Raw genomic sequence first — 56,295 nt, forward strand, 5'->3', positions numbered from 1 at the left:
TCAGGATCGGCGCGTCCTTGAGCATCGCCCGCGCGATCGCCAGGCGTTGGCGCTGGCCGCCGGACAGGCGACCGCCCTTGGCGCCGACCTGGGCCTGCACGCCTTCCGGCAGCTGCTCGACGAACTCCATCGCGTTGGCGCCGCGGATCGCGTGCTGCAGCTGCTCGTCGCCGGCCTTGCGCATCTCGCCGTAGGCGACGTTCTCGGCGATGCTGCCGTCGAACAGCATCACCTGCTGCCCGACCAGGGCGATCTGCCTGCGCAGGTCGGCCAGCCGGTACTCCTGCAAGGAATGGCCGTCGAGCAGGATCTGCCCCGATTGCGGGTCGTAGAAGCGCGGGATCAGCTTGACCAGGCTCGACTTGCCGCTGCCGGAGCGGCCGACGATGGCGGTCACCGTGCCGGGCGCGGCGACGAAGCTGACGTCGGCCAACGCCGGGCGCGCCTGGCCGGGATAGGCCGCGGTGACGTGGCGGAACTCGATGAGGCCCTGCGCGCGCTCGATGCGGCGGGTGCCCTCGTCCTGTTCCTCCGGCGCATCGAGCACCACGAACAGGCGCTGCGCCGACGCCACGCCCCGCTGCAGCATGTTCTGCACGTTGGTGAGGTTCTTCAGCGCCGGGATGATCGCCATCATCGAGGTCATCAGCGCGACGAAATCGCCCGCGCTCAGGCGGCCGGCGAGCGCCTCGCGCCCGGCGATCAACAGCAGCGCCGCCAGGCCGATGGCACCGAGCAGCTGCACCGCGGCCGAGGAGATGCCGCGGGTCGATTCGACCTTCATCGCCAGGCGCAGGTTGGTGTCCGCCAGCTGCCTGTAGCGCACCATCTCGCTCTCGCGCGCACCGTAGACCTTGACCTCCTGGTTGCCGGACAGCGCCTGGTCGGCGGCCTGCATCAGCTGCGCGCTGCTCTCCTGGATGCGATGGCTGACCCGGCGGTAGCGCTTGGCCACCTTGTCCATCACCCAGGCCAGCGGTGGCGCCACCAGCAGGATCGTCACCGTCACCGTCCAGCTGTACCAGATCATCACCGCCAGCGCGCCGACCACCTGCAGGGTCTGCTGCACCATCACCTTCAGCGCATCGACCGCCGCCTGGGCCACCTGGTCGCTGTCCGAGCCGAGCCGGACCAGCATCGATTGCACCGGCTCGGCGTCGAAGCGGCTGCCTGGCAGGCGCAGGTACTTGTCGAGCACGCTGACGCGGAAATCGCGGGCGATGCTGCGCGCGGCCCGGCCCATCGACATGTCGGTGATGTACCCGGCCACGCCGCGCAGCACGAACAGGCCGACGATCGCCAGCGGCAGCCACATCGCCACTTCGCGGTTGCGCGCGATGAAGGTCTCGTCGGTGATCGGCTTCATCATCGCCAGGAAACCGGACCCGGCCACCGCCTCCAGGATCGCGCCCACCGCGGCGAGCAGCAGCAGGCCGCGGTAGGCGCCGGCGTAGGACAGCAGGCGTCGGTACGTCCGCCAGGGCGAGTCCTGGACGGGCACATCGGTCGAAACGTTCACTTGTGGCTTCCGTCCCTGTTGACGTCGGGTGCGGTGGCGATGGCGATGCGGCGGAAGCCGAGCTGGCCCAGCACGTCCTGGACCGTCACCACGGCCTGGTACGGCGTGCGGGCGTCGGCACGCAGCAGCACGTCCTGCTGGCGATCCTCGCCGGCCACCTGCGCGATGGTCCGCTTCAACGATTCGGAATCCTGCCGCAGCACTTCCTGGTCGTTGACGAAATAGCGCCCGTCGGCGTTCACCAGCACGCTCAGCGAACGCGGCGGTTCGGGATTCTTCTGGTCGCTGGCGGTCGGCAGCTGCAGTTGCAGTGTGGAACGCGCGTCGAAGGTGGTGGTGACCACGAAGAAGATGATCAGGACCAGGATCACGTCGATCAGGGGCACCAGATCGATGTGCGGCTCGTCCTGGGCGCGGTCGTCGCGGAACCGCATCCGCTCAGCCCTTCGCCAGCGCGGGCGAACGCGGCACCGCCGGCTTGGTCGCGGCCACCGGCACCGGGCGGCCGTCGAGCGCGTCCAGCAACAGCGTCGCGTCCTGCTCCATCTCGATCACGTAGCCGGCGATGCGGCCCTTGAAATAGCGATGGAAGACCAGCGACGGCACCGCGATGATCATGCCGGTGGCGGTGCAGACCAGCGCCTTGCCGATGCCGCCGGCGAGCTGGTTCACGTCGCCCACGCCATGGTCCAGGATGCCGAGGAACATCTGGATCATGCCGACCACCGTGCCGAGCAGGCCCAGCAGCGGGCCGGCCGAGGCGATCGTGCCCAGGGCGTTCAGGAACTTCTCCATGCGATGCACGACATGGCGGCCGGTGTCCTCGATGCGCTCGCGGATCAGCTCGCGCGGGCGGCCCCGCACGTCCAGCGCCGCCGCCAGCAGCGTGCCCAGCGGCGAGTTGCGGCGCAGCGATTCGATGTGGGCCGGGTCAAGCTTGCCGTGCGCCGCCCAGTTGCGGACCTCCTCGCCCAGGCCCGGCGGCAGCACCTCGTTGCGGCGCAGGCTCCAGAGCCGCTCCAGGACGATCGCCAGCGCGACCACGCCCAGCAGCAGCAGCGGCAGCATCGGCCACCCGCCGGCCTTGACCAGTTCCAACACGTTTCAACCCTCCGGCGCACCGGCCGCATGTACGTTCGCCGATAGGATAGCAGCCGCCCGCCGGCGTTCCGCAGCGTCCCAGAGCCGGGCCCGCCAGATGCGGCGCTCCCTGACCTGAACGCCGGCCTGCCCGAACCATATCCGGATCGCGCCGCTGTGCGCCGTGTTCAGCAGCTCCGCGCCGGATTCGCGCCAGCGCCGCACCACGTCGGCACGCGGGTGCCCGAAGCGGTTGCCGTGACCGGCCGAGACCACCACCAGCCTGGCCCCGCTCGCGCGGATGAACCCGGGTTGCGAGGAACCGTTGCTGCCGTGGTGCGGCGCCAGCACCACGTCGGCGCGCAGGTCGGCGCCATGGTCGCGCAGCAGCCGTCGTTCGATGATCTCGCCGATGTCGCCGGTCAGCAGCGCCGCGCCGTGGACGGTCTCGATCCGCAGCACGCAGCTGGATTCGTTGCGCAGGTACGGGAAGAACGGCGACGGATGCAGGAAGCGGAAGCGCACGCCGTCCCAGGTCCACTCGTCGCCGGCCACGCAAGCGGCCCGTATGTCCGGCAGCGGCGCGCCGGGCGGCGCGCGCGAATCCTGGACGGGGAAGACCGCGCGGACCGCGCCCAGGCCGCCGGCATGGTCGGCATCGGCATGGCTCAGCACCATCCGGTCGATGCGCTGCACGCCGCTCGCCCGCAGCGCCGGCACCACCACCCGCTCGCCGGCATCGAAGCCGTCGGGCACGGCCGGACCGGCGTCGTACAGCAGGGCATGCGCGCGGGTACGCACCAGCACCGCCAGGCCCTGCCCCACGTCCATCACCAGCAATTCGGCTTCGCCGTGGCGCGGCAGTTCGCGATCGGGCAGGCAGATCGGCAGCCACAGCAGCAAGGCCATCGCGCGTCCCGGCGTGCCGCGCGGCATCAGCATCCAGAACGCGCCGGCCAGCGCGAGCAGCAAGGCCCACGCCCCCGATTCCGGTGCCCACCACGCGGCGGCAGGGCTTCGCGCCAGCCACTGGAACAGCCTCCAGCTGATATCGAAGCACCCTGCCGCCAAATGCCAGGCCCAAGCGCCGCAACCGGGCACCACCGCCTCCAGGCCCGTGCCGATCAAGGCCAAGGGCACCACGACCAGGGTCCACCAGGGGATCGCCACCAGGTTCGCCAGCGGGCCGACCAGCGAGACCTGGTCGAACAACGCCAGGGTCAGCGGCACCAGGCCGATCGTCGCCACCCATTGCGCGGCCAGGAAGCCGCGCAGCAGCGGCATCGACCGGTCCGGCAGGCACCATACCAGCCAGGCCACGCCGGCGAAGCTCAACCAGAATCCGGCGAACAGCACCGAGAGCGGGTCGAACAGCAAGACCGCGAGCAGCGCGATCGCCAAGGTCTGCGGCGTGTTGCCGCGCCGCCTCGCCAGCGTGACCAGCACCGCCACGGCGATCATCAACACGGTGCGCACGGTCGGCAGCGAGAGTCCCGCCAGCACCGCGTAGCCGGCCCCGCCGAACAAGGCGCCGAGCGCGGCCGCGTGCCGCCGTGGGCAATGGCGCCCGAGCGCCGGCAGCAGCCACCACAGGCCCTGGATCGCCAGGGCGAAGAAGGCGGCCACCATGCCGACGTGGAAACCGGAGATGGCGATGAGATGCGTCAGCCCGACCGAACGCAGCACCGCCCAGTCCGGATCCTGCAGTCCGCGCGTATCGCCCAGCGCCAGCGCACGCACGTAGGGCGCGCCTTGCGCGGGCACCGCGGCATCGATGCGCGCCGACATGGCCTCGCGCCAGGCGTCCACGCCGTGCGGTGGCGCGAGCTGGGCCGCCGCGTCCGGCCGCCGCACCAGCGCCGTCGCCACGAGCCGGTTGCCCAGGGCATGCCGCTCCGCATCGAATCCGCCGGGATTGCTCAGCCCGCGCGGCGCCCGCACCCGCAGCGACATGCGCCACTGCGCCCCGGCACGCACGGCGCTGCGCGGCCCGGGCGCGGTCGCTCCGAAATCGTCGTACCACGACACCTGCACCCGCTTGCCGCGCAGGAACGCCGGTTGCGCCGCGTCGTCGTCGATCCGCAGCAGGAAACGCGTGCGCCGCGGCTCCGATTGCGGCAGGCCCTCGACCTGGCCGCTCACGACGACCTCGCGCCCCTCCCAGGCCAAGGGCAATTGGCCGGCAAGCGCATGGGCCGCGTGCAGCCCGGCAAGCCCGAAGCCCACCAATGCCGCGGCCAGCGTGAAACCCCAGCGCCGGAGGCGGACCAGCGGCAGCGCCGGCACGAACGCGGCCAGGTACATCCAGCGCGGCAGCAGGCCCGGCCACCACAGCGCGACCACCACCCCGGCCAGCAGGCCGATCGAGGTCGTCACCAGCGGGAATGCGCCCGCCTTGTCAGATCCGGCGTCCTGCCGGGCCGCTTCCTGCACGGATCGCTCCTTCGATCGATGGGCATCGACGACCCGCGGTCGTCGCAGGCAACGCTATGCCGCTTCGCCCGCTCGGAACAGCGGCGTGTCACGCACCGTCGCGTCGGGAGTTTCCGAATCGGGACACGTCATCCTCGATGACCGCCGTGGATGGGATCGGTCGCGCGACGGACGAGCATGCCGTTTCCGTTCGTGCGGGACGGCGCGGACGGAAATCCGCCCGCACAGCGAAGGGGCCCTCTCTGGCAAGAAGAGAAGATCGGGCGATGCCGGCGGTTCCGTCGGGACCGAAGTCCTTCCCACAAGGAGGTGCCTCGCACGAAGGCACCTGTTGCACCGCCCCATGCCGGAGCGGAGCGTCGGCCCGCCCTAGACCTCGGCCTTCGCCAATTGGTGCAAGCGCCCTTCGCGCAGTTCCAGCACCCGGTCGAGCCGCCGCGCCAGGCCGCGGTCGTGCGTGACCAGTACCAGGCTCGTGCCCTGCGCGCGATTGAGGTCGAGCATCAACTCGAACACCGTCTCCGCGGTCCGGTCGTCGAGGTTGCCGGTGGGTTCGTCGCCGAGCACGCAGGCCGGGCGGTTGACCAGCGCGCGCGCCACCGCGGCGCGCTGACGCTCGCCGCCGGACAGTTCGCCCGGCTTGTGCGCCACGCGGTGCGACAGGCCCACCGCATCGAGCAACCGCAGCGCGCGTTCGCGCGCAGGCGCGATGTCCTCGCCCGACAGCAGCACCGGCATCATCACGTTCTCCAGCGCGGTGAACTCCGGCAGCAGGTGGTGGAACTGGTAGACGAAGCCGAGCGAACGGTTGCGCAACCTGCCGCGCTCGGCGTCGGACAACGCCGACATCTTCTGCCCGTCCACGTAGACCTCGCCGGACGTCGGTATGTCCAACCCGCCCAGCAGGTGCAGCAACGTGCTCTTGCCGGCGCCTGACGCGCCGACGATCGCAACGGTCTCGCCCGGCGCGATCGACAGCTCCAGCCCGTCGAACACCGGGGTGCGCATCTTGCCTTCCGCATAGGTCTTGGCGAGCGCCTCGGCGCGGACCACCGGCTGCAGGGAATCATTCATAGCGCAGGGCCTCCGCCGGCTGGGTGCGCGCGGCGCGCCAGGCCGGATACAGGGTCGCCAGGAAGCTCATCGCCAGCGCGACGATGGTGATGACGACGACGTCGTGCGTTTGCATGTCGGTGGGCAGGCCGGTGATGTAGTAGACGTCCTCCGGCAGCAGCTTGACGTTGAACAGCGCCTCGATCGCGCCGAGGATGCGCTCCAGGTTCAAGGTCAGCACGATGCCGCCGACCACCCCGAGCACGGTGCCGATGATGCCGATCAGCGAACCCTGCACCATGAACACCTTCATCACCCCGCCGGGCGAGAGGCCGAGCGTGCGCAGGATCGCGATGTCGGCCTGCTTGTCGGTGACCAGCATCACCTGCGAGGAGACCAGGTTGAAGGCGCCCATCGCGATGATCAGCGACAGCAGGATGCCCATCACCGTCTTTTCCATCTTGAGCGAGTGGTAGAGGTTGGCGTTCTCCTGGGTCCAGTCGCTGACGCGGTACGGGCCGCGCAGGTTGAGCGCCAGGTCGCGGGCGACCTCGAAGGCCTGGTCCATGTCGTGCAGCTTCAGGCGCACGCCGGTGACGCCATCCATGCGCAGCACGCGCGCCATGTCGTCCATGTTGACCACCGCCAGGCCGCGGTCGATCTCGTTGTAGCCGGCCTCGAAGATGCCGCTGACCGTGAAGCGCTTAATCTTGGGCAGCGCGCCGACCGGCGTGCCCTGGAAGTCCGACAGCGTGACGACGACGGTGTCGCCGACGTTCACGCCCAGCCACAGCGCCAGCTCCTGCCCGAGCAGGATATTGAACGAACCCGGGGTGAGGCTGTCGGCCGAGCCCTGCTTCATCTTCTGCGCCAGCACCGAGACCTTGGCCTCCTCGGCCGGGATCACCCCGCGCACCATCGCCGGCTGGTTGCGCGGGCCGGACAGCAGGGCCTCCTTCTCGATGTAAGGCGCGGCGCCCGCCACGCGCGGGTCGCGCATCGCCACCGCGACGGCGTGCTGCCAATCGTGCATCGGCGCGCCCTCGGCGCTGACCGTGGCGTGGGCCGCCATCTGCAGCAGGCGGTCGCGGATCTCCTTCTGGAATCCGCTCATCACCGCCAGCGTGGTGATCAGCACGGTGACCCCGAGCGCGATGCCCAGGATCGAGGCCATCGAGATGAAGGAGATGAAGCCGTTGCGGCGCTTGGCACGCAGGTAGCGCAGTCCGATTGCGACAGGGATGGGCTTGAACATGCCGTTGGGCGGGTCCGTTCCGAAGAACAAAGGAAAGCTATGGTGCCATCTGTGGCCGGGCCGGCGGAACGGCCCGGGCCGCCGCGGCCAGACGCAGTTCACGTCGCGCGGGCGGCGGCAGCAGGTCGGGCCACCACAACCGCCCATCGCGCCGCCGCCCGGGCCAGCTCCAGCGCAGCATCGCCAGCGGCCCGCGCCACTCGACATCGAAGGTATCGGCCGGCCGACCCGCGACGATCACCGGCCGGCCGGGGTCCCAGGGAATCACCAGCTCGAACGGCTTCGCATCCCGTTCGCGCCAGATGCGCCGCACGCCCCATCCCGCCGCCAGACCGGAGCCGGCCAGGGCGAGCCATCCCGGCAGCTCGCTGATCCATAGCGACGCCACCGCCAGCCCCGACAACACCCCGCATGCCGCCATCGACCAGCGCGACGGCCGCCACTCAAGCCGGCAGGCTGCGGATGACACCGATGAGTTCGAGCAGGCGCGCATCCGGGCACTCCTCGTAGCCCATGAACCAGCGCCACAACTTATCGTCCTCGCAATCCAGCAACTGTAGGAAAACCGCCCGCTCGGCGTCGGAAGCCGCCTTCCAGCGCCTTTCCAGGTAACGGTCGAACAGTTGGTCCAGCTCGCGCATGCCGCGCCGGCAGCGCCAGCGCAGTTTCTTCAGTTCGGTGGATTCGTCCATCGTCGGTTCCATTCCAAGGGGCACGCCCCTCCAAAAACGACAACGGCACCAACCCCCCGGGCCGGTGCCGTTCGCCGATGGCCGCACCCGCGGCCACCGTCCCGCATCGCAGCGGTCAGGCGCGGCGCGCCATCATCAGCTTCTTGATCTCGGCGATCGCCAGCGCCGGGTTCAGCCCCTTCGGACAGGTCCGCGCGCAGTTCATGATGGTGTGGCAGCGATACAGCTTGAACGGGTCTTCCAGATCGTCCAGCCGGGCGCCAGTGTCCTCGTCGCGCGAGTCGATGATCCAGCGGTAGGCCTGCAGCAGGATCGCCGGGCCGAGGTAGCGCTCGCCGTTCCACCAGTAGCTCGGGCAGCTGGTCGAGCAGCAAGCGCACAGGATGCATTCGTACAGGCCGTCGAGCTTCTTGCGGTCCTCCGGCGACTGCAGCCGCTCGCGATCCGGCGGCGGCGGGGTCTGGGTGCGGATCCACGGCTTGATCGAGGCGTACTGCGCGTAGAAGTGGGTCAGGTCCGGCACCAGGTCCTTGACCACGTTCATGTGCGGCAGCGGGTAGATCGGCACTTCCGACTTGCCGCACGCGCTGATCGCCTTGGTGCAGGCCAGCGTGTTGGTGCCGTCGATGTTCATCGCGCACGAACCGCAGATGCCCTCGCGGCACGAGCGGCGGAAGGTCAGGGTCGGATCGATCTCGTTCTTGATCTTGATCAGCGCGTCCAGGACCATCGGGCCGCACTTGTCCAGGTCCACCTCGTAGGTGTCGGTGCGCGGGTTCTCGCCTGCGTCCGGGCTCCAGCGGTAGATCTTGAAGGTGCGCACGTTCTTGGCGCCCTTGGCCGGGAAGTGCTTGCCCTTGCCGATCTTGGAATTCTTGGGGAGGGTGAACTCTGCCATGGCTGTTCTCGTTGGCTCAGGCGCTGCGCGGCGCGAAGGAGGCCTGCACGGCGCGCACGATTGGAAAGAGGATGGATCCGGCGATCGGGGCGGCTGCGGCAGCCGGCGCCATGGAACGGTCGATCGGCACTCCCGCCGCGACTGCCGGCCGGGCCGGGCCGGCCATCGTGCGGGGAGCGGTACTCGACGGTTCCATGCGCCGGGCCTGCATCAGTACACGCGCGGCTTGGGCGGGACGACGTCCACGTCCTGCGTGAGCGTGTACATGTGCACCGGGCGGTAGTCGAAGCTGCAGTTGCCCTTCTCGTCGACGCTCACCAGCGTGTGCTTCTGCCAGTTGGCGTCGTCGCGCTCCGGATAGTCCTCGTGCGCGTGGGCGCCGCGGCTTTCCTTGCGCTGCTCGGCCGAGTTGATCGTCGCCACCGCGTTGAGCAGCAGGTTGTTCAGCTCGTAGGTCTCGATCAGATCCGAGTTCCAGACCAGCGAACGGTCCGTCACCTTGACGTCCTCGAACGAGGCGAAGATGTCGGCCATCTTCTCGCAGCCTTCCTTCAGCGTCTTGCTGGTGCGGAACACCGCGGCGTCGGCCTGCATCGTGCGCTGCATCCTGTCGCGGATCACCGCCGTCGGCGTGTCGCCGTTGGCATGGCGCAGCTTGTCCAGCAGGCCCAGCGCCTTGTCGCAGGCGTCCGACGGCAGCGGCTTGTGCGGCTGGTTGGTGCGGATCGTCTCGGCGCAGCGGTTGGCCACCGCGCGGCCGAACACCACCAGGTCGAGCAGCGAGTTGGAACCCAGGCGGTTGGCGCCGTGCACCGACACGCAGGCGGCCTCGCCGATCGCATACAGGCCGGGCACGACCGCATCGGGGTCGTCGCCGATCTTGCGCACCACTTCGCCGTGGTAGTTGGTCGGGATGCCGCCCATGTTGTAGTGGACGGTCGGGATCACCGGGATCGGCTGCTTGTGCACGTCGACGCCGGCGAAGATGCGGGCGCTCTCGGCGATGCCCGGCAGCTTCTCGTCGATCACGCCCGGGCCGAGGTGGGTCAGGTCGAGCAGGATGTGGTCCTTGTGCTCGCCGACGCCGCGGCCCTCGCGGATCTCGATGGTCATCGAGCGCGCGACCACGTCGCGCGAGGCCAGGTCCTTGTAGTGCGGCGCGTAGCGCTCCATGAAGCGCTCGCCGCTGCTGTTGCGCAGGATGCCGCCCTCGCCGCGCACGCCCTCGGTGATCAGGCAGCCCGCGCCGTAGATGCCGGTCGGGTGGAACTGCACGAACTCCATGTCCTGCATCGGCAGGCCGGCGCGCATCACCATGCCGCCGCCGTCGCCGGTGCAGGTATGCGCCGAGGTCGCGCTGAAGTAGGCGCGGCCGTAGCCGCCGGTGGCCAGCACCACGCCGTGGGCGCGGAACAGGTGCAGCGTGCCCTCGGCCATGTCCAGCGCGAGCACGCCGCGGCAGACGCCTTCCTCGTCGAAGATCAGGTCGAGCGCGAAGTACTCGATCATGAAGCGCGCGTTGTGCGCCAGCGACTGCTGGTACAGCGTGTGCAGCATGGCGTGGCCGGTACGGTCGGCGGCGGCGCAGGTGCGCTGCGCGGCCGGGCCTTCGCCGTACTTGGTGGTCATGCCGCCGAACGGGCGCTGGTAGATCTTGCCGTCCTCGGTGCGCGAGAACGGCACGCCGTAGTGCTCGAGCTCGATGATCGCGGGGATCGCCTCGCGCACCATGTACTCGATGGCGTCCTGGTCGCCCAGCCAGTCCGAGCCCTTGATGGTGTCGTAGAAGTGGTAGCGCCAGTCGTCGTCGCCCATGTTGCCGAGCGCGGCGGAGATGCCGCCCTGCGCCGCGACGGTGTGCGAACGGGTCGGGAAGACCTTGGTCAGGCACACCGTCTGCAGGCCCTTCTGGGCCAGGCCGAAGGTGGCGCGCAGGCCGGCGCCGCCGGCGCCGACCACGACCATGTCGTACTTGTGTTCGGTGATCTTGTAAGCGGACATCTAATCTGGATTCCTGTTCTGGGCGCCCGAGGACTCAGGCGCCGCCCAGCGCGATGCGGACCACCGCGAAGACACTGGCGATTCCGCCGACCACGGCGATGAACTTCACCGTCGTCTGCAGCGCAAGGGCCAGGAGCGAATTGTGGATGTAGTCCTCGAGGATGACCTGCAGGCCGAGCTGGGCATGCCAGAACGAGGCCACGAGGAAACCGACCAGCAGGACCGCGTTCCACGGCTTGGCGACCGCCGCGGTGGCGGTGGCGTAGTCCGAGCCGACCAGGCCGAGCACGAACACCAGGAACCAGATGCCGAGCAGCACCAGGGCGGTCGCGGTCAGGCGCTGGTGGACGAAGTGATCGGTGCCGGTCTTGGCCGCGCCGAGGCCGCGCACGTTCTTGAGGGGGGTACGAAAGCGACTCATGCGCCGGCTCCCAGCAGGACGTAGGCCCAGATCAGCGCGGTGATCACCAGGCTGCCGATCACCGACAGCCAGCTGCTGCGCTTGAAGGCGGGAATGCTGTAGCCGTACGCGAAGTCCTGCACGATGTGGCGGATGCCGTTGCACAGGTGGTAGGCGAAGGCCCAGGACCAGATGAAGAGGAAGAGCTGGCCATACCAGGCGCCAGCCAGCTGGGTGAAGCAGCTCCAGTGTTCCGGGCCCAGCATCAGCACCAGCAGGCCGGTGGCGATGATCAGGGCACCGAGCGACAGAACGATGCCCGTGGCTCGATGCAGGATCGAGGTGGCCATCTGGATCTGCCAGCGATACACCTGGAGGTGCGGAGACAATGGTCGTTCTTGGGTCGCCATTCGCTGGACTCGTTTTTCTCGGCTGGGCGGCTTGCGCCGCGTTGGCTGGTGCTGATCAGAAATCGATGCAGCGCCCGTTCTTCTCCCAATCCCCGTATCGCACCGGATCCAGTCCGCCGCGGCCACCGATCTCCTTCGGCTCCGTTCCACCCTTGGAATCATGCGTTCCAGCGGGCGGCGGCGCTTCGGGCTCGGTCTCGGGAGTGGGGGTTGTTTGGCCTATCATGAGGGTCTCGCAACGCAGCAAATTTTAGTCCTGCCCCCCGTGCCTGACAACCTTCACATTACGGAACCGTCGTTCATCCTGCTCCCGGAGGCGGAAATCATCGCGCTCCAGGGTCCGGACGCGGTGGCTTTTTCCCAGGCCCAGTTCGCCAACGACGTGGCCTCGCTGGCCGCTGGACATTGGCAATGGAACGCATGGCTCACGCCCAAGGGCCGGGTCATCGCGATCTTCCTGCTCGCCCGGCCAAGCGAGCAGGACATCCGCCTGGTGCTTCCGGACGGCGGTGCCCACGCCATGGCCGAGCAACTGCGCCGCTTCGTGTTCCGCCGCAAGACGAGCATCGAGCCGCGCGAGGACCTGGCCGTGTCCGGCCGGCTGTCGCCCGCCCCGGCCGACGGCGACCGCCTCGGCATCGAGCAGGACCGCCTGTCGTTCGACCTCGGCACCCCCGGGGCGGCGCGCACGCTGTGCGTGCAACCGCGCTCGGCGCTCGTGCAGGCCGACGACGACTTCGCCAAGGAATGGCGCAGGCTCGACCTGCGCATGGGCCTGCCTCGACTGGACGCGTCGCAGCGCGAGCAATGGACGCCGCAGCAGATCGGGCTGGACCGGCTCAACGCCTACAGCGTCAAGAAGGGCTGCTACCCCGGCCAGGAGATCGTGGCGCGCACGCACTTCCTCGGCAAGGCCAAGCGCAGCACGCGCCTGCTCGAAACCGCCGTGGATGCCCAGCCGGGCGATGAAGTGCGGCGCGACGACCAGGCCATCGGCAGCGTCGCCAGCGTCGCCGACGGCCTGGCGCTGGCGGTGCTGCCGCTGGAAGGCGCGGAGGATGGCCTGACGGTACGCGGCGAGGCCACGCGTGTCGCTCCGTTCCTGGATGGACTGGCACGCTGATCCCGTTGCGGGACCTGCTTTTGTGGGAACGGCTCCCGCTATGGGAAGCGCGTCAAGCAGACGCGGACAAGCGCACGCCACTATCCGCATCGAAGAAATGCAGGTGCGCCGCCTGGATCGCCACCGGCAGCGCCTCGCCCGCCGCGGGCAGCGCCTGCGGCGGCACGCGCAACACCAATGGCACCCCGTCCAGCGACACGTTGACGAAGATCTCGTTGCCGACCGGCTCCAGTCCGTCGACCACGGCGTCGAACGCCGGCCCGGCCGCCGTCGCCGGCTGCAGGTGCTCCGGGCGCACGCCCACCGCGATCTCACGCCCCAGCCAGTCCGGCGACACGGCCGCGCCCTCGATCGGCAATGTCCGCCCGCCCGCGAGCTGCAGCCCCAGGCCGGGCCCCGCGACCAGCCTTCCGCGCAGCACGTTCATCGCCGGGCTCCCGAGGAACCCGGCCACGAACAGGTTGGCCGGCCGCTCGTACAGCGCCATCGGCGTGTCGATCTGCTGGATCACGCCATCCTTGAGCACGACGATGCGCTGGCCCAGCGTCATCGCCTCGACCTGGTCGTGGGTGACGTAGATCATCGTGGTGCCGAGCTTGCGATGCAGTTGCGCGATCTCGGTGCGCACGCTGTGGCGCAGCTTGGCGTCGAGGTTGGAAAGCGGCTCGTCGAGCAGGAACACCGCCGACTCGCGCACCATCGCCCGGCCCAGCGCCACGCGCTGGCGCTGGCCGCCGGACATCGCCTTGGGCAGCTTGTCCAGCATCGAGGCCAGGCCGAGCATGTCGGCCGCCTCCTTCACCCGCCGCGCGATCTCGTCCTTGGGCGTGCCGCGCAGCTTCAGGCCGAAGGCCAGGTTCTCGGCCACGGTCATGTGTGGGTACAGCGCGTAGCTCTGGAACACCATCGCGATGTCGCGGTCCTTGGGGGCGACGTCGTTGACCACCCGATCGCCGATCCGCAGCGTTCCATCGCTGATCTCCTCCAGCCCGGCGATCATCCGCAGCAGGGTGGACTTGCCGCAGCCGGAAGGGCCCACCAGCACCATCAACTCGCCATCGGCGACCTCGAAACTGGCCCCCTGCACGGCCACCTGGCCGTTGTCGTAGACCTTGCGGACCTTGTCCAACTGCACTTTCGCCATCTTCTCGCCTCGACCGGGGATACGACTGCGCCGGCCCTCCCGACGTCAGTGACGGGCAATCGTCGCAGGATCCACCGCAAACGAATGCATTGGTTTATTCTGACATGTAATCGTTTTCAACTGGCAACATCGGCGGCGTGCCGCCCGCGAGGGCCGGACACGTCGCGCCAGCCCCTTCGACACGATGGTCGTAGGGAACGGCATGGGGAATCGAACGGGAGGGAACATGACGCCATCGCACCGGACTTGCGCGCACTCCGCGCCGTACCGGGCCAGACATTCCATAACGATCGTCCAGGTATGCCCGGTGCGCCCTAAACATGCCGGCCCTTTGCTGCAACAATCGGGGGCTCACCTCCCTGGGCAGGGATCCCGATGTGTGCGCATACGCCTTGAACCGATGCGGCCAACCCGATCACCAGAACGCCTGGAACCCCTTGGGCCACTTCATTGACAACGATGTCACAGGAATCTGAAACTCGATCCATGCACACCACACTCCTCCTGTTCGGTGCCACTGGCGACCTGGCACAGCGCTACCTCTTCCCCTCCCTGCTGCGCCTGTCGATCGATGGCTTGCTGCCGGAGGATTTCCGGGTCCGTGCACTGGCGCTTTCGCCCCACGACACGCCCAAGTTCCACGACATCCTGCGGCCGCGCCTGGAACAGGCCCTGCCCCACGCCAGCGCGGCCCAGATCGAGGCGTTGCTGCAGCGGATCGACTACCGCTCGGTGGACCTGCGCGATGCGAGCTCGGTCGCCAATGCCGTGCGCGAACTGACCGACCGCCCCTGCGTGAGCTACCTGGCGATCCCGCCGGGCCTGTACATCAGCACCTGCCAGGGCCTGGCCGAGGGCGGCGCGCTGGCGCCGCCGCACCGCCTGATGCTGGAAAAGCCGATCGGCCACGATTCGGCCAGCGCCCAGGAGATCCTGCAGTCGATCGGCGCGCTGATCGACGAGGACCGCGTGTTCCGGCTCGACCATTACCTGGGCAAGGCCGCGGTGCAGAACCTGATCGCGCTGCGCTTCGGCAACACGCTGCTCGAGGCGGTGTGGAACCGCAACTACATCGAGTCGGTGCAGATCCTGGTCGCCGAGAGCGAGGGCGTGGACGGGCGCGACGCCTACTACGCCCGCTCCGGCGCGCTGCGCGACATGGTCCAGAGCCACATCCTGCAGCTGCTGTGCCTGGTGGCGATGGAACCGCCGGCCTCGCTGGAGGCCGACCGCATCCGCGACGAGAAGGTCAAGGTGTTGCGCGCGTTGCGGCCGCTGACCGCCGAGCACGCCGCGCGCGACAGCGTGCGCGGCCGCTACACCGCCGGCACCATCAACGGCCAGCCCGCGCAGGCCTACCAGCCGCCGGAAGGCAGCGACGTGGAGACCTTCGTCGGCGTCACCGCGCGCATCGACAACTGGCGCTGGGAAGGCGTGCCGTTCCACCTATGCACCGGCAAGCGCATGCCCGAGCGCACCACCCGCGTGGTGGTCACGCTCAAGCCGGTCACGCACTGGCTGTTCGAGCGTCCGCATCGCAAGCAGGCCGTGCCCAACCGGCTCACCTTCCAGTTGCAGCCGCAGGAGAACATCGAGCTGGGCCTGATGAGCAGCCTGGCCGGCCCGGAATGGGGCGCGCTGGAACTGCAGCCGCTGGAGCTGGAGCTGTCGGTGCCGACCGGCCTGCATCGCCGGATCGCCTACGAACGCCTGTTCCTGGATGCGTTCAACGGCAACCACGCGCTGTTCGTGCGCGACGACGAGGTCAGGGCCGCCTGGGCCTGGATCGACAGCGTCAGCGAGGCCTGGAAGAAGGCCGGGCTGCCGCTGGAGTCCTACCCGGCCGGCACCTGGGGCCCGGAACGCGCGCGCGCGTTCCTGCCGCCCGGCATCGACGACCACGGAGCGGACGCATGAACCTGGCGCTGTCCAAGCCCGTGCTGGTCGCCGACATCGGCGGCACCAATGCGCGCTTCGCGCTGGCCGATATCGACGCCTCGGTCCCGCTGCTCGCCGACACCGTGCGCGAGTACCCGGTGGTCGAGTTCCCCTCGCTCGGCGACGCCGCCAGCCACTACCTCGAACAGACCGGCGTGCCCACCGCGCGCGGCGTGTTCGCGGTGGCCGGCCGCGTCGACGGCGACGAGGCCCGCATCACCAACCACCCCTGGGTGATCTCGCGCAGCCGCACCGCCGGCATGCTCGGCTTCGACAGCCTGCACCTGATCAACGACTTCGCCGCGCAGGCGATGGCGATCAGCCTGCTCAGGCCCGAGGACGTGGTGCAGGTCGGCGGCGCCGGCTGGGAACCGGCGCCGGTGACGCAACCGCGCAACTACGCGGTGATCGGTCCCGGCACCGGGCTCGGCGTGGGCGGCCTGGTCATCCGCGGCGGCCGCTGCTATCCGCTGGAAACCGAAGGCGGCCATGCCAGCTTCCCGCCGGGCACGCCGGAGGAAATCCGGATCCTGGAGATCCTGTCGCAGCAATTCGGCCGCGTTTCCAACGAGCGCCTGATCTGCGGCGCGGGGCTGGTGAACATCTACCGTTCGCTGAGCGAGATCGCCGGCGTCGACCCGGGGCCGCTGCAACCGAAGGACATCACCGCGCGCGCGGCCGCCGGCGATCCGCGCGCGACGCGCACGGTCGACCTGTTCTGCGCGATCTTCGGCGCCATCGCCGGCGACCTGGTGCTGGTCCAGGGCGCCTGGGACGGTGTGTTCCTCACCGGCGGGCTGGTGCCGCGGCTGCTGGACTCGATCCTGCATTCCGGCTTCCGGCAGCGCTTCGAGAACAAGGGCCGTTTCTCGTCGATCATGTCGCGCGTCCCGTCGCTGGCGGTGATGCACCCGCAGGCCGGCCTGCTGGGCGCGGCCGCGTACGCCGTGGATGCCGAACGCGAGGTGATCCGATGAAGCTGCAGAACCACGAGCGCATCGCGCTGGTGCGCCACGAGGAGCCCCAGGACTGGATCGAGGGCGTCGCCAGCGAACTGGCCGGCATCCTCGCCCACGAGATCGAGAAGAACGGCCACGCCCGCATGCTGCTTTCCGGCGGCACCACGCCGGCGCCGGTGTACGAATCGCTGGCGACGCGCGCGCTGGACTGGAGCAAGGTCGAGGCCGGGCTGGTCGACGAGCGCTGGCTGTCGCCGCAGGATCCGGACAGCAATGCCTGGCTGGTCGGGCACAGCCTGCTCGACCATGCCGAGGGCATGGGCTTCGTGCCGCTGGTCCGTCCCGGCAAGCCGATCGAGGAATGCGTGCATTCGGCCAACCTGCACGCCCGGCACGCGCCCGCGCCGTGCGTGGCGGTGCTGGGCATGGGCGGCGACGGCCATACCGCCTCGCTGTTTCCCGGCGCGTCCGACCTGCCGAAGGCGCTCGCCAATCCGGCGCCCTACGCTTCGCTGGACGCCACCGGCTGCCCCGGCTCCAACAGCTGGCCGCTGCGGATCACGTTGACGCCGGCCGGGCTGGCCATGGCCGGCACGCGCCTGCTGCTGTTGCGCGGCAAGCAGAAGCTGGAGGTGCTGGAAGCGGCACTGGCCGGCGACGATCCGCTGGAATACCCGATCCGCGCCGCCATCGACCTGCCCGGGCCGCGGCTGCGCGTGCACTGGTGCCCTTAAGGAGCCCGCACATCCATGTGCGGGGACTTGAAGATGCGAGTCCCTCGCAAGAGCCCGCACATCCATGTGCGGGGACCTAACGAAAAGCGGGTCCTTCCCGCTCCACTCATAGCCGGTAGCCAATGAGCCTGCATCCCAACATCCAAGCCGTCACCGAACGCATCCGCGAGCGCAGCGCGCCGTCGCGCGCGGCCTACCTCGCCGGCATCGATGCCGCCCTGCGCGACGGCCCGTTCCGCGCCCGCCTGAGCTGCGGCAACCTGGCCCACGGTTTCGCCGCGTGCGGCCCGACCGACAAGGGCCGGCTGCGCGCCGACGCGACGCCGAACCTCGGCATCGTCACCGCCTACAACGACATGCTCTCGGCGCATCAGCCGTTCGAGCAGTATCCCGAGCTGATCCGCGAGACCGCGCGCGCGCTCGGCGCCACCGCCCAGGTCGCCGGCGGCGTGCCGGCGATGTGCGACGGCGTCACCCAGGGCCGCGCCGGCATGGAGATGTCGCTGTTCTCGCGCGACGTGATCGCCCAGGCCGCCGCGATCGGCCTGAGCCACGACATGTTCGACAGCACCGTCTACCTGGGCGTGTGCGACAAGATCGTGCCGGGCCTGCTGATCGGCGCCCTCGCCTTCGGCCACCTGCCGGCGGTGTTCCTGCCGGCCGGGCCGATGACCCCGGGCATCCCCAACAAGAAGAAGGCCGAAGTGCGCGAGCGCTACGCGGCCGGCGAGGCCACGCGCGAGGAGCTGCTCGAAGCCGAGGCCGCCTCGTACCACGCGCCGGGCACCTGCACCTTCTACGGCACCGCCAACTCCAACCAGGTCCTGCTGGAAGCGATGGGCGTGCAATTGCCGGGCGCTTCGTTCGTCAATCCCGGCACGCCGTTGCGCGACGCGCTGACCCGCGCGGCGACCGAGCGCGCCCTGGCGATCACCGCGCTGGGCCAGGATTTCCGCCCGTTCGGCCGGCTCATCGACGAGCGCGCCATCGTCAACGCGATCGTCGCGCTGATGGCCACCGGCGGCTCCACCAACCACACCATCCACTGGATCGCGGTGGCGCGCGCGGCCGGCATCGTCCTGACCTGGGACGACATGGACCTGATCTCGCGGACCGTGCCGCTGCTGGCGCGCGTCTACCCCAACGGCGAGGCCGACGTGAACCGCTTCCACGCCGCCGGCGGCACCGCCTTCGTGTTCCGCGAGCTGATGGACGCCGGGCTGATGCATGACGACCTGCCGACCGTGGTCGAGGGCGGCATGCGCGCCTACGCGCAGGAACCGCGGCTGCACGAGGGCGGCAAGGTCGGCTACGTGCCGGGCGCGCAGGCCAGCGCCGACGAGGCGGTGGTGCGCCCGGTCGCCCATGCGTTCGAGGCGCAGGGCGGCCTGCGCCTGCTGCGCGGCAACCTGGGCCGTTCGTTGATCAAGCTGTCGGCCGTGAAGCCCGAGTACCGCCGCATCGAGGCGCCCGCGGTGGTGGTCGATGCGCCGCAGATGCTCAACAAGCTGCATGCCGCCGGCCTGCTGCCGCAGGATTTCGTCGCGGTGGTGCGCTACCAGGGGCCGCGCGCCAACGGCATGCCGGAACTGCATTCGCTGGCGCCGCTGCTGGGCATGCTGCAGAACCAGGGCCGGCGCGTGGCGCTGGTCACCGACGGCCGCCTGTCCGGTGCTTCCGGCAAGTTCCCGGCGGCGATCCACGTCACGCCGGAAGCCTCGCGCGGCGGTCCGATCGGCCGGATCCGCGAGGGCGACATCGTCGTGCTCGACGGCGAGGCCGGTACCCTGGAAGTGAAGGTATCGCCGGAGGAATGGGCCGCGCGCGAGATCGCGCCGAACACCGCGCCGGCCGGCAACGACCTGGGCCGCAACCTGTTCGCGATCAACCGGCGCGTGGTCGGCCCGGCCGACCAGGGCGCGATCTCGATCTCCTGCGGGCCGATGAACGCCGACGGCAGCCTGTGGGAATACGACGCCGAATACGACCTGGGCCATACGCCGGTCGCGGCGGAAGCCCCGCACGAAGCCAAGGACGCTTGAAATGCCGGGATCGGGGATTCGGGATCGGGGATTGGCAGAGCCAGGACACCGCCCCGAATCCCCGATCCCGAATCCCCAATTCCCGCTTTACGACACCGAGAACGCCATGAGCATCGCCCAGCACCAACAGAAAGCCGAACAACTGCTCCGCGCCGCCGGGATCCTGCCGGTGGTGACCGTCCACACGCTGGACCAGGCCCGCCGCGTGTCGGCCGCGCTGCTGGAAGGCGGCTTGCCGGCGATCGAGCTGACCCTGCGCACGCCGGTCGCGATGGAAGCGCTGGCGGTGCTGAAGAAGGAACTGCCGGACGTGGTGGTCGGCGCCGGTACCGTGCTGTCGGCCGAACAGATGCAGCAGTCGATCGATGCAGGCGCCGACTTCCTGGTGACCCCGGGCACGCCGCCGGCGCTGGCCGATGCGCTGGCGCAGGCGCCGCTGCCGGTGGTCCCGGGCGCGGCCACGCCGACCGAGTTCCTGGCCCTGATGGCGCGCGGTTTCCGCGTGTGCAAGCTGTTCCCGGCCAGCGCCGTCGGGGGCCTGGCCATGCTCAAGGGCCTGGCCGGACCGCTCGCCGATCTCAAGCTGTGCCCGACCGGCGGCATCAGCGAGGCCAACGCGGCCGAGTTCCTGTCGCAGCCGAACGTGCTGTGCATCGGCGGCTCGTGGATGGTGCCCAACGACTGGGTCGCCGGCGGCGAGTGGGACAAGATCCGCGAGACCTCGGCCAAGGCCGCGGCGATCGTGCGGCAGGTGCGTGCCGCGGGGTGAGCTATTCCCCTTCTCCCCCGAGGGGAGAAGGTGCGCCGAAGGGGCGGATGAGGGCACGGGGCCGGGGGCTTCGCCTTCGTACCCTCACCCCAATCCCCGCTTCGCGCCCCGGCCCACGCCAGCGGCGTGGGCGCTCAAAGGCACGCGCACCCGTGGTGCGCAAGCCGTGCCTCCTCGCCCCGCCGGGAGAGGGGCTTCAGGTCAAGGCTTCGTCGACGATGCATCCACCATCGACCGCGCCGGCAATGGCGCGAACTGCAGCCGTGTCCATACGCCGTAATGATCCGACGCCCAGCGCCCGTGGGCGTCCGGCAGATCGAACAGGATCTTCGCCTCGCGCGCCAGCAGGCGCTGCTGCTGGAAGAACACGTGGTCGATCCGCGCCGGCCTGTCGTAGACCTCCATGTTCAGCGTGCTCACCCGGGCATCGCGGTGCACGCTGCCATAGCTGTCGCCGTAGCCCTTGCGCAGCGCTTCCAGGTCGATCGCATCGGCGGCGCTGTTGAAGTCGCCCGCGATCACCACCGGCGCCCCGCCGGCGGTGTCGGCGACGAACCGCAGCAGGTCGGCGACCTGCAGGGTACGGGTCGCGCGTCCGCGCCCGTCGGCGCGCTCGTTGAGATGGGTGACGTAGACGCTGACCGGTTGCCCGTCCACGTCGATGCGCACCTGCGCGGCGACGCGATAGTCGTCCAGCGGCTGCAGCAGGCGCTGGTGCCGGGCCAGGACCGGCCGGCGGGTGAGCAGCGCGTTGCCGTAGCGCTTGGGCGCGCCGGCCGGGTCCACCGAGGCGAACTCGTAGTCGTAGCCCAGCCGCTGCGCCAGCCAGGCCGCCTGGTTGGCGACGCTGCCCTCGCGCTCGATCACTTCCTGCAAGGCGATCACGTCCGGACGCAGCGCGGCGAGTTCGCCGGCGATGTACTCGCGCCGCGCCGGCCAGTCGCCACGGTCGTGGTGCAGGTTAAGCGTCACCAGCGACATGCCCGCCACCTCGTCCCGGGCGGCGGCGGCCAGCGGTGCCAACGCCAGCAGCACCGCCGCCATCGCGCGCGTCGCGCGCCGCGCCGGACCCGTCATTGGGCCTTGCGCTCGGCCCGGCGCACCGACGCCGGCACCTCGACCTCCACCTGCGCCGGCAATTGCCGGATGCGCAGCTCGTTGCCCTGCCATTGCGCCTGCTCGCCATTGATCGTGGCCTCGCCCGGCTCGCCCGCGTACGGCCACGGGAACGCCACGCCGCCGGCCGGCAGCACCAGCCCGGTCTGCACCTGCAGCAGCAGCCGCTTGTCGCTGCGCTTGATCGAGTAGCCCAGCCGCCCCTGCGGCGTGCGCAGGTCGGAGATCGCCACGCCCTGCCCCTCGAACCAGCGCGGCGGCAGGCCGGCGGCGATGACCAGGCTGTCGTCGCTCTCGCGTTCGTAGGCGAACATGTCCAGCACCGAGCGCACGAAGTCCGAAGCCACCCAGGCGTGCGGCAGGTCGCCGAGGAAGAACGGCGCGCGCGGCGTGCGCGAGACCACTTCCGCCCACTGGTTCCACGCCTGCGGGGTGCGGTCCTTGAAGAAGAACGACAGCGCGTCCCAGGCGCGGTCGCGCCATCCCAGCCGCACGAACGCCGACACGTTGCGCCATTCGTACGGGGTGTAGTCCTTCCATTCGCGCTTGCCGTCGCGGCGCGCGACGAACTCGTTCCAGTAGCGCTCGAAGGTGCCGTCCAGCAGCTCCGGCGGCAACCGCCCCTGCTCGCCGCCCGGCGCCAGCGCGATGGTGGTCGAGGTGGGATCGAAATCGCCCAGTTCGGCCGAGCCCGGCAGGTAGTCGATCTGGTGCTGGCGCACCGCCGCCTTGAGCGAGGCGTCCAGGTCCTGCTGGAACTGGTCGCGCGAGGCCGCGAACCGGGCCGCGTCCTCGGGACGCTCCAGGGCCTCGGCGATCGCCACCGCGTCCTTGTAGCCGCGCAGCGCCCAGAAATTGTCCCAGTACGAGTGCACCGGCTTGGCCGAATAGCCCTCGTGGCTGATCGACACCGGCATCATCCCGTAGAAGGCCGGGTCGACCATGAAGTTGGATTCCGTGCGCTCGCTCAGGCGCAGCTGCTCCATGTAGCCGTACGCCCCGGTGACGTGCGGCCACATGCGTTCCAGGAACGGCTTGTCGCCCGTGTAGCGGTAGTACTCGGCGATGTTGAAGATCAGCTCGCCGTGGCTGTCGTTCTCCGGCACCGGGTCGCTGCCGCGGTCGTCCACGCAGCAGGGCACCATGCCGTTCTCGAACTGGTACGGCGCGAACCAGTCCACGTACTCGCGCACCACGTCCTCGCGGCCGAGCCGCAGCAGCCCCTCGGAGATCATCGCGCCGTCGCGGATCCAACTGCGCGAGTACGAACGCGTGCCCGGCTGCAGGCGCGGGCCGATCCGCGAGATCAGCATGTGCGCCAGTGCGGTGCGCAGGGTGTCCACCACCGGCTGGCCTTCCGCCGGCACCTCGATGCGCACGCGGTCGAGCTTGTCGCGCCAGGATTGCGCCACCTGCTGCTGCGCCTTCTCGGCGTCGAAACCGGCCGGCATCTGCGCCGGGCCGGTCTGCGGAATGACCAGCGCGATCTCGCGCGCCTGGCCCGGTTGCAGCGTCCAGCGGTACAGCATCGCGCCGGAGGCCAGGCCGGTGGCGTCCTTGACCTGCGCCGTCGCCGGCACCTGCTTGTCGAGCAGGTGCGCCACGTCCATGCCGCTGTCGAAGGCGGTCGCGAAAGCGGCATCCGGCGCCTGCGCGGCGAACACGCGCGGCTTGCCGTTGATGCTGGCGATCGGTCCGTTGAACGCCAGCTGCTGGATCGGGCTGACGCCGCCCTGGGTATTGAGGAACTGCGACGGCGGATTGACCTGGAACGGCCGGATCGCCAGCGCCAGGGTGACGTCGTGCGGCACCTTGTCCGGGTTGCTCAGGCGGTAGCGCGCCACCAGCTGCGCGTTGTCCGGCGTGCCCTGCACGAACGAGGTGACCCGCAGGTCGGCCTGCTCGTGGTGCCAATCCACGCTCGGGATCGGCAGGTAGCCGCCCTGCAGGCTCTGCCGGCTGCCGACGTCGGACCATGCCAGGCGCTTGCCTCCGACCAGCAGGAAAGGCTCGATGCTGAAGCCGGCCTTGGCCACCTCGACCGCGCCGTCCTCGCCGATCAAGCCCTGCTCGGTGCCGCCGTCCAGGCCGAGGATGGTCCAGTACGGCTGCTCGCCGGAGAAGCCCCGCGGGAAACTGCCGCGCGGCAGTTGCGCCGCCAGCGACTTGACGAAGTCGTTCGGCGTGGCCGCGAACGCCAGCGGCTGCACCTTGATCTCCTTGATGCCGTAGCGGAAGTTCGGGCCGTCCTTCAGGTCGAAGCGCAGGTAGCGCGCCTGGCTCTCGGGCAGCGCCAGCCAGCTGGTGTCGCCGCCGCCGGCGACCACGTCGCGCAACAGCTTCCACTCGCGCCCGTCCACCGAGGAGCGCACCTCGTAGACCGAGGCCTGCAGGCCCGGCACCCAGTTGACGATGGCGCCGCCGAACTCGCGCACCTTGCCGAGGTCCAGCGTCACGGTCTGTTGCTTGACGTTGCCGCTGAGCCAGAACGTGTCCGGCTTGCCGTCGGCCATGCGCTGCTCCAGCGCCGGTGCGGTGTCGGCGATGACATGGGCGGCATACGGCGATTCGTCGGGCGGCGGCAGCTCGGCCATCGCCAGGCGGTCGAAGCATACGGTGCCCTTGCCGCCGACCTTGTTGTAGATCGTGAACTCGACCGCCGCGCTGCTGCGCAGCTCCTTGTCCGGGCTTGGGCCCCAGGCCTTCTCGACGTGCCGCTTGAGATAGGCCACCTTGGTCCAGTTCCTGGGGAACGCGAATCCCGGCCGGTTGACCCACCACACGTTGTCGCCGCTGGCGCCGATCAGCTTGAACTGCAGGTCGTTGGCGGGCGAGTCGCCGCGGATGTTGAACGAGAGCTCGTAGTTCCGCGGGTACTGGACCGGCAGCTCGCGGCGGATGCCAACGTAGCCGGACACGCCGTTGAAGTTGTAGTCCAGGCACAGCGCCTTGCCGCCGCCGGGGGAAGCCACCGGGCGCAGCGAGCCGCTGACCTGGTTGGAGACCACCAGCTTCCAGGCGGACATGTCGTCGAATCCATCCAGCACGCGGGCCTCCGTCGCGGACGCTTGCGAAACCGTGCAGGCCATCACCAGGCCGGCGACCGGCCATTTCCAGGATCGCAATCTCATCGCCACCGTCTCATCGCGTTTCGCTCCAGGTCCATGCCATCCCTGCCCCCAACCGCGCCATTCTCACCCCTTCACGCTCCCCAGCAGCAGGCCCTGGATGTAATAGCGCTGCAGCGCCAGGAACAGCAACAGTACCGGAATCACCGTCACCACCGCCCCGGCCATCATCAGTTCCACGTCCATGATGTGCTCGCGCGACAGCGCCGCCAGCGCCACCGGCAAGGTGTAGTGCTCCTGGTCGGTCAGCACGATCAGCGGCCACATGAAGTCGTTCCAGGCGGCCATGAAGGTGAAGATGGTCAAGGTCACCAGGACCGGCTTGAGCATCGGCAGCACGATCTGGAAGAAGATCCGCAGCTCGCTCGCGCCGTCGATGCGCGCCGCCTCCAGCAGTTCGTCAGGGATGCCGCGCGCGTACTGGCGGACCAGGAAGATGCCGAACACCGTCGCCAGCGCCGGCACGACCACCCCGCCGAAGCTGTTGACCAGGTGCAACTGCTTCATCAGCAGGAACAGCGGCAGCATCGCCACCTGCGCGGGGATCACCAGCGCCGCCAGCAGGACCTGGAAGATCCGCTCGCGCCCGGCGAAGCGCAGCTTGGCGAAGGCGTAGCCGGCCATGGTGTTGACCAGCAGCGAGCCGAGCGTGATCGACAGCGACACCAGCAGGCTGTTAGCGAAGTTGCGCGCCATGCCGGTGCGCGCCAGCAGCTCGCGGTAGCTGTCCAGCGTGGCGTGCGAAGGCAGCAGCGGCGGCGGGAAATGGCTGGCCTCGCCGCGCGGCATGAACGACACCGACACCATCCAGAGCAACGGCGCCAGGCTGACCAGCGCGATCAGCGCCAGCCCCCCGTTCACGAGCACGCCGTTCCAGCGCGATTGGCCCACTTCCCGGCTCATGAAAAAGGACCCGCGCACATGGACGTGCGCCGCTTTTGCGAGGGACTCACAGGAACTCCTTCTTGCGGCCGAGCCGCAGCATCACCGTCGTCACCGCCAGGATGATGAGGAACAGCAGGAACGCGACCGCCGACGCGCGACCGAGGTTCCACCACTTGAAGCCTTCCTCGAACATGAAGTACAGCACGCTGACCGTGCTCTGCAGCGGGTCGCCGCGGGTCATCACGTACGGTTCGGCGAACAGCTGGAAATAGCCGGAGACGGTGATCACGCTGACCACCAGCAGCACCGGGCCCAGCTGCGGCAGGGTGATGTGCAGGAATTGCTGCCGCTTGTTGGCGCCGTCGATGCGCGCGGCCTCGTACAGGTCGTGCGGGATCGCCTGCAGGCCGGCCAGGAAGATCACCATGTTGTAGCCGAAGTTCTTCCACACCGCGAACAGCATGATGGTCGGCATCGCCCAGGCCGGGTCGCCGAGCCAATCGACCGGCGGGATGCCCAGGTGGCCGAGCGCCCAGTTCACCAGGCCGTAGCTGGTGTGGAACAGGTAGCGCCAGATCACCGCCACCGCCACCAGCGTGGTCACTACCGGCGCGAACAGCGCGGTGCGGAATAGCGCCCTGAAGCGGGCCGCCGGCGCGTTGAGCAGCAGTGCCGCGCCCAGCGACACCGCGATCGACAGCGGCACGCCGACGACCACGAAGTACGTGGTGTTCCACAACGACTTCCAGAACATCGGCGTCTGCAGCAGGTCGATGTAGTTGCCCAGCCCGATGAAGCGCAGGTGGCTGGCGTCGGCGAGCGCGTAGAGGTCGAAGTCGGTGACGCTCAGCGCCAGCGCCGACAGCACCGGCAGGCCGAAGAACACGCCGATCACGATCAGGGCCGGGCCGGCGAAGACCCAGCCGGCCAGCGAGCTGCGCCTCATGGCCGTGCCTCCCCGGTGGCCGGCGACGGATGTTCCTGCGCATAGATCCAGCGCCGCTTGGCCAGGATCTCGTCCACGCGCCTGTCCAGTTCTTCCACGGCCTTGTCCTGCGGCTCGCCGCCGCGCACCACCCGCTCGGTCACCAGCCGCATCTCCTGCACGATCCGCTCCCATTCCAGCACCTTGGGCGTCGGCTTGGCCCGTTCCAGCTGCTCGCGGAACGCCTTGGCCAGTTCGTCGTTGGCCAGCGAGGGAGCGTCCCAGGTGCTGCGGCGCGGCGGCAGGTCGCCGATCAGCGCGTGGAAGCGCGCCTGCACCTGCGGCCGCGACAGGAACTCGACCAGCTTCCAGGCCGCCTGCTTGTGCTCGGAGGAACGGAAGATCACGAGGCTGGCGCCGCCGGCGATGCCCGCGCCCGGCCCGCTGGGGCCCGGCAGCGGCATCGTGCCCCACTGCCCCTTCAACGCCGGCGGCTCGCGCAGGCCGAACTCGCGGATGTTCCACGGGCCCGACAGATAGAAGGCGTAGAAGCCGTCGAAGAATTCGTCCCAGACGTTGGAGATCTGGGTCTCCGACATCTTCGGCGCCCAGCCCTGCTCGAAGATGTTGGCGTAGAACGCCAGCGCCTTGCGGAAGCCGGGGCCGCGGAAGTTGCCGTAGTTGTCGTGGTCGCGCAGCAGCGGATCGTCGAACTGCAGGCCGAGCGAGAGCTGCTGCTCGAACTCGTTGAGCGGCAGCAGGATCGCGTAGCGGTCGGGACCGACGTGCTTCTTCACCGCGGCCATCGCGTCGTTCCACTCGGCCCAGGTCACCGGCAGCCTGGTCACCCCGGCCTCGCGCAGCATGTCCTTGCGATAGAACAGCAGGCGCGTGTCCACGTACCAGGGCACGCCGACCACCTGCCCGTCGATGAGGTTGGTATCCCAGATGCCCGGGAAGTAGTCCTTCGGGTCGACCACCGTGGACCGGTCGATGTACGGCTGCAGGGGTTCGAGCGTGTCCAGCAGCGCGAACTCGGGGATCCAGGTATTGCCGAGCTGGCACACGTCCGGCAGGCCGTCCGCGGCGAAGGCGGTGAGCAGCTTCTCGTGCGCGGCCGTCATCGGGATCGCCTGCACATCCACGTGGATGCCCGGATTCTCCTTCTCGAAGTCGTCGATCAGGCCGCTGACGACCTCGGCCTCGCGGCCCATCGCCCAGAAGCGGATGGTCTCGCCCTGCGGCGGCCCGCTGCAGGCGGTGGCGGCGAGCAGCAGCGCGGCAGCGATCAGGTTACGGATGCTGGCCACGCGTCACTCGGGCTTCTGCTGGCGCTGGGCCGGGTTCTCCTGTGCCTCGGCCGCGGCCGCGCGCGACTCGGCGATGCCCAGCGCGCGTGCCTTGGCCGCCTCCTCGTCCTTCTGCGGCGCCGGCTGCGACTCGCCTTCCGGCGTCAGCCAGCCGCCGGTGAAGCCGGCGCGTTCCAGGCCGCGGCGGATGTACTTGTTCTTCTTCATCACCGTCCAGACGAACTCGTCGCGGTAATTGGCGATGCCGGCCAGGATCGGCCCCTGGTCGATCGCGATGTAGTCGCTGGCCACCCAGCCGCGGTCCGGGATCAGCCGCCCGGTCTTGAGCGGGATGTCGTAGTTGAAGCTGGGGTTGAAGGCGTCCAGGAAGCCGTAGCTGGAATACAGGAAGTCGCCGTAGCGCTTGTGCATCTCCACCGTGGCCGGGATCACCACCTCCGGCGCGAACGGCAGCGAGGAGATCGCCGCGGTCGGCGCTATCGTGCCGTCGTCGAAGTTCTCGCGCAGGCCGGCACCGCGCGAGGAGTAGTGGCGGAACTGGCGCTGCTCGCCGCGGTATTCCTGGCTGGTGTTCTGCGGACCGTCGCTGGCGGTCAGGCCCCAGACGTTCTCGCCGTAGCCCTTCCACTTCATCGGGTTCTCGATGGCGTAGTCGCGCTGCGCCAGCGTGGCGCGGCGGCTGTTGAGGTAGTAGTCGATGCCGCGCTCGCGCATGTACTGGTCCTGGATGTCGCGGAAGTCGATCCAGACATGGCTGTACTGGTGGCCGAACAGCGGGCCGAACGACAGGTACTCCTGTCCCTGGTAGACGCCCCAGTCGTTGTTGTACGTGCGGGTCCACACTTCCCACGCTTCCGGGGCGACCGCGTGGGTGGGCGAGCCCAGCGCCAGCACGTACAGCATCATCGCCTCGTTGTAGCCCATCCAGTCGTGGTTGATGAAGCCGCTTTCCGGGAACCAGCCCATCGACACCAGCGGCGCGCGCTTCTGCATCCAGGCCCAGTCCACGCGCTTGTACAGCACGTCGGCGATCTCGCGGATCTCCTTCTCGCGCGGATCGTCGCCGTCGTAGTACGACTGCGCGAACAGCACGCCCATCATCAGCAGCGCGGTGTCCACGCTGCTCAGTTCGACCCAGCTGTTGTAGCGCTGGCCCTGCTGCATGTCGAGGAAGTGGTAGTAGAACCCCTTGTAGCCGGCCCGTCCCGCCCGCTGCGGCCCCATCGGCGCGTCGCGGAAGAACTTCAGCGTGGTCAGCGTGCGGTCGATCGCCTGGTTGCGGCTGATCCAGCCGTTCTCGATGCCGATCGGATAGGCGGTCAGGGCGAAGCCCACCGAGGCGATGCTGGCGAACGGGCGCGACGGGTAGCGGTCCGGCGTCAGGCCGTTCTCCTGGTTGGTGGTGTCCCAGAAGAACTGGAAGGTACGCCGTTCTATGTCGCTGAACAGCGGCGGCAACTCGGGCTTGAGCGGGCGCGGCGGCACGTTGGCCTCGATCAGGATGACGGGGGGCCTGGCAGGTTGCGGCTTGGCCGGCTGCGATTCTTCGCGTTGGCATGCCGCCAATCCCAGGCACGCCACCAAAGGTACCGCCAGCCACTTCGAGAATAGTCCCCTGTTCATCAAACCCCGCTCATGTAATCGATTTCAAAAACCTTCGAGAAGATACATCCTCGGCCGCGGTTGCGTCCTCCCGGGAGCGCAACCGCGGCCGCGGCACTACCAATCCAGTCCGAACGAAAGCTTGGCGGTCCGGGTCACGTACTGGTCGAAGCCGGTGGCCGTGCCGTTGTCCCAATCGACGCTGTAGGAGTCGAAGTTCTTCCAGTTGAAGACGTTCAGCACGTCCAGCCGCGCCCGCAGCTTGATGTTCGAGCCGGTGTCCCACACCTTCTGCGCCGCCAGGTCGAGCTGCTTGAAGCCCAGCGTCGTGTCCGGATGGAACTGGCGGATGCGGCACTGGCCGTCCACGCCGACCGGGCAATAGTCGGTGTAGTAGTACTCCGGCGTGGACAGGGTCAGCTTGCCGGAGAACGTGGTGCCCCACGGCCCGTCGGCGACGCCGCTCACCACCAGGCGGTGGCGCGCCACGCCGCTCGAGGTGAACCAGCCGTAGTCCGAGAGCGTCGGGTAGTCCAGCGCGTAGTGCTCGCCGAACTGGCGGTTCTCCTTGGCGTTGCTGTAGGTGTAGGCGATGTTGAGGCTCCAGGGCGACTCGTTCGTGTACGGCTTCTCCAGGCTGAGCAGCAGCGAGTTGTTGCGCGTCTCCAGCCCGTTGGTGCCCAGGATCAGCGAGCCGTATCCCGGCACGCCGTTGTTCCACGGCGGCCCGGAGATGGTGCCCGGCTCGAAGAAGCTGCCGTCCGGCAGGCGGTTGCCCAGCAGGAACACGAAGCCGTCCTTGGACACGATGCGCTGCAGCGTCACCGAACTGTTCCAGTCGTAGCCGAACATCCGGAACGTGTCGCGGATGCCGATGCTGAACTGGTCCGAATACGGCACCTTGAGGTTGTTGGACAGCAGGTCGACCTCGCGCCCGACGGCCGAGTTGCCCGCCACCAGCGCATCGAGCGTGGACTGCTGCAGCAGCGACTCGTCCCAGGCCAGGCAGGTGCCGCTGCCCACGGTGCACGGGTGCCCGGCCGTGTCGATGCTGAAGCCGTAGCTGCCGTAGGTGGCCTTGGTCTGCTCCAGCGCCAGGTAGTCGAACAGGTCGCGGTCGTAGGCGCGTCCCGCGCCGCCGAACAGCACGTGCTTCTCGTCGCCCGACAGGTCGTAGGAGAAGCCGAGGCGCGGCTGCCAGGCATCCTTGAACGCATGCCGGCTGCTGCCGTCGCTGATGTAGTTGGAAATATCGATCCCGCCCAGCGCCAGCGTCTGCGCGTAGGTCTGTCCGGCCGGGGCGTTCGGGTCCTGGCCGTAGATCGCCGCGACCACGTCCGGATCGGTCACGTGGTCGAGATAGCTCGGCGTCTTCTCGTAGTCCCAGCGCACGCCCAGGTTGAGCGTCAGCCGGTCGGTCACTTCCCAGTCGTCCTGGAAGTAGATGCCGAACTGCTTGTTCTTGGAACTCAGCTGGCCCTGGCTGGTACCGGTGATGCCGGAGGAAAAGCTGACGTAGTACGGGACCGACGTGCTGTCGCCGATGTCGTAGTAGAACTGCGGGTTGTAGGGCTGCTGCTCGAGCGTCTTCAGGTCCACCTGCTTGTACTTCACGCCCATCTTCAGCGTGTGCCCTTCCCAGCCGGTGAAGGTCAGGTCGTCCTGGAACGAATGGCCCTGCTGGCCCTTGCGCTGGTAGCCGCCCGAGCCGGCGCCGGTCGCCAGGATCACGTTGCCGGTGTTGCCCTCGCCGTCGGTCAGCACGTAGCCGGCGCCGAAGTTCTTCGGCTCCATCGACCAGAAGGCCTTCTCGTAGGTCAGGTGGGCGTCGTTGAGCCAGTCGCCGGCGGTCAACTGCCAGCGCAGGTCGATGCGCGTCTCGTCCACCTTGTTGTCGGTCGCGTACGACTCGGTGTTCTGGTCGCCGACATTGCTGAGGTCGGTCTCCTCGCGGCGCTTGGCGGTGAGCTCCAGCAGGTTGTTCTCGCCGATCGACCAGTCGATCTTGCCGAAGTACAGGTCCTCGTGGAACGGCACCGAGCTGTTGCGGACCGAGGACTGCAGGAACGACGGCAGGTCGGACACGCTGTAGCCCTGGCCGGGAACGACGTCCTTGGGCGCGGTGTAGTCCTTGCCCTCGTAGGTCACGAAGAAGTGCGCCACGTCCTTGACGATCGGGCCGCCGAACGCGAAGCCGTACTGCTCGTCCTTGGAGCGGTCCTTGCCGCCCTGCTCCTTCTCGGTCTCCCGGGTCGCCCGCATGTCGGTGTTGGCGTAGTCCCAGAAGAAACTGCCCTTGAATTCGTTGGTGCCCGACTTGGTCACCGCCGACACCGCCGCGCTGCTCAGCTGGTCGTACTCGGCCTTGTAGTTGGAGGTGATGACCTTGTACTCGCCGATCGCCAGCTGCGGGAACGGGTTGCCGCGGCTGGAATCCTGCCCGGTGATGCCGCCGGCCAGCACGTAGTTCTTCTGGCCCACGCCGTCGATGAACACGTTGATGTTGTTCGCGCTCTGCGCGCCGGACTGCAGCCGGGTGGATCCGTCGCTCGGGCTGGTCTCGAAGCGCATGCCCGGCACGGTGTCGGCGAACGCCAGGAAGTTGCGCGAGGTCTGCGGCAGCGCCTCGATCTGGCGCGTGGTGACGTAGGTGGCCACCTCGGAGGTCTTGGTCTCCACCGCCAACGGCGCGGTGACCTGCACCGTATCGAGCGTGGTGGCCGCTCCGCCGCCGGCATTGGCGGCCACGCCGCCCACGCCCAGGTTCAACGTCGCGGTCTGGCCGACCTGCACGGTGATGGTCTGGCTGTTGCTGCCGCCCGCGGACTGCACTTCGACGCGGTAGGTGCCCGGCGGCAGGCCCGCCACCGCATAGCCGCCGCCGGCGCCGACCTGGACGGTGCGGCTGAGGCCGGTGGCCACGTTGGTGGCGGTCACCCTGGCGTCCATGGCGGCGGCCGAATCGGCCGTGACCTGGCCGCGGATGGTCGCCGCGGTGCTCTGCGCGAAAGCCGGCGCGGCCGCCAGCGCCAGGCAACTGGCCAATGCGCAGGCAAGCAGCCTGCGTGATGGTCGTCCTGCTTCGGTATTTCGTTGATCTGCCATTTCTGACCCTCCCGGGGTTCGATTCCTGGTTACGGCGTGGATACGGTTCCCCAACTACCGGCAAAGGCGGCAAGGCCGCCTGAAAAAAGCGCCTGCGACGCGGAAACCCGGCGCCGGCGCGGCAAACGTCACCTCGATGCGCAGGATTCCCTCACGATCAGCGCGGGAACGAGGGTTTGGCGCTGTCTGTCGACCGCGCCTGGGTGGTCGATCAGGGCGAGCAGGCGGGTCATCGCCTGCCCCCCCAGTTCCGCGATGCTGACCTGCATCGTGGTCAAGGGCGGATGAACGAAGCGGGCCAGCGGGATGTCGTCGAAACCGGCCAGGGCGACGTCGGCCGGCACGCGCACGCCGGCATGGGTCAGCGCGTACAGGCACCCCAGCGCCATCATGTCGTTGGCGGCGAACACCGCGTCGGGCAGCGGACCGCTCGCGAGCAAGGCCTGCCCGGCGCGGTAGCCGGACGCCTCGTCGAAATCGCCCGGCAGCTCGATGCCCGATGCTTCGCCATCGTGCGCGGCGATCGCGTCGCGGAAGCCGCGCAGGCGCTCGCGCGCGTCGAAGTTGGATTCCGGGCCGGCGATGAAGGCGATGCGCCGGTGGCCGGCCGCGAGCAGGTGCTCGGTCATCGCCACGGCGCCGGCATGGTCGTCGATGCTCAGCACCGGGTACTGCTCGTCCGGCAGGCGGGTATTGATCAGCACGGTCGGCAGCGCCGGCGGCAGGTTGGCGGTCAGGAAGCCCGGGTTCTCCGCGTAGGGCGAGAGCACCAGCAAGCCGTCCACGCGCCCGCGCATGGCGCGCAGCGCCTGGCCTTGCTCGTCCTGGTTGCCGTGGTAGCTGGAGACCAGCAGGTGCTGGCGGCGCGCCCGCGCCACCCCGTCGATGCCGCGGACCAGCTCGGAGAAGAACTCGCCGTACAGGTCGGGCAGCACCACGCCGATGGTCTGGGTGTGCCGGCTGCTGAGGCTGCGTGCGGCCGCGTGCGGGCTGTAGCGCAGTCGCTCGGCCACCGCCTGGACGTGCTGGCGCACCGGCTCGGCCACGTTGGTATGCCCGTTCAAGGCCCGCGACACGGTGGCGACCGAGACCTTGGCCTCGCGTGCCACGTCTTTGATGGTGATCGTAGCTCTGGTCAACGTACCGCCCTCCGCGGCCGAGACTGCATGAAACCGGGCGGACTGTAATCGTTTTCAAGCCGTTTAGGAAACCCGGGGCCGCCGGTTTTCCGACGCAGCCCGCGGAAATCTTAAATTTCAGTTACTTGGAAGTTCGTCACCCGGCCTTCACATTCGCTGCATCGCAACAAAAATCCAGGCATTCCTGGCCCCTCGATGTCCCGGGACATCGCCCTCCTCACGCCGGCGGTGCCGCGTCGATCGCCAGGGCATGGATGTCGGTCTGCATCATCTCGCCGAGGGCGGCATACACCGCCCGGTGCCGCGCCAGCGGCGTCATGCCGGCAAAGGCGGCACTGCGGATGCGCACGTTGAAATGCCCGCGGCCGTCGCGCGCGCCGGCATGGCCGGCGTGACGGTGGCTGTCGTCCTCCACTTCGAGCTCGACCGGCGCGAACGCCGCCTCCAGCGCGGCGCGGATGCGCGCTTCGCGCGGGCTCATGGCAGCGCCTTGCGGAACGGGCGCACGTAGACGCGCACGTAGACGCCGGCGGCCACGTACGGGTCCTGGTCCGCCCAGGCGCGCGCCGCCTCCAGCGAAGGGAACTCGGCGATCACCACGCTGCCGCTGAAACCGGCGTCGCCCGGATCCTCGGCATCGATCGCCGGACAGGGCCCGGCCACCAGCAACCGGCCTTCCGCCTGCAACTGCTTCAGGCGCTCCAGATGCGCCGGCCGCGCCGTCCTGCGGCCCTCGAGCGCCCGCTCGCCGTCATACCCTTCGATCACGTACCACATCAGCTTGCCCGTACTCCGCACATGGAACGGCGGACATTCTAAGCCCGGCATCGCCCGGACCTGGCCGGACAAGGCCAGGTCCGGGTCTCCAGGCCCAACGCCACCTGTTCGAGGTCCAGGGCGCCCCTAGACACCGGCCATCGCCACGCATTACCCTTGGCTTCACTGCACGCGGCTGGATACAGGCGGCCCGTCGGCTCCCGGCCCCGCCCGCCCCGACGACCGATTCGCCCGACACCGGATCGCCGCGCTAGACGACCTCTTCAGAGCTGTCATGCCGTCGTGCCGATGGGCGCGTCGTGCTGGTTTGTTGTGTGGAATCACGCCTGTCCGGCGTGACAGGGATTGCAACGAGATACGAAAGGCCGCGCCGGACCGGGTCCGCAGCGGCTGCGCAACGCAACACCGATCCGAGCTGATGACCTCCGAACTCGCGTCCGACGCGACTGCCCCGACATCGCCGAGCCCGCCGCAGCAGCAGGAAATGCCGCTGGCGCTGGTGCATGGGCAGCCGTTGCTGCAGATCCCGCAGGACCTGTACATCCCGCCGGACGCGCTCGAGGTCATCCTCGATGCCTTCGAAGGCCCGCTCGACCTGCTGCTGTACCTGATCCGCCGCCAGAACCTCGACATCCTCGACATCCCCGTCGCCGAGATCACCCGGCAGTACGTGGACTACATCAACGTGATGCAGGAGCTGCGCTTCGAACTGGCGGCCGAGTACCTGGTGATGGCCGCGATCCTGGCCGAGATCAAGTCGCGGATGCTGCTGCCGCGGCCGCCCAGCGCCGAGGGCGAGGAAGAGGACCCGCGTGCCGAGCTGGTGCGCCGGTTGCAGGAGTACGAACGCTTCAAGCAGGCCGCCGAGGACATCGACGCCCTGCCCCGCCAGGACCGCGACACCACCCCGGCGCATGCCCACGTGCCGGACCGTGCCGCGATCAAGCTGCCGCCGCCGGTCGAGCTCAAGGAGATGCTGCTGGCGCTGTACGACGTGCTCAAGCGCGCCGAGCTGTTCTCGGGCCATGCCATCAAGCGCGAGGCGCTGAGCGTGCGCCAGCGCATGGGCGACGTGCTGAGCCGGCTGGGCGACGGCAAGTTTTACCGGTTCGAGACGCTGTTCACCGCCGAGGAAGGCAAGCTCGGCGTGCTGGTCACTTTCCTGGCGCTGCTGGAGCTGGCCAAGGAGCAGTTGCTGGACATCGTCCAGGAAGCGCCGCTGGCCCCGATCTACGTCAAGTCGCTGGCGTTGAACAACACCAACGAGCCCTTGCAGTTCTCGAGCGAGTTCGACGACAGCGACGAACCCGCCGTGTCGACCTGAGCAACCATGGACCAACAGCTGATCACCCGTATCGTCGAGGCCGCGCTGCTGGCCAGCCACCAGCCGCTGACCCTGGCCCAGTTGAACGAGCTGTTCCCCGAGGACGAGCCCGCGCCCCCCGGCAGCGTGGCGCGCGCGCTGGAGCTGCTGCGCGAAGGCTGCGCCGAGCGCGGCGTGGAACTGGTCGAGGTCGCCTCCGGCTTCCGCTTCCAGGTCAAGTCCGACGTGCACGCCTGGGTCTCGCGGCTGTGGACCGAGCGCAAGACCCGCTACACCCGCGCTACGCTGGAAACGCTGGCGCTGATCGCCTACCGCCAGCCGATCACCCGCGGCGAGATCGAGCAGGTGCGCGGCGTGACGGTGAGCAGCAACATCATCCAGGCGCTGGAGGAACGCGAGTGGATCCGCGTGGTCGGCCACCGCGACGTGCCCGGCAAGCCGGCGCTGTTCGGCACCACCAAGGCGTTCCTGGACTACTTCGGGCTCAAGAGCCTGGACCAGCTGCCGCCATTGTCGGAACTGAAGGACATCGGCGAGCTGGACCCGGAACTGCCGCTCGACGCCGAAGGCCAGCCGGCCGCGCCGCTCGCCGCGAGCGCCTCGCCGCCCGGGGATGCGAGCGCCAACGACGACGTCGGCGGCGACGACGCCCCGGGCCCGCAGGACGCATCGCAACAAGACGCATCGCAAGACCAAGAACACGACGCCCGCCAGGGCGAACCCGAAGCCGCGCCGGGCGAGCGCGCGGCAGACGTGAACGAAGACGAAGACAACGCCGTCGCGACGACGACCGTGGCTGTTGACGAAGCCGATCCAGAACCAGAGGCCGACGAGGAAAACGCCGGCCGGAGCCAGAACAATGAGTGACACCACCCGCAAGCTGTCGTTGAACAAACTCTCGCTCAAGCGCGACAGCGCCCCCGAACATTCCAAGCTCGAAGAGCGCCTGCACAAGGTGCTCGCCCAGGCCGGGCTGGGCTCGCGCCGCGCGCTCGAGCAGCGCATCGCCGACGGCCTGGTCAAGGTCAACGGCGAGGTCGCGCAGACCGGCATGTCGGTCAAGAGCGGCGACAGGATCGAACTGGACGGCCGCAGCTTCGTCGCCAGCGCCCTGACCGAGCCGGCGCGCGTGCTGATCTACAACAAGCCCGAAGGCGAAGTGACCACGCGCGAGGACCCGGAAGGCCGCCCGACCATCTTCGAGGCGCTGCCGGCGCTCAAGGGCGCGCGCTGGATCGCGATCGGCCGCCTCGACATCAACACCACCGGCCTGCTGCTGCTCACCACCGACGGCGAGCTTGCCAACGCGATGATGCATCCCTCCTTCGAGGTCGAGCGCGAGTACGTGGTGCGCGTGCGTGCGCCGGAAGGCCAGGACAAGGTGCCGGACAACATCGTCGACCGCCTCGCGCGCGGCGTGGCGCTGGAAGACGGCCCGGCCAAGTTCGACGAGATCGAGCGCATCGGCGGCACCGACTCGCACGACTGGTTCCGCGTGGTGGTCAAGGAAGGCCGCAACCGCGAGGTGCGCCGGTTGTGGGAGTCGCAGGGTTGCCAGGTCAGCCGGCTCAAGCGCACCCGCTACGGCAAGATCGCGCTGCCGCGCGAGCTGCTGCGCGGCCACTCCGTGGAACTGCCGAGCGCGCAGGTCGAGGCGCTGCGCGCCGAACTGAAGCTGGAGGAAGGCGCGCCGTCGGCGCTGACCCTGCAGCCGGTGATCGGCCAGCGCCGCGCCGCCAAGGCCACCGTGCACGTCGCCGGCGGCCGCAGCGCCGGCGCCTACGTCAACGGCCACAACACCGCCGACGAAGGCCGCGAACTGCGCCGCTTCGACAACGTGCGCGAGGATCGCGGCCGCGGTCGCGGCAAGGGCGGCTTCAAGGGCGGCCTGACCGTCACCGGCGAGGCCGCGGCCAAGCAGTCGCAGAAGCCGTTCAAGCAGCGCAAGCCCAAGGGCGACCGCAGCCTGCCCGAGGGCAATCCGGCCGCGTTCCGCAGCTGGTACGTGCCGGAAGGCGTCAGCACCGGCCCGAGCGGGCATCGCAATGCCGGCCCGGGCGGCCAGGGCCGTCCCTACGGCAAGCCGAAAGGCCCCGGCGCCGGGCGCCCGGGCCAGGCCCGCGGCGGCGCAGGCGCAGGCACCGGCCAGGGCCAGCGCAAGCACCCGTACGGGCATCCGGGCAACGCGCCGAGCTTCCCGTCCGACCACGCCACGCCGGGCCTGAGCCCGTACGGCGCCGCCCGTCCGGGCGGCGGGCGTCCCGGTGGCGGCAATCGCGGCCCGGGTGGCCCGCGCGGCAACCGCCCGGGCGGCCGCGGTCCCGGCGGCAACACCGGTCCGCGCCGCGGTCCACGCGGCGGTTGAGCCGGAGGCCGGATCCAGGCCACGAAAAAACGCCCCTCCGGGGGCGTTTTTCCTTTGGGGAGCGACGCGGGCGGAAGCCGCCCGGCCCGGCTCAGCGGCGCGAGATCACGAACTTGCCGAAGCCGACGCCCAGGTCCCAGCCTTCGCCGGTACCGGCCAGGGCCAGCGAGATGTCGCCCTTGGTCACCACCTGCGCATTGCTCGACTTGACCGCGCCGGCGTGCACTTCGGCGCCGCCGTAGGTGCCGATCAGGTCGTTGAGGCTGTAGGCGCCGGTGAACTTGCCCTTGCCGTTGACGATCTTGGACTTGCCGACGGTCAGCCCGCCGCCCTTGGCGACGATCTTCACCGGGATGCTGGCGCCGTTGTCGCAGGTGATGGTGCCGGTGCCGTTGGCGGTCTTGTAGAAGATCGACCAGCCGGACAGGTTGAAGCGCAGCTCGCAGTCGATGTTGCCCGCGGCGCGCGCCTGCGGGGCCAACGAGGCCGCGGCCAGCAGCGCGATCAGGCTCAGGGTCTTGGTCACGGGAAACGTCCTGGTGTGAACACGGCGGCGAGGTTAGCAGTGCCGCCCTCCGGGCCGCGACAACGCGGGGCCGGACGGCGTGGTTCCGTTCAGCGATCGGCGTTGGCGGAGCCCAGCTCGAACGCGTCCGCGTCCAGCATGGCCGGGAAGCGCTCGCGGTGCTGGGCCAGCGCCGCGGCGGAGATCGTGGTGGTCGCCACCTGCTCGCGTTCGCGGATTTCCAGCTGCGGCTGGCCGAGGAAGTCGATCACCGCGCTGTCGCCGGCGTAGTGCAACTGGTTGCCGTCGATGCCGACCCGGTTGACCGCGGCGACGTAGCACAGGTTCTCGATCGCCCGCGCGCGCAGCAAGGTCTTCCAGGCATAGGCCCGCGCCGAAGGCCAGTTGGCGACGAAGACCTGCAGGTCGAAGTCGAGCTGCCCCGGCCGCTCCACATCGAAGCGGTTGCGGCAGAACACCGGGAAGCGCAGGTCGTAGCAGACCTGCGGATTGATCCGCCAGCCCTTCCATTCCACGGTCAGCCGGTCGCGACCGGCGGCATAGCGCTGGTGCTCGTTGGCGTAGCGGAACAGGTGGCGCTTGTCGTAGTGGGCCAGCGTCCCGTCCGGCGTGGCGAACAGCAGCCGGTTGAACACGCCCGCGGGCGTGCGCAGCTGCACGCTGCCGGTGACCGCCGCGTCCAGGCGCGCGGCCTGCTCCAGGATCCAGGCCACGGTCGGCCCGTCCATGCCCTCGGCCCGCTCGATGGCATCGTTGGAAAAACCGCTGGTGAAGGTTTCCGGCAGGATCACCAGGTCGGTCGTGCCCGCCAGCGGCGCCAGCAGCGCGGCGTAGTGCTCGCGGTTGCCGGCCGGATCGTGCCAGCGGGTGTCGCCCTGGACGAGGGAAATGCGCAAGTCGTTCATGGGAGCCGTGATTCGTGATTCGTGATTCGTGATTCGGAAAAGCGGAAGCGCGATGGCTGATGGTGATTCTGCTCTTTCGAATCACCAATCACGAATCACCCATCACAGCTTCTTCAACCGCTCGATCGCCGCATCCAGCGTCGCCTCGTTCTTGGCGAAGCACAGCCGCGCCAGGCGCTGGCCCTGCGGCGGCGCCTCGTAGAACGGCGACAACGGAATCGCGGCGACGCCCTTCTCGATCGTCAGCCACTTCGCGAACTCGGTGTCCGGCAGGTCGCTGACCGCAGAGTAGTCGACCAATTGGAAGTAACCGCCCGGCACCGGCAACGGCTTGAGCCGGGTCCCCAGCAGTTGCTCGCGGAAACGGTCGCGCTTGGCCTGGTAGAACGCCCCCAGCCGTTCGTCGTGCTCCGGCTCGTCGCGGATCATCGCGGCGAACGCATGCTGGGCCGGGGCGAAGGTCGCGAAGGTGTTGTACTGGTGGACCTTGCGGAATTCGGCGGTCAGCGCCGGCGGGGCGATCGCGTAGCCGATCTTCCAGCCGGTGCAGTGGTAGGTCTTGCCGAAGCTGGAAACGACGAAGGCGCGCTCGCGCAGCTCCGGCCAGCGCAGTACCGACTCGTGGCGGCGGCCGTCGAACACGATGTGTTCGTAGACCTCGTCGGAAACCAGGAAGATGTCGGTGCCGCGCAGCAGGTCGGCCAGCGTGCGCATGTCGTCGGCGGAGAACATCGCGCCGGACGGATTGTGCGGGCTGTTGATCATCAGCAGCCGGGTCTTCGGCGTGATCGCGGCCTGGACCCTGGCCCAGTCCGGCGCGAAGGTGCGCGGATCCAGCGGCACGTGCACGGCGCGCGCGCCGGCCAGGTCGATCGCCGGCTCGTAGCAGTCGTAGGCCGGGTCGAGCACGATCACTTCCTCGCCCGGGCGCACCACCGCGTGGATGGCGTTGAAGATCGCCTCGGTGGCGCCGCTGGTCACGGTGATCTCGGCATCGGCGTCCACCTGCGCGCCGTAGCAGCGCAAGGCCTTGCCGGCGATCGCCTGGCGCAGCGGCGCCACGCCGGTCATCGGCGGGTACTGGTTGTGGCCGGCGCGCATCGCCGCGTCCAGTTCGTCGACCAGCCGCTGCGGCACCGCGAAATCGGGAAAGCCCTGGCCGAGATTGACCGCGCCGTGCTCGGCCGCCAGTTGCGACATCACGGTGAAGATGGTGGTGCCCACCTTGGGCAGCTTGGTCGTCAGGGGCATCGCGCGATCCAGGAGACGTGGGATCGCGAGTTTAGCCCCTCTCCCGGTGGGGCGAGGAGGCATGGCTTGCACGCCACTGGCGTGCGTGCCTTTGAGTGCCCACGCCGCTGGCTTGGGCCGGGGCGCGAAGCGAGGGTCGGGGTGAGGGGACGCGCCACCTTCTCCCGCAGGGAGAAGGAATCCCCGGCTACAATGCCGCCCGCCTTCCGCCCTGCCCGGCGCCACTCACCGATGACCGATCCGCTGTACTCCGCGCCGCCCCTGCTTGCCGCGCATGCGCTGGCCTTCGCTCGCAACGAGGAGCCGGTGTTCGGCCCGATCGATTTCCATGTCGATGCCGGCGAGGCATTGCTGGTCCAGGGCGACAATGGCGCCGGCAAGACCACGCTGCTGCGCCTGCTGGCCGGGCTGCTGCACCTGGAGTCGGGCCGGATCGAGATCGACGGCAGGCCGGCCAAGCGCGGCGACCGCAGCCGTTTCATCGCCTATCTCGGCCACCTGCCCGGCCTCAAGGCCGACCTGACCACGCTGGAGAACCTGCACTTCCTGTGCGGCCTGCACGGCCGCCGCACCAAGCAGATGCCCGGCAGCGCGCTGGCGATCGCCGGGCTCGCCGGCTACGAGGACACGCCGGTGCGCCAGCTCTCGGCCGGGCAGAAGAAGCGCCTGGCGCTGGCCCGGCTGTGGCTGTCGCCGACACCGCTGTGGCTGCTGGACGAGCCGTACGCCAACCTCGACCTGGACGGCATCAACCTGGTCAACCGCATGATCTCGGCGCACCTGCGCAGCGGCGGCGGTGCGCTGGTCACCACGCACGGCGCCTACGCCGCGCCGCCGGTGCGCACCCGCATGCTGGTGCTGGGAGGTGCCGCATGAGCGTGCCCTCGCCCACCCCGTCGTTGTGGCAGGCCTCGCGGGCGCTGGTCGCGCGCGACCTCAGGCTGTTGTGGCGGCGCCGCGGCGACGCCCTGCAGCCGGCGCTGTTCGCGCTGCTGATCGTGGTGCTGTTCGCGCTCGGCCTGGGCACGCGCCCGGAACTGCTGGCGCAGGCGGCGCCGGCGGTGATGTGGCTCGCCGTGCTGCTGGCCGGGCTGCTGTCGCTTGACTCGCTGTTCCGCGGCGATGTCGAGGACGGCTCGATGGAGCAATGGCTGCTCGCGCCGGTGCCGTTGTCCTGGCTGATCCTGGTGCGCGTGCTGCTGCACTGGGCCACCAGCGCGCTGCCGCTGATCGTGGCCACGCCGCTGCTCGGGGAATTGCTGCACCTGCCGCATGACCGGTTGCCGATGCTGCTGGCATCGTTGGCGCTGGGCACGCCGCTGCTGAGCCTCCTCGGCGCCGTGGTGGCGGCCCTGACCGTCACCATGAAACGCTCTGGTATTCTCGTGGCGTTGCTGGCGTTGCCGCTGTACGTGCCGGTGCTGGTGTTCGGCGCCGGCAGCGTCGCCGCCAGCGCGCAGGGACAGGATGCCGTGGGCGCGTTGCTGTTGCTCGGGGCCGGGCTGGTCGCAGGACTGGTGCTGGCGCCGCTGGCGGCCGCCGCCGCGATCCGCATTTCGTTGAGTTGACCGGAACCCAAGACAACACCGAGAGCCCACCGCCATCGCATGAACCTCGTCGTCCGCTGGTTCCACCAACTCGGTTCGCCCCCGTTCTTCGACCGTTTCGCCCGGCGCTGGGCACCGTGGTGCTACGCCGCCGCGCTGGTGCTGCTGGGCCTGGGCCTGTGGCAGGCCCTGTTCGTGGTCCCGGCCGACTACCAGCAGGGCGACAGCTTCCGCATCCTCTACATCCACGTGCCCAGCGCCTGGATGAGCCTGTTCGTGTTCGGCCTGATGGCGCTGTACGCGGCCATCGCCCTCATCTGGCGCATCAAGCTGTGCGAGATACTGGCCATGGCCTGCGCCCCGATCGGCGCCGCCTTCACCCTCGTCACCCTGCTCACCGGCAGCATCTGGGGCAAGCCCATGTGGGGCACCTGGTGGGACTGGGACCCGCGCCTGACCACCGAGCTGATCCTGCTGTTCCTTTACCTGGGCGTGATCGGCCTGTACCAGGTCATCGACGACCATCGCAACGCCGCCCGCGCGGCCGGCCTGCTGGCCATCGTCGGCGTGGCCCTGCTGCCGGTGATCCGCTACTCGGTGGTGTGGTGGAACTCGCTGCACCAGGGCCAGACCATCCGCCTGTTCGGGGAATCGAGCATGGACCCGAGCATGCTGCCCCCGCTGTGGCTGATGGTGTTCGCCACCAAGTTCTGGTTCGCCGGCTCGCTGCTGGTGCGCGCGCGCGCCGACAACCTGCGCCGCGAGGCCGGCAAGGACTGGGTGGCCAAGCTGGCGGAGGAACGCGCATGAGCTACCTGCCGTATGTGATCGCCGCCTACGCGGTGTTCGCGCTGGTATTGCTGTGGGAGGCGCTGGCGGCGCGCTGGCAGGTGCGGCGGGCGCTGCGGCAGGCCAGGGCGCGCGGCGCGCGCCGGCGCGGCCAGGCCGCCGCGTCCGCCGATGCGGAGCTGGTACGATGAACCCGGTACGGCGCAGGCGCCTGCTGTGGGTGCTGGTGCTGGTGTTCGCCGGCGGGCTGGCGACCACGCTGGTGGCGATGGCGTTGCAGCGCAACGTCGCCTATCTGTACACGCCTTCCGAAGTGCTGCGCGGCGAGGCCGGCGAACAGGCCAGGTTCCGGCTCGGCGGCATGGTCGAGAAGGGCTCGTTCCAGCGCGCACCCGGTTCGCTGCAGGCGCATTTCCGCGTCACCGACGGCGATGCGCAATTGCCGGTGAGCTACGACCGGATCCTGCCGGACCTGTTCCGCGAGGGCCAGGCGGTAGTCGCCACCGGGCGCATGCGGGACGGGGTATTCGTCGCCGAGGACGTCCTGGCCAAGCACGACGAGACCTACATGCCCAAGGAAGTGGCCGACAAGATGGGCGCGGCGCACAAGAAGCACCAGATGGGGGCGGCGCCGTGAAGGCCGGGACCCGTGGAAGCGGCGCCGGCCGCATGGCAGCCGCTCTTGATGTTCCCGGGGCCCGGCTCTCCGATGCTTCCTGAACTCGGCAACATCCTGCTGATCCTCGCCCTGCTGGTCGCCTTGTTGCAGGCGGTGCTGCCGCTGGCCGGCGCGCAGCGCGGCAATGCGGCGTGGATGGCGGTGGCGCGGCCGGCGGCCTTCGCGCAATTGGCGCTGCTGGCCGGCGCGTTCGGCGTGCTGACGCACGCGTTCGTGACGCAGGACTTCTCGGTGCGCTACGTCGCCGAGAACTCCAACTCGCTGCTGCCGCTGGTCTACCGCTACTCGGCGGTCTGGGGCGCGCACGAAGGCTCGCTGCTGCTGTGGACGCTGGTCCTGGGGCTGTGGACGGCGGCGGTGGCGCTGGCGTCGCGCCGCCTGCCCGAGCGCGTCGTCGCGCGGGTGCTGGGGGTGATGGCGATCGTCAGCCTCGGCTTCCTGGCCTTCCTGCTGTTCACCTCAAATCCGTTCGCGCGGCTGCTGCCCGCGCCCGTCGAAGGAGGCGATCTCAACCCGCTGCTGCAGGATCCCGGGCTGATCGTCCACCCGCCGATGCTCTACGCCGGCTACGTCGGCTTTGCCGTGCCGTTCGCGTTCGCGATCGCCGCGCTGCTGGAAGGCCGCATCGATGCGCAATGGCTGCGCTGGACGCGGCCCTGGACCAACGTCGCCTGGGCCCTCCTGACCCTCGGCATCGCGCTGGGCAGCTGGTGGGCCTACTACGAGCTGGGCTGGGGCGGCTGGTGGTTCTGGGACCCCGTCGAGAACGCCAGCTTCATGCCATGGCTGGCCGGCACGGCCTTGCTGCACTCGCAGGCGGTGACCGAGAAGCGCGGCAGCTTCGCCGGCTGGACGCTGCTCTTGGCGATCGCCGCGTTCGCGCTGTCGCTGCTGGGCACGTTCCTGGTGCGCTCGGGCGTGCTGACCAGCGTGCACTCCTTCGCCGCCGACCCTTCGCGCGGGCTGTTCATCCTGGTGTTCCTGTTGCTGGTGGTGGGCGGTTCGCTGCTGCTGTACGCGCTGCGTGCGCCGCGCCTGGAGAACCCGGCCGATGCGGCGCGCGCGCGCTTCGCCGGTTCCTCGCGCGAGACGCTGCTGCTGGTCAACAACCTGCTGCTGAGCTGTGCCTGCGCGATGGTGCTGCTGGGCACGCTCTACCCGCTGCTGGCCGACGCGCTGGAACTCGGCAAGATCTCGGTGGGCCCGCCCTACTTCGGCACGCTGTTCGTGCTGCTGATGGCGCCGCTGGTGGCGCTGGTGCCGTTCGGCCCGCTGACGCGCTGGCAGCGCGAGCAGGCTTCGCGGCCGCTGGCGATGCTGCTGCCGTGGGCGCTGCTGGCCCTGGTCGCGGCCTGCCTGGCCTGGTTCGTGGCGCCGCAGGGCCGGCTCAAGGCGGCCTTCGGCGTGCTCGGCGCGGCCTGGGTGATGTTCGGCACGCTGCGCTTCGTCGCCAGCCGCTGGCAGGCGCAGGGCCGCCGCCTGACCCCCGAGATGCTGGGCATGTGCCTGGCGCACGGCGGCATCGCGGTGTTCCTGGCCGGCGCGCTGCTGGTCGAGGCGCTGAGCGTGCAGCGCGAGGTCGCGCTCGGGCCGGGCCAGTCGCTGCCGCTGGGCCGCTACGAACTGCGCTTCGACCGCCTCGACGAGCGGCAGGGCCCGAACTACCTGTCCGACCGCGCCACGCTCAGCGTGTTGCGCGACGACCGCGTGGTCGCCACCCTGCACCCGGAGAAGCGCCGCTACGCCAGCGGCGGCCAGGTGATGACCGAGGCCGGCATCCACCCTGGCTTGTCCGGCGACATCTACGTTGCGCTGGGGGAACCGCTGGGCAACGATGCCTGGGCGGTACGCGCCCACCTCAAGCCGTTCGTGCGGTGGATCTGGCTGGGCGCGCTGCTGATGGCGCTGGGCGGCCTGGTGACCGCGGCCGACCGGCGGTTCCGCCGTACCCCGGAGAAGTCCTGATGTCCGATACAAGCCCCCGCCGCCTGCCGACCGCCGCGATCGTCGCCGGCGTGCTGGCGTTCCTCGCCCTGGCGGCATTGCTGGCCTACGCCGTGAAGCGCTCCGGCGATGGCGACCGCGATGCGCTGCCGTCGGCACTGATCGGCAAGCGCGCCCCCGACTTCGACCTGCCGTTGCTGCACGAGCCCGACACCCGCGTGCACGCCCGCGACCTGCTCGGCGCGCCGTACGTGCTCAACGTCTGGGGCAGCTGGTGCCCGGCCTGCCAGGTGGAGCATCCGGTGCTGAGCCGCTTCGCCCTGAGCAAGCGCGTGCGGGTGGTCGGCTACAACTGGAAGGACGACCGCGACGAGGCGCTGCGCTGGCTGGAACAGCTCGGCAATCCGTACCTGCTGGTGCTGTTCGATCCCGAGGGCCGCACCGCGATCGACTGGGGCGTGGCCGCCGCGCCGGAGACCTTCCTGGTGGACGGCAACGGCATCGTGCGCTGGAAGTACAGCGGCGCGCTCACCGACGAGGTGATCCGCAAGCAATTGCTGCCGGCGCTGGAGAAGGCCGAACGCACCGCGGCGCCCCCTCCGCCTGCCGCCCGCACCGCGCAATGAAGAAGGCCTTGTTGCTGCTCGCGCTGCTGGCCGCGCCGGCCCTGGCCGAACCGCTCGGCGACCCGACGCCGCTGCACTATCGCAGCGCCGCCGAGGAGGCGCGCTTCCACGCACTGACCGCCGAGCTGCGCTGCGTACAGTGCCAGAACCAATCGCTGGCCGATTCCAACGCGCAAATCGCCCAGGACCTGCGCCGCGAGGTGCTCGACCTGATGCAGCGCGGCCGCAGCGACGCGCAGATCAAGCAGTTCCTGGTCGAGCGCTACGGCGAGTTCGTGTTGTACCGCCCGCAGCTCGAGCGGCGCACCTGGGTGCTGTGGTTCGGCCCGCTGGCCTTGCTGCTGATCGGCGGCGCGACCGTGCTGCGCATGGTCCGGCGCCACCGCGATGGGCGCGTGCCGCCGGCCGGCGACGAGCAGGAGTGGTGATGCCGCTGTTCTCCTGCATCGCCGCCGTCCTCGTGGCCGCCACCCTTGGCGCGGTGCTCTGGCCGCTGTGGCGCCAATCGCGCGGCGTGGTGCTGGCGGGCGTGGCGCTGCTCGGCCTCGCCTGTTTGGCCATGTATCGCCTGGTCGGCACGCCGGCGGCCGTGGACGCCGTACCCGTCCAGGCCGATACGCCGCGCAGCCTGGACGAGGCCATCGCGCAGCTGCGCGAGGCGCTGCGGCGCGATCCCCGCCAGGTCGAAGGCTGGCTGCTGCTGGGCCGTTCGCTGATGAACCAGCAGCGCTTCGCCGAGGCGCGCGATGCGTTCGCGCGCGCGCGCGAACTGGCGCCGGACCAGCCCGAGGTGCTGGTCGCCGCGGCGCAGTCGCGCATGCAGGCCGCCTCCGGCCAGCGCCTGGACACCACCGCCGTGCAGTGGCTCGAGCACGCCCTGGCGCTGCAACCCGACCACCAGCGCGCCCGCTGGTTCCTCGGCGTGGCGCAGCGCCAGGCCGGCCAGCCGGCGCAGGCCGCGCGCACCTGGGAACCGCTGCTGGACCAGGTCGACGCCGGCACCCGCGCCGGCTTGCTGGAACAGATCGACCTGGCCCGCCAGGAGGCCGGCGAACCGCCGCTCGATGCCGCCGCGCCGGCGCCGCGCGCCCTGGCCGTGAAAGTCGCGCTCGATCCCGATTTCGCCGCGCGCGTGCGGCTGCGCGGCGATGCCAGCGTGTTCGTGATCGCCCGCATCCCGGGCGGCCCGCCGATGCCGGTGGCGGTCGAGAAGCACGCCCTGCAGGAACTGCCGCTGACGGCGACGCTGGACGACGGCGACGGCCCGATGCCGACGCAGAAGCTGTCGGCGCTGCCGGAAGTCGAGGTGTTCGCGCGGCTCTCCGCCAGCGGCAACGCCATGCGCCAGGACGGCGACATCGAATCGGCGCCGGTGCGGGTGAAGCTGCCGGCCGATGCGCCGGTCGAACTGGTGATCGGCAAAGGCCGCGGCCCGGGACTGCAGGCGGGTGGCTCGGAAGATCAAGGCCGGCCTTGACGCGCTTCCGCGAGTCCCGAGCCCCCAGTCCCGTTTAAGATTTCCCGATGACCGAATTCATCCCGCCCGGAAGCCAGTTCCACGCCCTGCCCTCGCCCTTCCCGATGAAGCGCGGCGGCGCGCTGCATGGCGCGCGCATCGCCTATGAGACCTGGGGCGAACTCGATGCCGGGCGCGGCAACGCGATCCTGATCGTCACCGGCCTGTCGCCGAACGCGCATGCCGCGCGCAACGCCGGCAACCCGGAGAACGGCTGGTGGGAGGCGATGGTCGGCCCCGGCAAGCCGATCGATACCGATCGCTGGTTCGTGGTCTGCGTGAACTCGCTCGGCGCGTGCAAGGGTTCGACCGGGCCCGCCTCGATCGACCCGGCGACCGGCCGGCCCTACCGGCTGTCCTTTCCCGATCTTTCGATCGAGGACGTCGCCGATGCCGCGGCCTCGGTGGTGCGCGCGCTCGGCATCCAGCAGCTGGCCTGCCTGATCGGCAACTCGATGGGCGGCATGACCGCGCTGGCGCTGCTGCTGCGGCACCCGGGCATCGCGCGCAGCCACATCAACATCTCGGGCAGCGCGCAGGCGCTGCCGTTCTCGATCGCGATCCGCTCGCTGCAGCGCGAGGCGATCCGCCTGGACCCGAACTGGAACGGCGGCGACTACGACGAGACCCGCTACCCCGAGAACGGCATGCGCATGGCGCGCAAGCTCGGCGTCATCACCTATCGCTCGGCCCTGGAATGGGACGGGCGCTTCGGGCGCGTGCGACTGGATTCCGACCAGGCCGACGACGACCCGTTCGGCCTGGAGTTCCAGGTCGAGAGCTACCTGGAAGGCCACGCGCGGCGCTTCGTGCGCTTCTTCGACCCCAACTGCTATCTCTACCTGAGCCGCTCCATGGACTGGTTCGACCTGGCCGAGTACGCCGACGGCGACGTGCTGGCCGGGCTGGCGAAGATCAAGGTCGGCAAGGCGCTGGCGATCGGCGCCAACACCGACATCCTGTTCCCGGTGCAGCAGCAGGAGCAGATCGCCGAAGGCCTGCGCCAGGGCGGCGCCGAGGCGCAGTTCCTGGGGCTGGACTCGCCGCAGGGACACGACGCGTTCCTGGTCGATTTCGAGCGGTTCGGGCCCGCGGTGCAGGCGTTTCTTGACGCTCTCGATCGATAGGACGTTGCTGGCCCATTCGCATCCGGTCTCCATCATGAAGGTGTAGCGAGACGCCGGATTTTCCTTCTCGCCTCGGCGTGCAGGCGTGTGGCTTGCGAGCCATTGGCATGCAAACCGTGCCTTCTCACCCCGGAGGAAGAGGGGCCATGCCTGCGTCCGCGGGCTGCAGGCGCCCTCCCTGCAGTCGGTAACGCCGATGCACCACGCCATCGGGCAAGTCGTCGTGGCTGATCATCACCAGCGTGCGGCCGTCCAGCGCTTGCGCGAGATCGAGCAGCATGGCGTGCGCGGTGTCCACGTCCAGGCCCTCGGTCGGCTCGTCGAGCAGCAGTACCGGTGCGTCGCGCAGCAGCGCCCGGGCGAGCGCCAGCCGGCGCGCCTGCCCCGCCGACAAGGTCGCGCCGTTCTCTCCGACCCACGTGTCCAGCCCCCCCTGGGCCTGCGCCCAATCGTGCAATCTCACCTGCCGCAAAGCCCGCCAAAGCGCCGCGTCGTCGGCATGCGGATCGCCGATCAGGAGATTGGCGCGCAGGCTGCCGGCGAATACCGGCGCGTTCTGCGGCAGCCAGGCGATGCGACGATGCCATTCCGCCTGCGCCATCGCGCGCAGGTCGATGCCGCCGCAGCTCACCTGGCCTTGCATCGGATCCCATAGCCGCAACAGCAACGAGGACAGCGTGGTCTTCCCGCAACCGCTATCGCCGCCGATGGCGATGCGCTCGCCGGGCGCAATGCGCAAGTGCAGGCCATCCAACACCTTGCGCCCGCTTCCGGGCCACGCGAAATGCACGTCCTCGAAACGCAATTCGCCGCGTGCCGGCGGCGAAACCGGCCGTACCGGATCGCCCGTGCCGGCCGGTTGGTCCACGATCGCCTGCAGGCGCCGCGCCGCGACGCGTCCCGACTGCAAGGCCTGCCAGGCCAGGCCGGCGCCGGCCCACACGTCGAGCAGCCCCAGCATCAGGAACACCAGCGCGGCGGCCATTTCCGGCGCGACCGCCCCCCGCTCGGCGGCCGACAGCGCGATGTACAGCATCGCCAGCAGGCCCGCGCCGCCGCAGGTCAGGTGCAAGGCCGTGCCGGCGACGAGCCGGCGGCGTTGCAGGCGATCGCCGAGCGCCACCTGCTCCGCGGCGCGATCCACGCGCGCGATCCAATCCGGCTCGGCCTGCAGCGCATGCAGATCGGCGGCGCCCTCCATGCCCTCGAAAGCCGCCGTGCGCAGAGCGGTGCGCCGTGCCGCGCGTACGCGCTCGCGCGCCTGCGCGCCGCGTGCGACCTGCCATGGCACCAGCACGCCGATCGCCAGCCCGGTCGCCGCGATCGCGATCGCGGCCGGGACATGGATCGCCGCCGCGGCGGCGATGCCCAGCAGGCCGACCCCGAGCAGCGCGGCCAATGGCGCCAATGCGCGCACGGCCAACCCATCGACCTCGCCGATGTCCGACATCAGCCGTGCCATCAGCTCGCCGATGCGACTGGCCGACAACCGGCCCGGCGCCAGCGGCAGCGCACGCCGGAAGAACCAGACGCGCAGGTCGCGGGCGATCCGCAGCGTGGCGTCGTGGCCGACCAGCTTCTCGCCGTAGCGCGACGCGATCCGCGCGAAGGTCAGCGCCCGGATGCCGGCCGACGGCGAGAAGAAATTGAAACCGGCCTGGCCCCCTGCCACGCCGGCCAGCGCCGCCGCGACCAGGAAGCCGCCGGACAGGCCCAGCAGGCCGACGCCCGCCAGCATCGTGGCCAGCACCAGCAACGCGGACAGCGCCAGCCGCCCCCGATGGCGGCGGAACACGCAGGCCAGTTCGTCGCGCCGTTCCTTCATGGCACGGCCCCCGGCCCGGCCCGCTCCGGCCGCAGGCGATACACGCTATCGGCCCAGGCCATGGCGGCAGCGCTGTGGGTGGCGATCACCACGGCGCGGCCGCGCGCGTAGCTGCCCAGCGTGCGCAACAGGTCGGCCTCGGTATCCGGATCGAGGAAGGCGGTGGGTTCGTCGAGCAACAGCAGGTCGGGCTCGTGCAGCAGCAAGCGCGCCAGCGCGATGCGCCGCGCCTCGCCACCGGACAGGCCGAAGCCGCGCTCGCCGATCACCGTGTCCAGCCCGTCCGGCAACCGCGCGGCGAACCGCATCACCTGCGCCGCCTCGGCCACCGCGCGGATGCGGGCAAGGCTGGCCTGCGGGTCGGCCAGGCGCAGGTTGTCGGCGATGCTGCCGTGGAACAGGTAAGGCCGCTGCGCGGCGTAGCCGACCTTCACCCCCGGGCGCAGGCGCAGGCGGCCGTGTTCGGGCGGCAGCCAGCCGGCCATCGCTTCCAGCAGCGTGCTCTTGCCGCTGCCGCTCGGCCCGACCAGGGCCAGCCGTTGCCCGGGCTGCAACGCCAGCGAAACGCCGCGCAGCACCGCGGCCGGCGCGCCATGCGGGCGCAGGGCGAGGTCGCGCGCTTCCAGCAGCGGCGCATGCGCCTCGGCGACTTCCAGCGGCCGGGCCGGCGCCGCGTCGTCCGGCCCGGTCGGCACGTCGGTCGTCCCCAGCAACCGCTCCACCTCGGCCACGGCCGCCAGTGCGTTGGCGCGATCGTGGTAGTGCGCCGCCAATCGCCGCAGCGGCGCGAAGAACTCCGGTGCCAGCAACAGGCAGAACACGCCCACGCCGAGCGAACCGGCGCCGGCGATGGGCAGCATGCCCAGGTAGCCCAGGCCCAGGTACAGCGCGACCATCGCCACGCTCACCGAGGCGAAGAATTCCAGGGTCGTGGAGGACAGGAAGGCGATCCGCAGCACCTTCATCGTGCGCACGCGCACGCCCTCGGCGGCGGCGGCGATGCCCTCCAGTTCGGCCTCGCCGCGTCCGTACACGCGCAGCAGGCCCAGGCCCTTGAGCCGGTCGGCGAAGTGCCCGCCCATGCGGGCCAGCTCCGCCAGTTGCGCGCGCCCGGCGGCCTCCGCGCCCCACCCCACCAGCATCATGAAGAAAGGGATCAGCGGCGCCGTGCAGAACAGGATGATCGGTACCACCCGGTCCACGCAGGCCACCGCCACCAGGATCGCCAGCGGCACGACCGCGACCTCCACGCGGGCCAGCCGGTAGCCGGCGAAGTAGCCCTCCAGCGCATCGGCATGCGCCAGCAGCAGTTCGCCCAACTCGCCGGTGCGGCGCTGGCGCAGCCACAGCGGGCCCCGTTCCGCCAGCCGGCGGTAGACGCGGCGGCGCAGGGCCAGGCGCGCGGCATCGGCGACTTCGCCCGCCCACCACGACGACAGCGACTGCAGCCCCGAACGCGCGGCGAGCGTCGCCGCCAGCACGGCGAACGCCGGCCAGAGCGTGGCCACCGGCCGGTGCAGTTCGAAGGCGGCGTGCACGATCCACGCGATCGCGGCCGCCTGCGCCACCAGCAGCAGGCCGGACATGCCCGTCGCCGCCGCGGCTCCGGCATCGGTCCGCCTGGCGTCGCGGGCCAGGCTCGCCAGCCATTTCACGTGCCGTCGACGCGATCCGGACGTACCGTTGACGCGCGCGGGGCGGGCGCTCAAGACCACTCCATCGAAGCGTGGCGCACGCGGAGGCGCAAGGCGGAAGTCGCGCACGTATCCGCCTGGATCGGCCCGACCGGGCGAAGCGCCATGCGATGTCGGCTTTCCCTACGTGACTTCAAGGAGGAGGACCGGCGACCGGCAGATCCCATCTCAAAGTGCATGACGCGCTCCACAGGCTTCGATCGGTCCGTGATTGTAGTCGGGCCTTCCGTCCGGAGCGCCAGCATCGGCCATGGGGCAAATCGTCGCATTGATCTGGATCAACGCGGGGCACACCATCCCGGCCGATCATCCGCCGCAGCACTTCCCAAGGAACCCACCAGGTAGCCAGCCATGATCGACTCGACAGTCGTAGAACTGTCGCGGCTGCAGTTCGCACTGACCGCGATGTACCACTTCCTCTTCGTGCCCCTCACCCTGGGGCTGTCCTTCATGATCGCGATCATGGAGAGCGTCTACGTCATGACCGGGCGCGACGTATGGCGGCGCATGACGATCTTCTGGGGCGTGCTGTTCGGCATCAACTTCGCGATGGGCGTCGGCACCGGCATCGTGATGGAGTTTCAGTTCGGCATGAACTGGTCGTACTACAGCCACTACGTAGGCGACGTGTTCGGCGCGCCGCTGGCGATCGAAGGGCTGATGGCGTTCTTCCTGGAGGCGACCTTCGTCGGCCTGTTCTTCTTCGGCTGGAACCGCCTCTCGCGCGTGCAGCACCTCGCCGTCACCTGGCTGATGGCGCTGGGCACCAACTTCTCGGCGCTGTGGATCCTGATCGCCAACGGCTGGATGCAGAACCCGACCGGCGCGGTGTTCAACCCCGACACGATGCGCATGGAGGTGGTGGACTTCATGGCGGTGCTGTTCAACCCGGTGGCGCAGGCCAAGTTCGTGCACACCGTCAGCGCCGGCTACGTGCTGGGCGCGACCTTCGTGATGGCGATCTCGGCGTTCTATCTGCTGCGCGGCAGGCACCGCGACGTCGCGCGCCGCTCGTTCGCGGTCGCCGCCGCGTTCGGCCTGCTGTCCTCGCTTTCGGTGGTGGTGCTGGGCGACGAGAGCGGCTACGCCGCCAACGAGCACCAGAAGATGAAGCTGGCCGCGATCGAGGCGATGTGGGAAACCGAGGCGGCCCCGGCCGACTTCACCGCGTTCGGCATCCCCAACCAGGCCACGCACCGGAACGACCATGCGATCAAGATCCCCTACCTGATGGGGTTGATCGCCACCCGTTCGCTCGACCAGCCGATCCCGGGCATCCTCGAACTGGTGGAGCGCGCCGAACACCGCGTGCGCGGCGGCCAGCTGGCCTACGGCGCGCTGCAGCGCCTGCGCGCCGACAGGAACGACGCCGAGGCGCGCGAGATGTTCGAGCGCCATTGGCAGGACCTGGGGCACGGCCTGCTGCTCAAGCGCTATCGCGAGGACATCCTCGACGCTACGCCCGAGCAGATCGCCCAGGCGGCGATGGACACCGTGCCGCGCGTGCTGCCGCTGTTCTGGACCTTCCGCGTGATGGCGGGCATCGGCTTCTACCTCATCGCGTTCTTCGCCGTGGCGTTCTGGTTCGCCTGCAAGCACACCTTCGAGGAGAAGAGGTGGTTCCTGAGGGTGGCGGTGTGGACGCTGCCGCTGCCGTGGATCGCGATCGAATGCGGCTGGTTCATCGCCGAATACGGCCGCCAACCCTGGGCGGTGGAAGGCGTGCTGCCGACGTTCTACGCCGCCTCGGGCCTGGCGCTGCACCAGATCCTGCTGTCGCTGTGCGGGTTCGTGGCGATCTATACCGTGCTGATGGTCATCGAGATCAAGCTGATGCTCAAGTCGATCCGCAAGGGGCCGGACGAACTCGCCCCGCCGCTGCCGGCGCCGCGATCGCCCGATGCCCCCCTCGGCACCGAAGCGCTGGCCGGCGGCCAGCCGTAAGCCAGGAGACCCCTCATGGATTTCGTATTGCTCGACTACACGACGCTGCGCGTGATCTGGTGGCTGCTGCTCGGCGTGCTGCTGATCGGCTTCGCGGTGATGGACGGCTTCGACCTGGGCGTCGGCACCCTGTTGCCGTTCGTGGCCCGCGACGACGCCGAGCGTCGGCTGGTGGTGAACACCATCGGCCCGGTCTGGGAAGGCAACCAGGTATGGCTGATCCTGGGCGGTGGCGCGATCTTCGCCGCCTGGCCGCCGCTGTACGCGGTGAGCTTCTCCGGGTTCTACCTGGCGATGTTCGTGATCCTGTTCGCGCTGATCCTGCGCCCGGTCGGCTTCAAGTTCCGCGGCAAGCTGGCCAGCCCGCGCTGGCGCAGCAACTGGGACTGGGCCCTGTTCGTCGGCGGGTTCGTGCCTTCGCTGATCATGGGCGTGGCGGTGGGCAACGTGCTGCTGGGCGTGCCCTTCCATTTCGACGACAGCATGCGGGTGTTCTACACCGGCTCGTTCTTCGGCCTGCTGACGCCGTTCGCCCTGCTGGCCGGGCTGCTCAGCGTGGCGATGCTGGTGGCGCACGGCGCGGCCATGCTGGTGCTGAAGACCGACGGCCCGGTCGCCGAGCGCGCCGCGAAGTACGGCAGCCTCGCCGCGGTCGCCGCGTTCGCGCTGTTCGCGCTGGGCGGCGTCCTGGTCGCCACCTGGCTGCCGGGCTACGCGATCACCTCGGCCCAGGCCACCGACCTGGACACCAACCCGCTGCTGAAGACCGCCGCGCTCGGCAGCGCCGGCGGCTGGCTGCACAACTACCGCGCGATGCCGGCCACGCTGCTCGCCCCGGCCGTGGGCCTGCTCGGGCTGCTGGCCAGCGCGCTGCTGCTGCGCCGCCGCCGCGGCGGGCCGGCCTTCCTCGCCTCGGGCGCGGGCATCGCCGGCGTCATCCTGACCGTCGGCCTGGCGATCTTCCCGTTCCTGCTGCCCTCCTCCAGCGTGCCGGCCGCCAGCCTCACGGTGTGGGACGCCTCCAGCAGCCACCTGACGCTATGGATCATGCTGCTGGTCACCGCGCTGTTCCTGCCGATCATCGTGGCCTACACCACCTGGGTGTACCGCGTGCTCAAGGGCAAGGTCACCGCCGACGAGCTGGGCAGCAACCCCAACGCCTATTGATCGCCGGGTTTCCCCAGTTGAATCCCCGCACATGGATGTGCGGGCTCTTGCAGAGGGACCTGCCCGGTCGAATCCCCGCACATGGACGTGCGGGCTCTTGCAGAGGGACCTGCCCGTCGAATCCCCGCACATGGACGTGCGGGCTCTTGCGAAGGACTCGCCCAAAGGAGCAAACGACAATGTGGTACTTCGCCTGGATCCTGGGTACCGGCCTGGCCTCGCTGGCCGCCGTGCTCAACGGCATGTGGTTCGAAATGCGCGAGGAGGATGCGCCGGGAAACGGACGCTGAAGGCAAGACTTGCCGCGCCGTGAGCGATCCCGCATCATGTGCGCCCACCGCGGGGTGTAGCTCAGTCTGGTAGAGCGCTACGTTCGGGACGTAGAGGTCGCAGGTTCGAATCCTGTCTCCCCGACCAGTTCAGCAAGGGCCGGCGCAAGCCGGCCTTTTTGCGCGCCTACCGGCGGCCGGCGCGGGTCCCCCGGCCGCCGCCGGTTCATCGAAAGCGCTTGCCGGAGCCGCGATATCCCGGTATCATGCGCGGCTCATTCGGGGTGTAGCTCAGTCTGGTAGAGCGCTACGTTCGGGACGTAGAGGTCGCAGGTTCGAATCCTGTCTCCCCGACCATCC

50 protein-coding genes, 2 tRNA genes and 1 pseudogene (1 of these 53 cut by a window edge) are annotated in these 56,295 nt (G+C 69.7%); 24 read left to right on the forward strand and 29 right to left on the reverse strand.

Features of this window, described 5'->3' with window-relative positions:
* From msbA to M3M27_RS11715, 13 genes and pseudogenes are all read right to left on the reverse strand, one after another.
* On the reverse strand, positions 1-1,519 hold the 5' portion of the coding sequence (msbA, locus tag M3M27_RS11655) for a lipid A export permease/ATP-binding protein MsbA (protein WP_434025742.1). 251 nt of this gene lie to the left of the window's left edge; the window shows 1,519 of its 1,770 coding nt (coding positions 1-1,519); its start codon is at positions 1,517-1,519; its stop codon lies beyond the left edge, outside the window.
* A complete protein-coding gene (locus M3M27_RS11660) occupies positions 1,516-1,953 on the reverse strand; it encodes an ExbD/TolR family protein (protein ID WP_434025743.1) in 438 nt (145 codons plus the stop codon). Before M3M27_RS11660 ends, msbA begins: the two co-directional genes overlap by 4 nt.
* 4 nt (positions 1,954-1,957) lie before the next feature.
* Positions 1,958-2,620, reverse strand: a complete 663-nt coding sequence (locus tag M3M27_RS11665) for a MotA/TolQ/ExbB proton channel family protein (RefSeq protein WP_434025744.1) — start codon at positions 2,618-2,620, stop codon at positions 1,958-1,960.
* Positions 2,514-5,032 (reverse strand): annotated as a pseudogene (locus M3M27_RS11670) (DNA internalization-related competence protein ComEC/Rec2); the annotation flags it as partial. The pseudogene M3M27_RS11670 and the gene M3M27_RS11665, both read right to left, overlap by 107 nt.
* 369 nt (positions 5,033-5,401) lie before the next feature.
* On the reverse strand, positions 5,402-6,106 hold the full coding sequence (gene lolD, locus M3M27_RS11675) for a lipoprotein-releasing ABC transporter ATP-binding protein LolD (RefSeq protein ID WP_177497608.1): 705 nt from the start codon (positions 6,104-6,106) through the stop codon (positions 5,402-5,404).
* Positions 6,099-7,340: a lipoprotein-releasing ABC transporter permease subunit gene (locus M3M27_RS11680; protein WP_140720573.1), complete on the reverse strand. Its 1,242-nt coding sequence runs from the start codon at positions 7,338-7,340 to the stop codon at positions 6,099-6,101. Before M3M27_RS11680 ends, lolD begins: the two co-directional genes overlap by 8 nt.
* Before the next feature lie 37 nt (positions 7,341-7,377).
* Positions 7,378-7,833, reverse strand: a complete 456-nt coding sequence (locus M3M27_RS11685) for a hypothetical protein (protein WP_434025745.1) — start codon at positions 7,831-7,833, stop codon at positions 7,378-7,380.
* The gene (locus M3M27_RS11690) at positions 7,784-8,032 is read right to left on the reverse strand and encodes a succinate dehydrogenase assembly factor 2 (RefSeq protein ID WP_434025746.1); all 249 of its coding nucleotides are present in this window, start codon (positions 8,030-8,032) and stop codon (positions 7,784-7,786) included. The genes M3M27_RS11685 and M3M27_RS11690 overlap by 50 nt, the downstream gene beginning before the upstream one ends.
* Positions 8,033-8,147: 115 nt before the next feature.
* Positions 8,148-8,930, reverse strand: a complete 783-nt coding sequence (locus M3M27_RS11695) for a succinate dehydrogenase iron-sulfur subunit (RefSeq protein WP_140720566.1) — start codon at positions 8,928-8,930, stop codon at positions 8,148-8,150.
* 210 nt (positions 8,931-9,140) lie between these two features.
* Entirely contained in the window at positions 9,141-10,931 is a 1,791-nt protein-coding gene (gene sdhA / locus M3M27_RS11700; protein WP_140720562.1) for a succinate dehydrogenase flavoprotein subunit, read from the reverse strand.
* A gap of 34 nt (positions 10,932-10,965) precedes the next feature.
* Positions 10,966-11,352, reverse strand: a complete 387-nt coding sequence (gene sdhD, locus M3M27_RS11705; protein ID WP_140720560.1) for a succinate dehydrogenase, hydrophobic membrane anchor protein — start codon at positions 11,350-11,352, stop codon at positions 10,966-10,968.
* On the reverse strand, positions 11,349-11,741 hold the full coding sequence (gene sdhC / locus M3M27_RS11710; RefSeq protein ID WP_140720558.1) for a succinate dehydrogenase, cytochrome b556 subunit: 393 nt from the start codon (positions 11,739-11,741) through the stop codon (positions 11,349-11,351). Before sdhC ends, sdhD begins: the two co-directional genes overlap by 4 nt.
* 55 nt (positions 11,742-11,796) lie before the next feature.
* Entirely contained in the window at positions 11,797-11,967 is a 171-nt protein-coding gene (locus M3M27_RS11715) for a DUF1674 domain-containing protein (RefSeq protein ID WP_140720556.1), read from the reverse strand.
* A gap of 39 nt (positions 11,968-12,006) precedes the next feature.
* On the opposite strand from M3M27_RS11715, the gene M3M27_RS11720 reads away from it, so the two are divergent.
* Positions 12,007-12,864, forward strand: a complete 858-nt coding sequence (locus M3M27_RS11720; RefSeq protein WP_434025747.1) for a YgfZ/GcvT domain-containing protein — start codon at positions 12,007-12,009, stop codon at positions 12,862-12,864.
* 52 nt (positions 12,865-12,916) lie between these two features.
* Here the strand turns inward: M3M27_RS11720 and M3M27_RS11725 are convergent, their stop codons facing one another.
* Positions 12,917-14,008 carry an ABC transporter ATP-binding protein gene (locus M3M27_RS11725; RefSeq protein WP_434025748.1) on the reverse strand — a complete coding sequence of 364 codons (1,092 nt, stop codon included), beginning with the start codon at positions 14,006-14,008 and terminating at the stop codon, positions 12,917-12,919.
* Between the two features lie 486 nt (positions 14,009-14,494).
* Between M3M27_RS11725 and zwf the strand changes: the two genes are divergently transcribed.
* The 5 genes from zwf (at position 14,495) to M3M27_RS11750 (ending at position 20,450) form a co-directional block, all read left to right on the forward strand.
* Positions 14,495-15,925, forward strand: a complete 1,431-nt coding sequence (gene zwf / locus M3M27_RS11730; RefSeq protein ID WP_140720549.1) for a glucose-6-phosphate dehydrogenase — start codon at positions 14,495-14,497, stop codon at positions 15,923-15,925.
* The gene (glk, locus tag M3M27_RS11735) at positions 15,922-16,923 is read left to right on the forward strand and encodes a glucokinase (protein WP_140720547.1); all 1,002 of its coding nucleotides are present in this window, start codon (positions 15,922-15,924) and stop codon (positions 16,921-16,923) included. The genes zwf and glk overlap by 4 nt, the downstream gene beginning before the upstream one ends.
* Positions 16,920-17,639 (forward strand): 6-phosphogluconolactonase, encoded by a 720-nt coding sequence (pgl, locus tag M3M27_RS11740; RefSeq protein ID WP_140720545.1) that lies wholly within the window; start codon positions 16,920-16,922, stop codon positions 17,637-17,639. The genes glk and pgl overlap by 4 nt, the downstream gene beginning before the upstream one ends.
* Before the next feature lie 122 nt (positions 17,640-17,761).
* Positions 17,762-19,681, forward strand: coding sequence for a phosphogluconate dehydratase (gene edd / locus M3M27_RS11745; protein ID WP_140720543.1), 1,920 nt, complete (start codon positions 17,762-17,764; stop codon positions 19,679-19,681).
* Positions 19,682-19,787: 106 nt separating this feature from the next.
* The gene (locus M3M27_RS11750) at positions 19,788-20,450 is read left to right on the forward strand and encodes a bifunctional 4-hydroxy-2-oxoglutarate aldolase/2-dehydro-3-deoxy-phosphogluconate aldolase (protein WP_434025749.1); all 663 of its coding nucleotides are present in this window, start codon (positions 19,788-19,790) and stop codon (positions 20,448-20,450) included.
* Positions 20,451-20,651: 201 nt separating this feature from the next.
* Here M3M27_RS11750 and M3M27_RS11755 read toward each other — a convergent pair whose 3' ends face one another.
* From M3M27_RS11755 to M3M27_RS11800, 10 genes are all read right to left on the reverse strand, one after another.
* A complete protein-coding gene (locus M3M27_RS11755) occupies positions 20,652-21,527 on the reverse strand; it encodes an endonuclease/exonuclease/phosphatase family protein (RefSeq protein WP_434025750.1) in 876 nt (291 codons plus the stop codon).
* On the reverse strand, positions 21,524-24,655 hold the full coding sequence (locus M3M27_RS11760) for a discoidin domain-containing protein (RefSeq protein WP_434028010.1): 3,132 nt from the start codon (positions 24,653-24,655) through the stop codon (positions 21,524-21,526). Before M3M27_RS11760 ends, M3M27_RS11755 begins: the two co-directional genes overlap by 4 nt.
* Positions 24,656-24,760: 105 nt before the next feature.
* Complete coding sequence (locus tag M3M27_RS11765; RefSeq protein ID WP_434025751.1) at positions 24,761-25,597, reverse strand: carbohydrate ABC transporter permease; 837 nt, start codon at positions 25,595-25,597, stop codon at positions 24,761-24,763.
* Positions 25,598-25,643: 46 nt separating this feature from the next.
* Positions 25,644-26,525, reverse strand: coding sequence for a carbohydrate ABC transporter permease (locus M3M27_RS11770; RefSeq protein ID WP_140720537.1), 882 nt, complete (start codon positions 26,523-26,525; stop codon positions 25,644-25,646).
* Positions 26,522-27,796, reverse strand: a complete 1,275-nt coding sequence (locus M3M27_RS11775; RefSeq protein ID WP_434028011.1) for a sugar ABC transporter substrate-binding protein — start codon at positions 27,794-27,796, stop codon at positions 26,522-26,524. Before M3M27_RS11775 ends, M3M27_RS11770 begins: the two co-directional genes overlap by 4 nt.
* Positions 27,797-27,817: 21 nt before the next feature.
* Complete coding sequence (locus tag M3M27_RS11780) at positions 27,818-29,437, reverse strand: glucoamylase family protein (RefSeq protein WP_434025752.1); 1,620 nt, start codon at positions 29,435-29,437, stop codon at positions 27,818-27,820.
* Positions 29,438-29,533: 96 nt separating this feature from the next.
* Positions 29,534-32,521 carry a TonB-dependent receptor gene (locus M3M27_RS11785; protein ID WP_434025753.1) on the reverse strand — a complete coding sequence of 996 codons (2,988 nt, stop codon included), beginning with the start codon at positions 32,519-32,521 and terminating at the stop codon, positions 29,534-29,536.
* A gap of 128 nt (positions 32,522-32,649) precedes the next feature.
* Entirely contained in the window at positions 32,650-33,660 is a 1,011-nt protein-coding gene (locus M3M27_RS11790; protein WP_434025754.1) for a LacI family DNA-binding transcriptional regulator, read from the reverse strand.
* A 217-nt stretch (positions 33,661-33,877) separates the two neighbouring features.
* Positions 33,878-34,141, reverse strand: coding sequence for a BolA family protein (locus tag M3M27_RS11795; protein WP_140720526.1), 264 nt, complete (start codon positions 34,139-34,141; stop codon positions 33,878-33,880).
* Entirely contained in the window at positions 34,138-34,437 is a 300-nt protein-coding gene (locus M3M27_RS11800; protein WP_434028012.1) for a YciI family protein, read from the reverse strand. The genes M3M27_RS11795 and M3M27_RS11800 overlap by 4 nt, the downstream gene beginning before the upstream one ends.
* A 418-nt stretch (positions 34,438-34,855) precedes the next feature.
* Between M3M27_RS11800 and M3M27_RS11805 the strand changes: the two genes are divergently transcribed.
* The 3 genes from M3M27_RS11805 to M3M27_RS11815 are packed head-to-tail and all read left to right on the forward strand — an operon-like array spanning position 34,856 to position 38,126.
* The gene (locus M3M27_RS11805) at positions 34,856-35,761 is read left to right on the forward strand and encodes a segregation and condensation protein A (protein WP_140720524.1); all 906 of its coding nucleotides are present in this window, start codon (positions 34,856-34,858) and stop codon (positions 35,759-35,761) included.
* A 6-nt stretch (positions 35,762-35,767) separates the two neighbouring features.
* Positions 35,768-36,628 carry an SMC-Scp complex subunit ScpB gene (scpB, locus tag M3M27_RS11810; protein ID WP_140720522.1) on the forward strand — a complete coding sequence of 287 codons (861 nt, stop codon included), beginning with the start codon at positions 35,768-35,770 and terminating at the stop codon, positions 36,626-36,628.
* Positions 36,621-38,126 (forward strand): pseudouridine synthase, encoded by a 1,506-nt coding sequence (locus M3M27_RS11815; protein WP_434025755.1) that lies wholly within the window; start codon positions 36,621-36,623, stop codon positions 38,124-38,126. The genes scpB and M3M27_RS11815 overlap by 8 nt, the downstream gene beginning before the upstream one ends.
* A 91-nt stretch (positions 38,127-38,217) precedes the next feature.
* On the opposite strand, the gene M3M27_RS11820 is transcribed toward M3M27_RS11815, so the two are convergent.
* The 3 genes from M3M27_RS11820 to M3M27_RS11830 form a co-directional block, all read right to left on the reverse strand.
* Positions 38,218-38,652 carry a hypothetical protein gene (locus tag M3M27_RS11820; protein WP_140720518.1) on the reverse strand — a complete coding sequence of 145 codons (435 nt, stop codon included), beginning with the start codon at positions 38,650-38,652 and terminating at the stop codon, positions 38,218-38,220.
* An 89-nt stretch (positions 38,653-38,741) separates the two neighbouring features.
* Positions 38,742-39,557 (reverse strand): amidohydrolase, encoded by an 816-nt coding sequence (locus tag M3M27_RS11825; RefSeq protein ID WP_140720516.1) that lies wholly within the window; start codon positions 39,555-39,557, stop codon positions 38,742-38,744.
* A 102-nt stretch (positions 39,558-39,659) separates the two neighbouring features.
* Positions 39,660-40,808: a pyridoxal phosphate-dependent aminotransferase gene (locus M3M27_RS11830; RefSeq protein WP_434025756.1), complete on the reverse strand. Its 1,149-nt coding sequence runs from the start codon at positions 40,806-40,808 to the stop codon at positions 39,660-39,662.
* Positions 40,809-41,039: 231 nt separating this feature from the next.
* On the opposite strand from M3M27_RS11830, the gene ccmA reads away from it, so the two are divergent.
* From ccmA to metX, 10 genes are all read left to right on the forward strand, one after another.
* Positions 41,040-41,684, forward strand: a complete 645-nt coding sequence (ccmA, locus tag M3M27_RS11835) for a heme ABC exporter ATP-binding protein CcmA (protein WP_434025757.1) — start codon at positions 41,040-41,042, stop codon at positions 41,682-41,684.
* Entirely contained in the window at positions 41,681-42,376 is a 696-nt protein-coding gene (gene ccmB, locus M3M27_RS11840; protein WP_140720507.1) for a heme exporter protein CcmB, read from the forward strand. The genes ccmA and ccmB overlap by 4 nt, the downstream gene beginning before the upstream one ends.
* A 39-nt stretch (positions 42,377-42,415) precedes the next feature.
* The gene (locus tag M3M27_RS11845) at positions 42,416-43,165 is read left to right on the forward strand and encodes a heme ABC transporter permease (RefSeq protein WP_140720504.1); all 750 of its coding nucleotides are present in this window, start codon (positions 42,416-42,418) and stop codon (positions 43,163-43,165) included.
* Positions 43,162-43,335: a heme exporter protein CcmD gene (ccmD, locus tag M3M27_RS11850; protein ID WP_140720501.1), complete on the forward strand. Its 174-nt coding sequence runs from the start codon at positions 43,162-43,164 to the stop codon at positions 43,333-43,335. The genes M3M27_RS11845 and ccmD overlap by 4 nt, the downstream gene beginning before the upstream one ends.
* A complete protein-coding gene (gene ccmE, locus M3M27_RS11855) occupies positions 43,332-43,781 on the forward strand; it encodes a cytochrome c maturation protein CcmE (RefSeq protein ID WP_434025758.1) in 450 nt (149 codons plus the stop codon). The genes ccmD and ccmE overlap by 4 nt, the downstream gene beginning before the upstream one ends.
* A 72-nt stretch (positions 43,782-43,853) precedes the next feature.
* Complete coding sequence (locus M3M27_RS11860; RefSeq protein ID WP_140720496.1) at positions 43,854-45,788, forward strand: heme lyase CcmF/NrfE family subunit; 1,935 nt, start codon at positions 43,854-43,856, stop codon at positions 45,786-45,788.
* The gene (locus M3M27_RS11865) at positions 45,788-46,393 is read left to right on the forward strand and encodes a DsbE family thiol:disulfide interchange protein (RefSeq protein ID WP_434025759.1); all 606 of its coding nucleotides are present in this window, start codon (positions 45,788-45,790) and stop codon (positions 46,391-46,393) included. Before M3M27_RS11860 ends, M3M27_RS11865 begins: the two co-directional genes overlap by 1 nt.
* On the forward strand, positions 46,390-46,821 hold the full coding sequence (locus M3M27_RS11870) for a cytochrome c-type biogenesis protein (protein ID WP_434025760.1): 432 nt from the start codon (positions 46,390-46,392) through the stop codon (positions 46,819-46,821). The genes M3M27_RS11865 and M3M27_RS11870 overlap by 4 nt, the downstream gene beginning before the upstream one ends.
* On the forward strand, positions 46,821-47,870 hold the full coding sequence (locus M3M27_RS11875) for a tetratricopeptide repeat protein (protein WP_434025761.1): 1,050 nt from the start codon (positions 46,821-46,823) through the stop codon (positions 47,868-47,870). Before M3M27_RS11870 ends, M3M27_RS11875 begins: the two co-directional genes overlap by 1 nt.
* Before the next feature lie 47 nt (positions 47,871-47,917).
* Positions 47,918-49,036, forward strand: coding sequence for a homoserine O-acetyltransferase MetX (gene metX, locus M3M27_RS11880; protein WP_434025762.1), 1,119 nt, complete (start codon positions 47,918-47,920; stop codon positions 49,034-49,036).
* Between the two features lie 124 nt (positions 49,037-49,160).
* Here metX and cydC read toward each other — a convergent pair whose 3' ends face one another.
* Both cydC and cydD read right to left on the reverse strand, forming a co-directional pair.
* Positions 49,161-50,861, reverse strand: coding sequence for a thiol reductant ABC exporter subunit CydC (cydC, locus tag M3M27_RS11885; RefSeq protein ID WP_434025763.1), 1,701 nt, complete (start codon positions 50,859-50,861; stop codon positions 49,161-49,163).
* Positions 50,858-52,570, reverse strand: coding sequence for a thiol reductant ABC exporter subunit CydD (gene cydD, locus M3M27_RS11890; protein ID WP_434025764.1), 1,713 nt, complete (start codon positions 52,568-52,570; stop codon positions 50,858-50,860). The genes cydC and cydD overlap by 4 nt, the downstream gene beginning before the upstream one ends.
* Positions 52,571-52,906: 336 nt before the next feature.
* Here cydD and M3M27_RS11895 point away from each other — a divergent pair, with 336 nt between their 5' ends.
* The 5 genes from M3M27_RS11895 (at position 52,907) to M3M27_RS11915 (ending at position 56,292) form a co-directional block, all read left to right on the forward strand.
* Positions 52,907-54,499: a cytochrome ubiquinol oxidase subunit I gene (locus M3M27_RS11895; RefSeq protein ID WP_434025765.1), complete on the forward strand. Its 1,593-nt coding sequence runs from the start codon at positions 52,907-52,909 to the stop codon at positions 54,497-54,499.
* 15 nt (positions 54,500-54,514) lie between these two features.
* A complete protein-coding gene (gene cydB / locus M3M27_RS11900; RefSeq protein WP_434025766.1) occupies positions 54,515-55,666 on the forward strand; it encodes a cytochrome d ubiquinol oxidase subunit II in 1,152 nt (383 codons plus the stop codon).
* A gap of 179 nt (positions 55,667-55,845) precedes the next feature.
* On the forward strand, positions 55,846-55,956 hold the full coding sequence (cydX, locus tag M3M27_RS11905; protein WP_140720476.1) for a cytochrome bd-I oxidase subunit CydX: 111 nt from the start codon (positions 55,846-55,848) through the stop codon (positions 55,954-55,956).
* 50 nt (positions 55,957-56,006) lie between these two features.
* Positions 56,007-56,083: transfer RNA gene (locus tag M3M27_RS11910), tRNA-Pro, on the forward strand.
* Between the two features lie 132 nt (positions 56,084-56,215).
* A tRNA-Pro gene (locus tag M3M27_RS11915) sits at positions 56,216-56,292 on the forward strand.
* The last annotated feature ends 3 nt before the right edge of the window (positions 56,293-56,295 follow it).

Origin of the sequence: Xanthomonas boreopolis, assembly GCF_046529185.1 — a bacterium.
In the GTDB taxonomy this organism is placed as follows: Bacteria; Pseudomonadota; Gammaproteobacteria; order Xanthomonadales; family Xanthomonadaceae; genus Pseudomonas_S; species Pseudomonas_S boreopolis.

Bases quoted from the DNA above. Each gene is read 5' to 3' on its own strand.
- M3M27_RS11660 (WP_434025743.1), bottom strand. From the start codon at position 1,953: ATGCGGTTCCGCGACGACCGCGCCCAGGACGAGCCGCACATCGATCTG.
- lolD (WP_177497608.1), bottom strand. From the start codon at position 6,106: ATGAATGATTCCCTGCAGCCGGTGGTCCGCGCCGAGGCGCTCGCCAAG.
- M3M27_RS11680 (WP_140720573.1), bottom strand. From the start codon at position 7,340: ATGTTCAAGCCCATCCCTGTCGCAATCGGACTGCGCTACCTGCGTGCC.
- M3M27_RS11685 (WP_434025745.1), bottom strand. From the start codon at position 7,833: ATGCGCGCCTGCTCGAACTCATCGGTGTCATCCGCAGCCTGCCGGCTT.
- M3M27_RS11690 (WP_434025746.1), bottom strand. From the start codon at position 8,032: ATGGACGAATCCACCGAACTGAAGAAACTGCGCTGGCGCTGCCGGCGC.
- M3M27_RS11695 (WP_140720566.1), bottom strand. From the start codon at position 8,930: ATGGCAGAGTTCACCCTCCCCAAGAATTCCAAGATCGGCAAGGGCAAG.
- sdhA (WP_140720562.1), bottom strand. From the start codon at position 10,931: ATGTCCGCTTACAAGATCACCGAACACAAGTACGACATGGTCGTGGTC.
- sdhD (WP_140720560.1), bottom strand. From the start codon at position 11,352: ATGAGTCGCTTTCGTACCCCCCTCAAGAACGTGCGCGGCCTCGGCGCG.
- sdhC (WP_140720558.1), bottom strand. From the start codon at position 11,741: ATGGCGACCCAAGAACGACCATTGTCTCCGCACCTCCAGGTGTATCGC.
- M3M27_RS11715 (WP_140720556.1), bottom strand. From the start codon at position 11,967: ATGATAGGCCAAACAACCCCCACTCCCGAGACCGAGCCCGAAGCGCCG.
- M3M27_RS11725 (WP_434025748.1), bottom strand. From the start codon at position 14,008: ATGGCGAAAGTGCAGTTGGACAAGGTCCGCAAGGTCTACGACAACGGC.
- zwf (WP_140720549.1), top strand. From the start codon at position 14,495: ATGCACACCACACTCCTCCTGTTCGGTGCCACTGGCGACCTGGCACAG.
- glk (WP_140720547.1), top strand. From the start codon at position 15,922: ATGAACCTGGCGCTGTCCAAGCCCGTGCTGGTCGCCGACATCGGCGGC.
- pgl (WP_140720545.1), top strand. From the start codon at position 16,920: ATGAAGCTGCAGAACCACGAGCGCATCGCGCTGGTGCGCCACGAGGAG.
- edd (WP_140720543.1), top strand. From the start codon at position 17,762: ATGAGCCTGCATCCCAACATCCAAGCCGTCACCGAACGCATCCGCGAG.
- M3M27_RS11750 (WP_434025749.1), top strand. From the start codon at position 19,788: ATGAGCATCGCCCAGCACCAACAGAAAGCCGAACAACTGCTCCGCGCC.
- M3M27_RS11755 (WP_434025750.1), bottom strand. From the start codon at position 21,527: ATGACGGGTCCGGCGCGGCGCGCGACGCGCGCGATGGCGGCGGTGCTG.
- M3M27_RS11760 (WP_434028010.1), bottom strand. From the start codon at position 24,655: ATGGCCTGCACGGTTTCGCAAGCGTCCGCGACGGAGGCCCGCGTGCTG.
- M3M27_RS11765 (WP_434025751.1), bottom strand. From the start codon at position 25,597: ATGAGCCGGGAAGTGGGCCAATCGCGCTGGAACGGCGTGCTCGTGAAC.
- M3M27_RS11770 (WP_140720537.1), bottom strand. From the start codon at position 26,525: ATGAGGCGCAGCTCGCTGGCCGGCTGGGTCTTCGCCGGCCCGGCCCTG.
- M3M27_RS11780 (WP_434025752.1), bottom strand. From the start codon at position 29,437: ATGAACAGGGGACTATTCTCGAAGTGGCTGGCGGTACCTTTGGTGGCG.
- M3M27_RS11785 (WP_434025753.1), bottom strand. From the start codon at position 32,521: ATGGCAGATCAACGAAATACCGAAGCAGGACGACCATCACGCAGGCTG.
- M3M27_RS11795 (WP_140720526.1), bottom strand. From the start codon at position 34,141: ATGAGCCCGCGCGAAGCGCGCATCCGCGCCGCGCTGGAGGCGGCGTTC.
- M3M27_RS11800 (WP_434028012.1), bottom strand. From the start codon at position 34,437: ATGTGGTACGTGATCGAAGGGTATGACGGCGAGCGGGCGCTCGAGGGC.
- M3M27_RS11805 (WP_140720524.1), top strand. From the start codon at position 34,856: ATGACCTCCGAACTCGCGTCCGACGCGACTGCCCCGACATCGCCGAGC.
- scpB (WP_140720522.1), top strand. From the start codon at position 35,768: ATGGACCAACAGCTGATCACCCGTATCGTCGAGGCCGCGCTGCTGGCC.
- M3M27_RS11815 (WP_434025755.1), top strand. From the start codon at position 36,621: ATGAGTGACACCACCCGCAAGCTGTCGTTGAACAAACTCTCGCTCAAG.
- M3M27_RS11825 (WP_140720516.1), bottom strand. From the start codon at position 39,557: ATGAACGACTTGCGCATTTCCCTCGTCCAGGGCGACACCCGCTGGCAC.
- M3M27_RS11830 (WP_434025756.1), bottom strand. From the start codon at position 40,808: ATGCCCCTGACGACCAAGCTGCCCAAGGTGGGCACCACCATCTTCACC.
- ccmA (WP_434025757.1), top strand. From the start codon at position 41,040: ATGACCGATCCGCTGTACTCCGCGCCGCCCCTGCTTGCCGCGCATGCG.
- ccmB (WP_140720507.1), top strand. From the start codon at position 41,681: ATGAGCGTGCCCTCGCCCACCCCGTCGTTGTGGCAGGCCTCGCGGGCG.
- M3M27_RS11845 (WP_140720504.1), top strand. From the start codon at position 42,416: ATGAACCTCGTCGTCCGCTGGTTCCACCAACTCGGTTCGCCCCCGTTC.
- ccmD (WP_140720501.1), top strand. From the start codon at position 43,162: ATGAGCTACCTGCCGTATGTGATCGCCGCCTACGCGGTGTTCGCGCTG.
- ccmE (WP_434025758.1), top strand. From the start codon at position 43,332: ATGAACCCGGTACGGCGCAGGCGCCTGCTGTGGGTGCTGGTGCTGGTG.
- M3M27_RS11860 (WP_140720496.1), top strand. From the start codon at position 43,854: ATGCTTCCTGAACTCGGCAACATCCTGCTGATCCTCGCCCTGCTGGTC.
- M3M27_RS11865 (WP_434025759.1), top strand. From the start codon at position 45,788: ATGTCCGATACAAGCCCCCGCCGCCTGCCGACCGCCGCGATCGTCGCC.
- M3M27_RS11870 (WP_434025760.1), top strand. From the start codon at position 46,390: ATGAAGAAGGCCTTGTTGCTGCTCGCGCTGCTGGCCGCGCCGGCCCTG.
- M3M27_RS11875 (WP_434025761.1), top strand. From the start codon at position 46,821: ATGCCGCTGTTCTCCTGCATCGCCGCCGTCCTCGTGGCCGCCACCCTT.
- metX (WP_434025762.1), top strand. From the start codon at position 47,918: ATGACCGAATTCATCCCGCCCGGAAGCCAGTTCCACGCCCTGCCCTCG.
- cydC (WP_434025763.1), bottom strand. From the start codon at position 50,861: ATGAAGGAACGGCGCGACGAACTGGCCTGCGTGTTCCGCCGCCATCGG.
- M3M27_RS11895 (WP_434025765.1), top strand. From the start codon at position 52,907: ATGATCGACTCGACAGTCGTAGAACTGTCGCGGCTGCAGTTCGCACTG.
- cydB (WP_434025766.1), top strand. From the start codon at position 54,515: ATGGATTTCGTATTGCTCGACTACACGACGCTGCGCGTGATCTGGTGG.
- cydX (WP_140720476.1), top strand. From the start codon at position 55,846: ATGTGGTACTTCGCCTGGATCCTGGGTACCGGCCTGGCCTCGCTGGCC.